This is a genomic window from Pseudomonas guariconensis (assembly GCF_015680235.1).
Classification (GTDB): Bacteria; Pseudomonadota; Gammaproteobacteria; order Pseudomonadales; family Pseudomonadaceae; genus Aquipseudomonas; species Aquipseudomonas guariconensis_A.
This window is the reverse complement of the sequence record NZ_JADLJL010000020.1, coordinates 1-57671: the sequence shown is the minus strand read 5'-3', so window position 1 is coordinate 57671 and position 57671 is coordinate 1. Positions and strand designations below refer to the sequence as shown.

The 57671-nt window shown below is 61.8% G+C and carries 49 protein-coding genes, 1 other RNA gene and 2 pseudogenes (1 of these 52 running past the window's edge); 28 read left to right on the top strand and 24 right to left on the bottom strand.

From position 1 onward, the window contains the following. Positions 1 to 1421: the 3' portion of a DNA repair protein RecN gene (recN, locus tag IRZ56_RS15025; protein ID WP_196145651.1), read on the top strand. 253 nt of this gene lie to the left of the window's left edge; the window shows 1421 of its 1674 coding nt (coding positions 254-1674); its start codon lies off the left edge, out of view; its stop codon occupies positions 1419 to 1421. 161 nt (positions 1422 to 1582) lie between these two features. Here recN and fur read toward each other — a convergent pair whose 3' ends face one another. Beyond that, positions 1583 to 1987 carry a ferric iron uptake transcriptional regulator gene (gene fur / locus IRZ56_RS15020; protein ID WP_084855492.1) on the bottom strand — a complete coding sequence of 135 codons (405 nt, stop codon included), beginning with the start codon at positions 1985 to 1987 and terminating at the stop codon, positions 1583 to 1585. A 97-nt stretch (positions 1988 to 2084) separates the two neighbouring features. Between fur and IRZ56_RS15015 the strand changes: the two genes are divergently transcribed. Further along, the gene (locus IRZ56_RS15015; protein WP_196145650.1) at positions 2085 to 2615 is read left to right on the top strand and encodes an outer membrane protein assembly factor BamE; all 531 of its coding nucleotides are present in this window, start codon (positions 2085 to 2087) and stop codon (positions 2613 to 2615) included. 208 nt (positions 2616 to 2823) lie between these two features. On the opposite strand, the gene IRZ56_RS15010 is transcribed toward IRZ56_RS15015, so the two are convergent. Together IRZ56_RS15010 and IRZ56_RS15005 are read right to left on the bottom strand one after the other, a co-directional pair. Continuing rightward, on the bottom strand, positions 2824 to 3132 hold the full coding sequence (locus IRZ56_RS15010; protein WP_196145649.1) for an RnfH family protein: 309 nt from the start codon (positions 3130 to 3132) through the stop codon (positions 2824 to 2826). Further along, positions 3125 to 3559, bottom strand: a complete 435-nt coding sequence (locus tag IRZ56_RS15005) for a type II toxin-antitoxin system RatA family toxin (protein WP_084855495.1) — start codon at positions 3557 to 3559, stop codon at positions 3125 to 3127. The genes IRZ56_RS15010 and IRZ56_RS15005 overlap by 8 nt, the downstream gene beginning before the upstream one ends. Positions 3560 to 3722: 163 nt before the next feature. On the opposite strand from IRZ56_RS15005, the gene smpB reads away from it, so the two are divergent. After that, complete coding sequence (smpB, locus tag IRZ56_RS15000; RefSeq protein ID WP_196145648.1) at positions 3723 to 4205, top strand: SsrA-binding protein SmpB; 483 nt, start codon at positions 3723 to 3725, stop codon at positions 4203 to 4205. A 126-nt stretch (positions 4206 to 4331) separates the two neighbouring features. On the opposite strand, the gene IRZ56_RS14995 is transcribed toward smpB, so the two are convergent. Continuing rightward, positions 4332 to 5099: an FCD domain-containing protein gene (locus IRZ56_RS14995; protein ID WP_196145647.1), complete on the bottom strand. Its 768-nt coding sequence runs from the start codon at positions 5097 to 5099 to the stop codon at positions 4332 to 4334. 253 nt (positions 5100 to 5352) lie between these two features. Between IRZ56_RS14995 and IRZ56_RS14990 the strand changes: the two genes are divergently transcribed. From IRZ56_RS14990 to ssrA, 5 genes are all read left to right on the top strand, one after another. Beyond that, complete coding sequence (locus tag IRZ56_RS14990; RefSeq protein WP_196145646.1) at positions 5353 to 7023, top strand: lactate permease LctP family transporter; 1671 nt, start codon at positions 5353 to 5355, stop codon at positions 7021 to 7023. Between the two features lie 61 nt (positions 7024 to 7084). Continuing rightward, a complete protein-coding gene (lldD, locus tag IRZ56_RS14985) occupies positions 7085 to 8230 on the top strand; it encodes an FMN-dependent L-lactate dehydrogenase LldD (RefSeq protein WP_196145645.1) in 1146 nt (381 codons plus the stop codon). Positions 8231 to 8304: 74 nt separating this feature from the next. Beyond that, a complete protein-coding gene (locus tag IRZ56_RS14980) occupies positions 8305 to 11115 on the top strand; it encodes an FAD-binding and (Fe-S)-binding domain-containing protein (RefSeq protein ID WP_196145644.1) in 2811 nt (936 codons plus the stop codon). A gap of 246 nt (positions 11116 to 11361) precedes the next feature. Further along, the gene (locus IRZ56_RS14975; RefSeq protein ID WP_196145643.1) at positions 11362 to 11661 is read left to right on the top strand and encodes a hypothetical protein; all 300 of its coding nucleotides are present in this window, start codon (positions 11362 to 11364) and stop codon (positions 11659 to 11661) included. Positions 11662 to 11749: 88 nt separating this feature from the next. Next, positions 11750 to 12141: a transfer-messenger RNA gene (ssrA, locus tag IRZ56_RS14970) on the top strand. Between the two features lie 79 nt (positions 12142 to 12220). On the opposite strand, the gene IRZ56_RS14965 is transcribed toward ssrA, so the two are convergent. Next, on the bottom strand, positions 12221 to 12442 hold the full coding sequence (locus IRZ56_RS14965; RefSeq protein WP_196145642.1) for a hypothetical protein: 222 nt from the start codon (positions 12440 to 12442) through the stop codon (positions 12221 to 12223). Between the two features lie 1075 nt (positions 12443 to 13517). Between IRZ56_RS14965 and IRZ56_RS14960 the strand changes: the two are divergent. From IRZ56_RS14960 to IRZ56_RS23165, 9 genes and pseudogenes are all read left to right on the top strand, one after another. Further along, a pseudogene (locus tag IRZ56_RS14960) lies at positions 13518 to 14499 on the top strand (integrase domain-containing protein). Next, positions 14496 to 14708 (top strand): hypothetical protein, encoded by a 213-nt coding sequence (locus IRZ56_RS14955; protein ID WP_196145641.1) that lies wholly within the window; start codon positions 14496 to 14498, stop codon positions 14706 to 14708. The pseudogene IRZ56_RS14960 and the gene IRZ56_RS14955 overlap by 4 nt, the downstream one beginning before the upstream one ends. 810 nt (positions 14709 to 15518) lie before the next feature. Beyond that, positions 15519 to 16352 carry an ATP F0F1 synthase synthase gene (locus tag IRZ56_RS14950; RefSeq protein WP_196145640.1) on the top strand — a complete coding sequence of 278 codons (834 nt, stop codon included), beginning with the start codon at positions 15519 to 15521 and terminating at the stop codon, positions 16350 to 16352. Positions 16353 to 16642: 290 nt separating this feature from the next. Then, positions 16643 to 19006, top strand: coding sequence for an EcoAI/FtnUII family type I restriction enzme subunit R (gene hsdR / locus IRZ56_RS14945; protein WP_196145639.1), 2364 nt, complete (start codon positions 16643 to 16645; stop codon positions 19004 to 19006). 101 nt (positions 19007 to 19107) lie between these two features. Then, positions 19108 to 20577 (top strand): type I restriction-modification system subunit M, encoded by a 1470-nt coding sequence (locus tag IRZ56_RS14940; RefSeq protein WP_196145638.1) that lies wholly within the window; start codon positions 19108 to 19110, stop codon positions 20575 to 20577. After that, positions 20574 to 22295, top strand: a complete 1722-nt coding sequence (locus IRZ56_RS14935; RefSeq protein ID WP_196145637.1) for a restriction endonuclease subunit S — start codon at positions 20574 to 20576, stop codon at positions 22293 to 22295. Before IRZ56_RS14940 ends, IRZ56_RS14935 begins: the two co-directional genes overlap by 4 nt. A 35-nt stretch (positions 22296 to 22330) precedes the next feature. After that, positions 22331 to 23419 carry an endonuclease NucS domain-containing protein gene (locus IRZ56_RS14930; protein ID WP_196145636.1) on the top strand — a complete coding sequence of 363 codons (1089 nt, stop codon included), beginning with the start codon at positions 22331 to 22333 and terminating at the stop codon, positions 23417 to 23419. Positions 23420 to 23729: 310 nt separating this feature from the next. Next, entirely contained in the window at positions 23730 to 24932 is a 1203-nt protein-coding gene (locus IRZ56_RS14925) for a hypothetical protein (RefSeq protein WP_196145635.1), read from the top strand. Positions 24933 to 25348: 416 nt separating this feature from the next. After that, positions 25349 to 25520, top strand: a pseudogene (locus IRZ56_RS23165) (arsenic resistance protein); the annotation flags it as partial. A gap of 85 nt (positions 25521 to 25605) precedes the next feature. Here IRZ56_RS23165 and IRZ56_RS14920 read toward each other — a convergent pair. The 6 genes from IRZ56_RS14920 to IRZ56_RS14895 form a co-directional block, all read right to left on the bottom strand. Then, positions 25606 to 26535 carry a malate dehydrogenase gene (locus tag IRZ56_RS14920; RefSeq protein WP_196145634.1) on the bottom strand — a complete coding sequence of 310 codons (930 nt, stop codon included), beginning with the start codon at positions 26533 to 26535 and terminating at the stop codon, positions 25606 to 25608. Between the two features lie 134 nt (positions 26536 to 26669). Next, entirely contained in the window at positions 26670 to 27113 is a 444-nt protein-coding gene (locus tag IRZ56_RS14915) for a GFA family protein (RefSeq protein WP_196145633.1), read from the bottom strand. Between the two features lie 79 nt (positions 27114 to 27192). Further along, complete coding sequence (locus IRZ56_RS14910; RefSeq protein WP_196145632.1) at positions 27193 to 28131, bottom strand: 2-hydroxyacid dehydrogenase; 939 nt, start codon at positions 28129 to 28131, stop codon at positions 27193 to 27195. Beyond that, positions 28128 to 29495 (bottom strand): MFS transporter, encoded by a 1368-nt coding sequence (locus tag IRZ56_RS14905; protein WP_196145631.1) that lies wholly within the window; start codon positions 29493 to 29495, stop codon positions 28128 to 28130. Before IRZ56_RS14905 ends, IRZ56_RS14910 begins: the two co-directional genes overlap by 4 nt. Before the next feature lie 84 nt (positions 29496 to 29579). Beyond that, a complete protein-coding gene (locus tag IRZ56_RS14900) occupies positions 29580 to 31163 on the bottom strand; it encodes an aldehyde dehydrogenase (NADP(+)) (protein ID WP_196145630.1) in 1584 nt (527 codons plus the stop codon). Positions 31164 to 31264: 101 nt separating this feature from the next. Beyond that, positions 31265 to 32209: a LysR family transcriptional regulator gene (locus IRZ56_RS14895; protein WP_196145629.1), complete on the bottom strand. Its 945-nt coding sequence runs from the start codon at positions 32207 to 32209 to the stop codon at positions 31265 to 31267. Between the two features lie 114 nt (positions 32210 to 32323). On the opposite strand from IRZ56_RS14895, the gene IRZ56_RS14890 reads away from it, so the two are divergent. From IRZ56_RS14890 to IRZ56_RS14880, 3 genes are read left to right on the top strand one after another with little or no spacing between them, the layout of a single operon-like run. Further along, the gene (locus IRZ56_RS14890) at positions 32324 to 33502 is read left to right on the top strand and encodes a fumarylacetoacetate hydrolase family protein (RefSeq protein WP_196145628.1); all 1179 of its coding nucleotides are present in this window, start codon (positions 32324 to 32326) and stop codon (positions 33500 to 33502) included. Between the two features lie 51 nt (positions 33503 to 33553). Then, positions 33554 to 34942, top strand: a complete 1389-nt coding sequence (locus IRZ56_RS14885; RefSeq protein WP_196145627.1) for an MFS transporter — start codon at positions 33554 to 33556, stop codon at positions 34940 to 34942. Between the two features lie 31 nt (positions 34943 to 34973). Next, positions 34974 to 36761, top strand: coding sequence for an IlvD/Edd family dehydratase (locus IRZ56_RS14880; protein WP_196145626.1), 1788 nt, complete (start codon positions 34974 to 34976; stop codon positions 36759 to 36761). Between the two features lie 52 nt (positions 36762 to 36813). Here IRZ56_RS14880 and IRZ56_RS14875 read toward each other — a convergent pair whose 3' ends face one another. The 7 genes from IRZ56_RS14875 to IRZ56_RS14845 all read right to left on the bottom strand — a co-directional run bounded on the left by IRZ56_RS14875 (position 36814) and on the right by IRZ56_RS14845 (position 43375). After that, positions 36814 to 37830, bottom strand: a complete 1017-nt coding sequence (locus IRZ56_RS14875; protein WP_196145625.1) for an alpha/beta hydrolase — start codon at positions 37828 to 37830, stop codon at positions 36814 to 36816. Between the two features lie 30 nt (positions 37831 to 37860). Next, on the bottom strand, positions 37861 to 38106 hold the full coding sequence (locus IRZ56_RS14870) for a DUF2790 domain-containing protein (protein ID WP_196145624.1): 246 nt from the start codon (positions 38104 to 38106) through the stop codon (positions 37861 to 37863). A 253-nt stretch (positions 38107 to 38359) separates the two neighbouring features. After that, entirely contained in the window at positions 38360 to 39754 is a 1395-nt protein-coding gene (gene gabP, locus IRZ56_RS14865; RefSeq protein WP_196145623.1) for a GABA permease, read from the bottom strand. A 413-nt stretch (positions 39755 to 40167) separates the two neighbouring features. After that, positions 40168 to 41178, bottom strand: a complete 1011-nt coding sequence (locus tag IRZ56_RS14860) for a zinc-dependent alcohol dehydrogenase family protein (protein ID WP_196145622.1) — start codon at positions 41176 to 41178, stop codon at positions 40168 to 40170. A 78-nt stretch (positions 41179 to 41256) separates the two neighbouring features. Next, positions 41257 to 41847, bottom strand: coding sequence for an HAD family hydrolase (locus IRZ56_RS14855; protein WP_196145621.1), 591 nt, complete (start codon positions 41845 to 41847; stop codon positions 41257 to 41259). Continuing rightward, entirely contained in the window at positions 41844 to 42713 is an 870-nt protein-coding gene (gene tesB, locus IRZ56_RS14850; protein ID WP_196145620.1) for an acyl-CoA thioesterase II, read from the bottom strand. The genes IRZ56_RS14855 and tesB overlap by 4 nt, the downstream gene beginning before the upstream one ends. Positions 42714 to 42805: 92 nt before the next feature. After that, entirely contained in the window at positions 42806 to 43375 is a 570-nt protein-coding gene (locus IRZ56_RS14845; protein WP_196145619.1) for a GNAT family N-acetyltransferase, read from the bottom strand. A gap of 172 nt (positions 43376 to 43547) precedes the next feature. On the opposite strand from IRZ56_RS14845, the gene IRZ56_RS14840 reads away from it, so the two are divergent. The 3 genes from IRZ56_RS14840 to IRZ56_RS14830 all read left to right on the top strand — a co-directional run bounded on the left by IRZ56_RS14840 (position 43548) and on the right by IRZ56_RS14830 (position 46797). Further along, positions 43548 to 44237, top strand: a complete 690-nt coding sequence (locus IRZ56_RS14840) for a histidine phosphatase family protein (protein ID WP_196145618.1) — start codon at positions 43548 to 43550, stop codon at positions 44235 to 44237. A gap of 254 nt (positions 44238 to 44491) precedes the next feature. Beyond that, complete coding sequence (locus tag IRZ56_RS14835) at positions 44492 to 45406, top strand: histone deacetylase (protein ID WP_196145617.1); 915 nt, start codon at positions 44492 to 44494, stop codon at positions 45404 to 45406. 149 nt (positions 45407 to 45555) lie between these two features. Then, on the top strand, positions 45556 to 46797 hold the full coding sequence (locus tag IRZ56_RS14830; RefSeq protein WP_196145616.1) for a TIGR03862 family flavoprotein: 1242 nt from the start codon (positions 45556 to 45558) through the stop codon (positions 46795 to 46797). Between the two features lie 105 nt (positions 46798 to 46902). On the opposite strand, the gene IRZ56_RS14825 is transcribed toward IRZ56_RS14830, so the two are convergent. Continuing rightward, the gene (locus IRZ56_RS14825; protein ID WP_196145615.1) at positions 46903 to 48234 is read right to left on the bottom strand and encodes a DEAD/DEAH box helicase; all 1332 of its coding nucleotides are present in this window, start codon (positions 48232 to 48234) and stop codon (positions 46903 to 46905) included. 135 nt (positions 48235 to 48369) lie between these two features. Further along, complete coding sequence (gene yedA, locus IRZ56_RS14820) at positions 48370 to 49290, bottom strand: drug/metabolite exporter YedA (protein WP_196145614.1); 921 nt, start codon at positions 49288 to 49290, stop codon at positions 48370 to 48372. Between the two features lie 154 nt (positions 49291 to 49444). On the opposite strand from yedA, the gene IRZ56_RS14815 reads away from it, so the two are divergent. Beyond that, positions 49445 to 49903 carry an Lrp/AsnC family transcriptional regulator gene (locus tag IRZ56_RS14815; protein ID WP_196145613.1) on the top strand — a complete coding sequence of 153 codons (459 nt, stop codon included), beginning with the start codon at positions 49445 to 49447 and terminating at the stop codon, positions 49901 to 49903. Between the two features lie 112 nt (positions 49904 to 50015). Here IRZ56_RS14815 and IRZ56_RS14810 read toward each other — a convergent pair whose 3' ends face one another. Then, a complete protein-coding gene (locus tag IRZ56_RS14810; protein WP_196145612.1) occupies positions 50016 to 50495 on the bottom strand; it encodes an NYN domain-containing protein in 480 nt (159 codons plus the stop codon). 72 nt (positions 50496 to 50567) lie between these two features. Beyond that, a complete protein-coding gene (locus tag IRZ56_RS14805) occupies positions 50568 to 51302 on the bottom strand; it encodes a DUF2076 domain-containing protein (RefSeq protein ID WP_196145611.1) in 735 nt (244 codons plus the stop codon). 154 nt (positions 51303 to 51456) lie between these two features. On the opposite strand from IRZ56_RS14805, the gene IRZ56_RS14800 reads away from it, so the two are divergent. Together IRZ56_RS14800 and IRZ56_RS14795 are read left to right on the top strand one after the other, a co-directional pair. Continuing rightward, positions 51457 to 52113 carry a YciC family protein gene (locus IRZ56_RS14800; protein ID WP_196145610.1) on the top strand — a complete coding sequence of 219 codons (657 nt, stop codon included), beginning with the start codon at positions 51457 to 51459 and terminating at the stop codon, positions 52111 to 52113. 107 nt (positions 52114 to 52220) lie between these two features. Beyond that, a complete protein-coding gene (locus IRZ56_RS14795) occupies positions 52221 to 52724 on the top strand; it encodes a hypothetical protein (protein ID WP_196145609.1) in 504 nt (167 codons plus the stop codon). A 12-nt stretch (positions 52725 to 52736) separates the two neighbouring features. Here the strand turns inward: IRZ56_RS14795 and hrpB are convergent, their stop codons facing one another. After that, entirely contained in the window at positions 52737 to 55265 is a 2529-nt protein-coding gene (gene hrpB / locus IRZ56_RS14790; protein ID WP_196145608.1) for an ATP-dependent helicase HrpB, read from the bottom strand. Between the two features lie 117 nt (positions 55266 to 55382). Here hrpB and IRZ56_RS14785 point away from each other — a divergent pair, with 117 nt between their 5' ends. Beyond that, positions 55383 to 55802, top strand: coding sequence for a polyribonucleotide nucleotidyltransferase (locus tag IRZ56_RS14785; protein ID WP_196145607.1), 420 nt, complete (start codon positions 55383 to 55385; stop codon positions 55800 to 55802). A 22-nt stretch (positions 55803 to 55824) separates the two neighbouring features. Next, complete coding sequence (locus IRZ56_RS14780) at positions 55825 to 56694, top strand: cation diffusion facilitator family transporter (RefSeq protein ID WP_196145606.1); 870 nt, start codon at positions 55825 to 55827, stop codon at positions 56692 to 56694. 8 nt (positions 56695 to 56702) lie between these two features. On the opposite strand, the gene IRZ56_RS14775 is transcribed toward IRZ56_RS14780, so the two are convergent. After that, positions 56703 to 57506: a DUF6515 family protein gene (locus tag IRZ56_RS14775; protein ID WP_196145605.1), complete on the bottom strand. Its 804-nt coding sequence runs from the start codon at positions 57504 to 57506 to the stop codon at positions 56703 to 56705. Positions 57507 to 57671 lie beyond the last annotated feature (165 nt).

The following is a 57671-nucleotide window of genomic DNA, read 5'->3' as shown; positions in this document are numbered from 1 at the left end:
TGGACAGCGCCGGCCCGTGCATCCTGCGTCGGGTGATCACCGGTGAAGGCCGCAGCCGCGGCTATATAAATGGCACGCCCTGCCCGCTGGGCGACCTCAAGGCACTCGGTGAACTGCTGATCGACATCCACAGCCAACACGAGCACCAGTCCCTGCTCAAGACCGACACCCATCGCCGCCTGGTGGACGAATATGCCGGGGCCATCGACCTGGCCCGCCAGGTGCACCTGGCCGCCCAGCGCTGGCGCCAGACCCGCCTGGAGCTCGAGCGCCTGTCCAATTCCGGCGACGAGCAACGTGCCCGCCACCAGCTGCTCAGCTACCAGTTGGAGGAACTGGACAACCTCGGCCTGGGCGAGAACGAGCTGGAGCAGCTGGAACAGGAACACAAGAGCCTGACCAACGCCGAGGCGTTGTTCGGCATCTGCCGCCAGGTTATCGACCAATGCAGCGAAAGCGACTCTGGCAATGTGCTCAGCGCCCTGACGGCCAGCCTCAACCGCCTGAGCGCCGTGGCCAACGCGCCCAAGGCGCTCGGTGAAGCAGCCAACCTGATCGCCAGCGCACAGATCCAGGTCGAAGAGGCCGTGGGCGAACTCAACCGCTTCCTCGATCATTTCGATGCCGACCCCATGCGCCTGCAAGCGCTGGAGGAGCGGCTCGACACCATCTATACCCTCGCACGCAAACATCGCGTGCACCCTTCGGAGCTTTCGCATCTACAGCAACGCCTGATGGAGGAACTGGAAGGGCTCAATGCCAGCGACGAGTCGATCGAGCGCCTGGGCGAGGAGCTCGCGGCCTATGCCCAGCACTACCGCGAAAAGGCCACCGAACTTAGCGGCCTGCGCCAACAGGCTGCCAAACAGCTGGCGACTGCCGTCGAACAGGAAATCCAGCGCCTGGGCATGCCTGGCGGGCGTTTTTGCATCGAATTGACGCCCTATGCAGGTGACGAGCTGTCGCCCCATGGCCTGGAGGTGGTCGAACTGCTGGTCAGCGCCAACCCCGGGCAACCGCTCAAGGGCCTGGCCAAGGTGGCGTCGGGCGGCGAACTGTCACGGATCAGCCTGGCGATCCAGGTCATCACCGCACAGACCTCGCGCATTCCTACCCTGGTATTCGACGAAGTGGACGTCGGCATTGGCGGCCCTACCGCGGAGATCGTCGGCCAGCTGTTGCGCCGCCTGGGCGAGCGCGGCCAGGTACTGACGGTCACCCACCTGCCCCAGGTCGCCGCACAAGGGCACCACCACCTGTTCGTGCACAAGGTGCGCAACAGCGATACCACCCACACAGCAGTTGCCAACCTGGGCAAGCGCGAGCGGGTGGAAGAAGTGGCGCGAATGCTGGGAGGCATCGACCTGACCAAAGAGTCGTTGGCCCATGCGCGCAAGATGGTGGTAACCAGTAAGTCCTGATACCCCATCGCCGGCAAACCTGTTCGGCGCTGCTCATGAGGCTGGCGTTATCCCGGTGGGAGCCGGCTTGCCGGCGATTGGGCCGGTACCAAAACGGGGCAGGACCAGAAAGCACAAAGGCGACCCGAAGGTCGCCTTTGCTTTGGGTAACGAGAAAATCGTTACTTTTTCTTGCGCACGTACAGGACCAGATTGTGATCCACCAGCTCGTAGCCGTGTTGAGCAACGATCTCTTTCTGACGTCTCTCGATCTCGGCATCCATGAATTCGATGACCTCGCCGGAGTCCACGTTGACCATGTGGTCGTGGTGGCCGCCGTCAGCCAGCTCGAATACCGCATGACCGCCGTCGAAGTTGTGGCGAACCACCAGACCCGCCGCTTCGAACTGGGTCAGTACGCGATACACGGTCGCCAGGCCGACGTCCTCGCCAGCCTCCATGAGCGCCTTGTAGACATCCTCGGCACTCATGTGACGCTGCTCGGTGGAGTCGAGCATCTGTAGGATCTTGACTCGAGGCAGGGTCACCTTGAGACCGGCTTTGCGCAATTCGCTATTTTCAACCATGGTCAGCTTTCTCGCCGATGCTGCTTCGCAGCTTCTCTTAATACGGGTATGATCGGGGTTTACGTTGTCCAGCCAAGATAGTGGAAGTCGCCCACCGATGCAAAACACCAAGCTCTTGCTAACCAGCCTCACCCTAGTGGGACTGCTCGCACTCGCCGGTTGCTCGTTTCCCGGGGTTTACAAAATCGACATCCAGCAGGGCAATGTCGTCACGCAGGACATGATAGACCAATTGCGCCCCGGAATGACCCGCCGGCAAGTAAGGTTTATCATGGGCAACCCACTGATTCAGGACACCTTCAACACCAACCGCTGGGATTACCTCTACAGCCTCCAGCCCGGTGGTGGCCAGCGCCAGCAAGAGCGCATGAGCATCTTCTTCAACGACAGCGACCAGCTGGTCAGCCTGTCCGGCGACTTCATGCCAGGCGTGAGCCGCGACCAGGAAATCCTCGGCGGCAGCGGCGACACCACCGTCAGCCCAGCCACCGAACAAGGCCAGCCGAGCCAGCCGGAAGAGAAACCCGCCAAGCCAGGTTCGCTTGAAGAGTCGATCCAGAAAGAGATCGACACCATCGAGACCACGCCGGTCCCGACACCAGCACCGCTGGAAACCTCCCCGCAGTAACGACAAAGCCTTATCGGCTGCACTTGGGGCTGCTACGCAGCCCATCGCCGGCAAGTCGGCTCCCACAAGTAACGCGTCAGCCTTGAGGGCAGCACTGTCCCTGTGGGAGCCAGCTTGCCGGCGATGGACGTGCAGCGCCCCGCGCCTTTAACTGACAGGCATTAGGGCAAAGCCCGGGCTTTTTGTCACAAGGCCGTTGCGCTATCGCTCAGCTGTGCCGTGCCGCCCGCGCCTTGGCTGCCCGCTGCTTGCGCACCTCCTTGGGGTCTGCCAGCAAAGGGCGGTAGACCTCCAGCCGGTCGCCCTCTTCCACCCTGCGCTGCGCAGGGTTGGCGACCACCTTGCCAAAGATCCCCACAGGGCACGCTTCCAGATCCAGCCCAGGCACCTGCTCGGCAAGCCGAGACAGGCGTAGCGCCTCACGCACGCACGTCCCTTCAGGCACCACGCACGCCAGTAACCACTGGCGCTCGGCCGTGGCATACACGACCTCTATATTCAGGCCCGCGTCAGCCATTGAGCTGCTTGGCCCGCTGGCAAAAGGCATCGACCAGGGTATTGGCCGCCTGGTTGAACAGCGGCCCCAGGGTGGCGCGCACCAGCGGCCCGGCGTAGTCGAAGGAAAGGTCCAAGCTGATCTTGCAGGCCTTCTCGCCCAATGGCTTGAACACCCACAGCCCATGCAACTGGGTGAACGGCCCCTCCTCCAGGTTCATCTCGATCGACTGCCCGGGCACCAGGACGTTGCGGGTGACGAACTGCTGGCTCATGCCGCCCTTGGCCACTTCCAGCTTCGCCCGCATGTGCGTCTCGCTGGCCTCGATCACGGTCGCGGCCGAGCACCACGGCAGGAACTTCGGATAGCTGGCCACATCGTTGACCAGATCGTAGAGCGCCTGGGCAGGGTATGGCAGCAGGGCAGAGCGTTGAATATGGGTAGTCATCCAGGCGTCACTTCCAAGACAGGGCGGCAGCGCTTCTCAGCGCTTCGAAAACAGTTCCGTTTCACAGAAACAGGCCCTGCATTGTCCGGGATTCATCCTACAGGCTCAAGCACACCTAAACCCCGTAGCCGACAACGCGGCGACTCCCTATAATGCGGCCCCTATGGCTAAGCAAAAGAAACATCCGACCGGGACCATCGCGCAGAACAAGAAAGCGCGACACGATTACTTCATCGAACACAAGTTCGAGGCCGGGCTGGTCCTGTCCGGCTGGGAAGTAAAAAGCCTGCGGGCCGGCAAGGCGCACCTGACCGACAGCTACGTGCTGCTCAAGGACGGCGAAGCCTGGCTGTTCGGCAGCCACATCACTCCGCTGACCACTGCCAGCACCCACGTCATCGCCGACCCCACGCGCACCCGCAAGCTGCTGCTGAACAAGCGCGAGCTCGAGCGCGTGGAAGCGTCCGTGGCACAGAAGGGCTACACCTGCGTGGCCTTGTCGCTGTACTGGAGCAAGCACCTGATCAAGTGCGAAATCGCGCTCGGCAAGGGCAAGAAGGAATACGACAAGCGCGACACCATGCGCGAACGCGATTCCAACCGCGAGCTGCAGCGGGCTGTGCGCAACAAGGGCAAGGACGAGTAACGCTCTTTCAGCCTGCATGGGCCTCATCGCCGGCGAGCCGGCTCCCACCTGTCACAGCGCTGTTTTCAGAACACCGCCATACATGTGGGAGCCGGCTTGCCGGCGATTGGACCCGCAGCAACACAATCAGCGCCCGCTGCGCCGCTCCGCCCGCGCCACCCGCTGGGCCTCTTCCTGCGCTTCTTCGAGCACCTCCTGCACATACAGGATATGGCGGCTCGACACCTCCCGCGCATCCTCCGCCCGGCCCTCGACAATCGCCTGGTACAGCTCCCGGTGCTGGCTGATCAGCATGTCCCGCGTTTCTGCGCGTTGCTGGTACATGCCACCGATGTTGGTCACTACGTTGCGCTTGAGCAGGTCGAACAGGCCGCGGATGGTGTGCAGCAGCACCGCGTTATGGCTGGCCTCGGCGATCGCCAGGTGAAAGCGCGCATCGGCCGCACCCTCCTCCGCCCGACTGACCTCGCTGGCCCGGGAGTAGCAGTCCTGCAGCGCATCGAAGGCCGCCTTGAGCCGCTCACGATCAGGCTCAGTGGCGCGCTGGGCTGCGTAGAAGGCGCATGAAGCCTCAAGGGTGTGGCGAAACTCCAGCAGGTCACGCTGCGCATCGGGGTTGCGCTCGAACAACTGCATCAGCGGGTCGCTGAAGGTCGAACCCAGCGTATCGGCGACGTAGTTGCCACCTCCCTGGCGGCTGACCAGCAACCCCTTGGCCACCAGCTTCTGGATCGCCTCGCGCAACGACGGCCGGGACACACCGAACTGCTCGGCCAGGACTCGCTCGGCCGGCAGGCGCTGCCCCGAGGTCAGCGTGCCCTCGAGAATCATCCCTTCCAACCGGTCGACGATATCGTCGGACAGGCGCCGTTGGCGGACCTGATCAAAAACCATCACATGTTCTCCACAAACCCCGCGAACACCGGGGCCGCCTATTCTCGCCGATACCGGCGACGACGACACCCATCAGTTGACGATTTTCCCTACCCGGCAGATGCCCATTCATCGACATCCGACCAAAGTTTTCCCCGAGACAAATTGACACAGCCGCAACGACGCTTTTAACCTAGCGACCAGCCATTGTAAATTGGTCTTACCAATTATCCAATGCCAGTGCCTGACCAACAACAATTAGGGGCCACCCCATATGCAAACCTGGCAACAGCTCTATAGTCCGCTTGGTAGTCTTGGCCTGTCCGCGCTAGCGGCAGTCATTCCCATCGTGTTCTTCTTCCTTGCCCTGGCCGTGTTCCGCCTCAAAGGCCACGTCGCCGGTAGCATTACCCTTGCCTTGTCGATCCTGGTGGCGATCTTCGCCTTCCAGATGCCCGTCGACATGGCCCTGGCCGCTGCAGGCTATGGCTTCCTCTACGGCCTGTGGCCAATCGCCTGGATCATCGTCGCGGCGGTGTTCCTGTACAAACTCACGGTCAAGAGCGGCCAGTTCGAAGTGATCCGCAGCTCGGTCCTGTCGATCACCGACGACCAACGCCTGCAAGTGCTGCTGATCGGCTTCTGCTTCGGCGCCTTCCTCGAAGGCGCGGCCGGTTTCGGCGCCCCGGTGGCCATCACCGCCGCGCTGCTGGTGGGCCTGGGCTTCAACCCACTGTACGCCGCCGGCCTGTGCCTGATCGCCAACACCGCCCCCGTGGCCTTCGGTGCCCTGGGCATCCCGATCATCGTCGCCGGCCAAGTGACGGGCATCGACGCCTTCCACATCGGCGCCATGACGGGCCGCCAGCTGCCCTTGCTGTCGCTGTTCGTACCGTTCTGGCTGGTGTTCATGATGGACGGCCTGCGCGGCGTGAAGGAAACCTGGCCCGCCGCCCTGGTCGCCGGCCTGAGCTTCGCCGTCACCCAGTACTTCACCTCGAACTTCATCGGCCCGGAACTGCCGGACATCACCTCGGCCCTGGCCAGCCTGATCGCCCTGACCCTGTTCCTGAAAGTCTGGCAGCCCAAACGCGCCTTCGCCGAGGCCAAGGGCAGCATGGGTGCTGCCGTGGTCAGCAGCGGTGGCAGCCAGCCCTCCCCGTACAGCCTGGGCGAGATCTTCAAGGCCTGGTCGCCGTTCCTGATCCTCACCGTGCTGGTGACCATCTGGACGCTGAAGCCGTTCAAGGCCGCGTTCGCCGCGGGTGGCTCGATGTACGACTTCGTGTTCAACTTCGCCATCCCGCACCTGGACCAATTGGTGATCAAAGGCGCACCGATCGCCGCCACGCCAACCGCCATGCCAGCGATCTTCAAGCTCGACCCGATTTCCGCCACCGGCACCGCGATCTTCCTCTCGGCGCTGCTGTCGATGATGGTGTTGAAGATCAACTTCAAAACAGGTCTGACCACTTTGAAGGAGACCTTCTGGGAACTGCGCTGGCCGATCCTGTCGATCGGCATGGTCCTGGCCTTCGCCTTCGTCACCAACTATTCGGGCATGTCTTCGACCATGGCGCTGGTGCTGGCCGGTACGGGCGCGGCCTTCCCGTTCTTCTCGCCGTTCCTCGGCTGGCTGGGCGTGTTCCTGACCGGCTCCGACACCTCGTCCAACGCCCTGTTCAGCTCCCTGCAGGCCACCACCGCGCACCAGATCGGGGTCAACGACACCCTGCTGGTAGCGGCCAACACCAGCGGCGGCGTGACCGGCAAGATGATCTCGCCGCAATCGATCGCCGTGGCCTGCGCCGCCACCGGCCTGGTCGGCAAGGAATCCGACCTGTTCCGCTTCACCGTCAAGCACAGCCTGTTCTTCGCCACCATCGTCGGCCTGATCACCCTGGTTCAGGCCTACTGGCTCACTGGCATGCTGGTTCATCACTAAAGTGAAAGGGGCCGGGCGCCCTGGCGCGCCCGGCAACCACCCACCCACGCTGCGAGAATCCATGATCATTTCCGCCTCCACCGACTATCGCGCCGCGGCCCAACGCAAGCTGCCTCCTTTCCTCTTCCATTACGCCGACGGCGGCGCCTACGCCGAATACACCCTGCGCCACAACGTCGAGGACCTGGCCAGCATCGCCTTGCGCCAGCGCGTGCTGAGGAACATGTCCGAGCTGAGCCTGCAAACGCAGCTGTTCGACGAAACCCTGAGCATGCCGGTGGCCTTGGCCCCGGTCGGCCTCACCGGCATGTATGCCCGTCGTGGTGAAGTACAAGCCGCCCGCGCGGCGGCGGCCCATGGCATCCCCTTCACGATGTCGACCGTGTCGGTGTGCCCGATCGAGGAAGTGGCCCCGGCCATCGACCGCCCGATGTGGTTCCAGCTGTACGTACTCAAGGACCGCGGCTTCATGCGCAATGCCCTGGAGCGGGCCAAGGCCGCCGGGGTCAAGACCCTGGTGTTCACCGTGGACATGCCAGTACCCGGCGCCCGCTACCGCGACGCACACTCCGGCATGAGCGGCAAGAACGGCCCTCTGCGCCGCGTGCTGCAAGCCATGACCCACCCACAGTGGGCATGGGACGTCGGGGTGATGGGCCGCCCGCATGATCTGGGCAACATCTCCACCTACCGCGGCAACCCCACCGGCCTTGCCGACTACATCGGCTGGCTGGGCGCCAATTTCGACCCGTCCATTTCCTGGAAAGACCTGGAGTGGATCCGCGAGTTCTGGGACGGGCCGATGATCATCAAAGGCATCCTCGACCCCGACGACGCCCGGGATGCAGTGAAATTCGGCGCCGACGGCATCGTGGTGTCCAACCACGGCGGCCGCCAGCTCGACGGCGTGCTGTCCAGTGCCCGCGCCTTGCCGGCGATCGCCGATGCGGTCAAGGGCGACCTAAAGATCCTCGCCGACTCCGGTATCCGCAACGGCCTGGACGTGGTGCGCATGATCGCCCTGGGCGCCGACACCGTGCTGATCGGCCGCGCCTTCCTGTACGCCCTGGCCACTCACGGCGAAGCCGGCGTGAAGAACCTGCTCGAGCTGTTCGAGAAGGAAATGCGCGTTGCCATGGTGCTGACCGGCGCCAAGTCCATCAGCGAGATCAGCCGCGACTCGCTGGTCCGCGAACTGGGCGCCTGAGCGCCCGTCCGAACACCGCCTGATTGACCGGGGCACGCAGCGCGCCAGACGCTGCGGCCCCGCGAGGAGATTGCATGAGCTTGCCCGCCGCGTTCCTGCGAGATGCCCAGCACCTAATTCCCGCCGAGCGCCGGTTCGACGACCCGACCTCGACCCTGGCCTTCGGCACCGATGCCAGCTTCTACCGGCTTGTCCCCAAGCTGGTGGTGCGGGTCGAGTCCGAGGATGAAGTGGTCGGCCTACTGCGCCTGGCCCAGCGCGACCGCGTGCCGGTGACCTTCCGCGCCGCCGGTACCAGCCTCTCGGGCCAAGCCATCAGCGACTCGGTGCTGATCGTGCTGGGCGATAACTGGAACGGTCGCCAGATCCGCGGCCAGGGCGAGCAGATCCGCCTGCAACCCGGGGTGATCGGCGCCCAGGCCAACGCCTGGCTAGCGCCCTTCGGGCGCAAGATCGGCCCGGACCCAGCCTCGATCAACGCCTGCAAGATCGGCGGCATCGTCGCCAACAACGCCAGCGGCATGTGCTGCGGCACAGCACAGAACACCTACCACACCCTGGCCGGCATGCGCCTGGTGCTGGCCGACGGCACGCGCCTGGATACCGAAGACCCGGCCAGCGTCGCCGCCTTCGAGCAGAGCCATGCCACCTTGCTGGACGAGCTGGCCCGCCTGGGCCGCGAAACCCGCGCCAACACGGCCCTGGCCGACAAGATCCGACACAAGTACCGCCTGAAGAACACCACCGGGCTGTCCCTCAATTCGCTTATCGACTACGACCAGCCGCTGGACATTCTCCAGCACCTGCTGGTCGGCTCCGAAGGCACCCTCGGCTTCATCAGTGCGGTCACCTACGACACCGTGCCCGACCACCCGCACAAGGCCAGCGCACTGCTGGTCTTCCCTACCGTGGAAAGCTGCTGCCGCGCCGTGACCGTACTCAAGCCGCAGCCGGTTTCCGCCGTCGAGTTACTCGACCGCCGCAGCCTGCGCTCGGTGCAGGACATGCCCGGCATGCCGAGCTGGGTGAAAGGCCTGTCGGCCAATGCCTGCGCCCTGCTGATCGAGTCCCGCGCCGCCAGCCGGAACCTGCTGCACGAGCAGCTTGATCAGGTGATGGCCGCCATCGCCGCATTCCCGCTGGAGCAGCGGGTCGACTTCAGCGAAGACCCAGCGGTGTACAACCAGCTATGGAAAATCCGCAAGGACACCTTCCCCGCCGTCGGTGCCGTGCGCCAGACCGGCACCACGGTGATCATCGAAGATGTGACCTTCCCCATCGAACAGTTGGCCGAAGGCGTCAACCGCCTGATCCAGCTGTTCGACAAGCACCACTACGACGAAGCGATCATTTTCGGCCATGCCCTGGAGGGCAACCTGCACTTCGTGTTCACCCAAGGCTTCAACACTGCCGAGGAAGTGGCGCGCTACCAAGCCTTCATGGACGACGTGGCGCAGTTGGTGGCCGTGGAGTTCGGCGGCTCACTCAAGGCCGAGCACGGCACCGGGCGTAACATGGCGCCCTTCGTCGAGCTGGAGTGGGGGCATGAGGCCTATCAACTGATGTGGACGCTCAAGCGCCTGCTCGACCCCAACGGCATCCTCAACCCTGACGTAGTGCTCAGTCAGGACCGGGATATCCACCTCAAGCACCTCAAGCCCCTGCCGGCTGCCGATGAAATCGTCGACAAGTGCATCGAGTGCGGCTTCTGCGAGCCGGTGTGCCCATCCAAGGGGCTGACCCTGAGCCCACGCCAACGGATCGTCATGTGGCGCGACATCCAGGCGAAGCAACGCGCCGGCATCGATACCCGCGAGCTGATGCGCACCTATCAATACCAGGGCATCGACACCTGCGCCGCCACCGGCCTGTGCGCCCAGCGCTGCCCGGTGGGCATCAACACCGGCGAGCTGGTGAAGAAACTGCGCAGCCAGGCTGCCGAACACGGCAAGACTGCCGACTGGCTGGCGGAGAACTTCCACACCGCCCTGCGCGGCGCCCGCCTGACGCTGGCCGCCGCCAACGGCGCGCGCAAGCTGCTCGGCGCCCCGCGCCTGGGCCGCCTGAGCGCCACCTTGAGCAAGGCCAGCAAGGGCCGCCTGCCCCAGTGGACCCCGGCCATGCCCCAGCCGCTGCGCACCGTCACCCCGCCTCCGGCGATCAACGATGCCCGACCGCGAGTGGTGTACCTCGCTGCCTGCGTCTCCCGGGTCATGGGCCCGGCTGCCGGCGACAGGGAGCAAAGCTCGCTGCTGGACAAGACCCGCGCCCTGCTGGAAAAGGCCGGCTACCAGGTGGTATTCCCGGACAATCCCGACAACCTGTGCTGCGGCCAGCCGTTCGCCTCCAAGGGCTACCCCGAGCAGGCCGAACACAAGCGCCAGGAACTGATCAACGCCCTGCTGCATGCCAGCCGCGGCGGCCTCGACCCCATCTACTGCGACACCAGCCCCTGCACCCTGCGCTTGGTCCAGGACCTGGGCGACACCCGCCTGGACCTGTACGACCCAGTGCGCTTCATCCGCACTCACCTGGTCGACAAACTGGAGTTCACCCCACAGCCCGAACCGGTGGCCGTACACGTCACCTGCAGCACCCAGCACCTAGGGGAAAGCCAGGCACTGATCGACCTGGCCAGGTTGTGCAGCCAGCAAGTGGTGATCCCGGAAGGCATCCATTGCTGCGGTTTCGCCGGCGACAAAGGCTTCACCACACCGGAGCTCAACACCCATTCCCTACGCACCCTCAAGGATGCGGTGCAGCAGTGCAGCGAAGGCATTTCCACCAGCCGCACCTGCGAAATCGGCCTGTCGAGCCACAGCGGCATCGACTATCACGGGCTGGTGTACCTGGTGGATCGCGTTACCCGACCGCGTCCTCTGTAATCCCTCCCGACGGCCCGGCCCGGACTTTTTCCATACCGGGCCCGGCCCAATCGCCGGCAAACCGGCTCCCACAGCCTCTAAAAACAACGCAGGACAGGTGGGAGCCGGCTCGCCGGCGATTCGAGGGCGCAGCCCTCGCCTGCACCTCGATTGAACCCTCGCCTGCACCTCGATTGAACCCTCGCCAAACCCTGGGAGTCCACCCTTACAGGCCCACCTACCAGAGGCCATCACGAGGAGACACCCATGAAAGGTACTGCGCTTTCCGCCCTGTTCGCGGCCGCAACCCTGCTGGCCTCGCCGGTGTTCGCCGCCGAGGACCTCTGCACCATCAACCTGCAGAAAATCGATGACAACATGGCCACCGTCGGCGCCACCTCCGAAGGCCTCGACAAAGCCATCACCGAGCAGGTCGACAAGGCCAAGGCAGCCCAGGCCGCCGGCGATACCAAGGAATGCATCGCCGTCACCACCAAGGTCCTCGAACGCATGGAAAAAACCGAGAAAGGCAGCGGCTCGACCGGAGGCACCGGCAGCGGCACCTGAAGCCCCGGGCCACAGCAGTCGACGCAGCCCATGCAAAGGCGTATACTGCGATCACGTGTCGAAAGGCACGTCAGCTAGAGCTGAGTGTGGGGCCGATCAGGATTCGACGCCGGTAGCGAAACTCTAGGTGCATGCCGAGTTGGTAACAGAACTCGTAAATCCACTGTTGCAACTTTCTATAGTTGCCAATGACGAAAACTACGAGGGCTACGCTCTCGCTGCGTAAGCAGCTGAGCCCGCTCTCCTGGTAGCTTCGGCTCCAGCAATCACCAGGGGATGCCTGTAAACCCGAAGTGATTGTCATACAGAACAGGATCGTCGTGTAGCACGTTGTGGGCAAAGCGACTAAAACTTACACAACTCGTCCAAAGCACCCTGCCCGTCGGGCGGCTGCGGATTAACTCAGTAGACACGGCTAAGCATGTAGTACCGACAGCGGAGTACTGGCGGACGGGGGTTCAAATCCCCCCGGCTCCACCAAATCCTAAGAAGAAGACGCCCTAGGGCGTCTTTTTTTGTGCTTGGAATTCAGTGTCTTAGCGGCATCGACACCATGCCATCATCTTCCCTCCTCCTTCATCGCCTCCAGCTTGCTGAACTGCTCGCTGGCCAGCCGGCTAATGATCCGGATCGCCTGATGAATACCCGCCGTGTTACGGAAGCTCAGCTGTGGGTTGTGCTCGCACTCCAGCACTTCGTCATGCTGGACCAGCACCTCACCGAGCAACTCGAGAGTCCAGACGTAGCTCTGGATGGAAGACAGGCATTCATGGTCAGACATGAGGCACCTCCCGGTTAGCACGGGTGGCGCGGGATTGGCTGTCGATCGGATAGAAGGTTGGGGCTGGGGTGGCTGCGGGGGTTGGGCGGCGGAGAGCGGATGCGAGGATCCTGCTCAGAATGCGAATAAGCATGCATGAGACTCCAAGTTTGAGATTGGAGCTACCACGATCCTTCCTACGGGATTGGGTGGCAGCTGTGCATGGGGTAGGAATACCGGGAAACTTGGAACCCGGCCAGGCCGAAGCCTGCCCACACACAGCCGCCATGACATCACAGCAGGCACAAAAAAAGCGCCAGCCGTGGTGATGGGGCGCTTCGTGCGTGCGCCAAGTTTACCAGCAGGTTCCTACACCTGGTCGCAGATTTTGCTACGACCCGAGTAATGTAGCCCTAGGCCGGATCGATTCGCAACAGCTGGTGCGGAAGGAAAACTCCTGTAACCGAGAAGGAAAAACGGTTACGCAGCTTAATGCGGTGGTTTTCCCGAGGGCGACTAGCATCCGGCAGCTCATCCGGTCACCTCTCAGGTGGCGGCTGTTCTTTAACAACATGGCCCTTGCGCGCTAACTACACCGTATTTCGCAGTTCTGCAGCAGCCTATATCGGTTGCCCGAATCTTGCGCCAACCTGCGCTCGTCTCTTTTTCCAGAAAAGGGACGAATGCTCCTAAAACCTCTGCTGCGCTAATCGCACATGGCTTTGCGGCAATTCCCTCGCAACGAACGCCGATGTCGCCAGCAACAGCGCTGCAGATGATGGTGCCGCAGACCAAGGAATGGACTGCACCTGACTGACAGTCAGGCATGCCCCGGTCATCGCATTGCTGCGTTCACCCAGCTCAGGATCTTCAGGCGCTGGCCTCGTCAGCCAGTGCTGCCTCCACCCGCCCACCGGTAACGGTGCTCAGGAGGCCAGATCATGAGATGCCCTTACTCCCGGACGTAAGGAGTCGCCAGTCCCGCGTAGTGGACATTCCCCACAGGTCGCAGGGGCCTTGATCCCTGATAACACTCAGTATTCTTGGCGGGATGACGTGGGGCGAGGATTGGAGAAACGGCGATGAGGTGACCGACATGGCATTGGTAGGCAGACGCGATGGTCTGCAATTTCGGTTATGGCAGGCAATTGAACTATGCAGGGCCGCAGGCGCTAAAAGACATGTTCGGCAGTGGTCATTACGGCACGGTCAAGGCGCACTGTGATCGGTGGCAGGCATTCGTTAAGTGGTGCCGCTCCGAACAGGGGCCCGGTATCAATGATGCGCGGAAGATTGATCGGAAGGTACTGGCCGACTATGCGGCGTCCCTGCACGACCTGGTTGGACGGGGCGACCTCACCGTCAGCACCGCACAAAACCGGCTATCCAGCGTTAACAGGACCATGGCAGCGCTTCGCGGTGATCAGTATGTGAAGTTGCCAAGTCCGAGCAAGGCGTTGGGTATGCAACGCACCGGGGTTCGTCAGTCTGTGCCACAGGGCCAAGACCGCAAGCAGGTTATGCAGATTGTCGATGCAATTTGCCGCCAACATCAGCAACGGGCCGCCGCGATCGTTCTGCTGGCGCGAGCAACCGGCATGCGCTTGCGTGAGGCCGTCTTGGCTGACCTGCCACGGCTAAGCCGTGAGGCTTGCGATCTAGGCAGGATTAACATTCAGGACGGCACCAAAGGCGGCCGTGCCGGCGCCTCGGCGCCACGTTGGATTGCGGTGGACGACCATGTTCGAGGTGCACTTGGGTTTGCACGGAAGGTGTCGCCTGCGGGTAGCCGCAACCTGATTGCGCCACATGAAAGCTACCTGAATGTTCTGCAAGAAATCATCCGCCCTGCGCGGGACATCTTGCATGCACACAACCTCAAAGGCTTCCATGAACTACGAGCGGCGTACGCATGTGATCGTTATGAACAAATCACCCAACACCGCGCGCCTATCAACGGCGGCCAATGTTGGCAGGTAGATCGGACCCTTGATCGTGAGGCCCGGAGGCAAATCAGCTATGAGCTGGGGCACGGTCGGATCGATGTGGTCGCTGCTTACATTGGAGGACGGGCATGAGCAAGCCATTCGACATGAAGCTGTTCTTAGCAGGCGTGCTGAGCGGATCGCACGCCACTCAACAACGCCATTTGCAGCAGGCGAGAATCATGCAAGCGGAAATCTCAGAGCGCTGGCAACGACGGACGCCTTGGGCTTGGCAGAAAAAGCATGTGGCTTGGTTTGTCGATGATCACTTGAAAAAGCATAGTGAGGCCACCCGATACTAATACCTACTGACCATGAGGCTGATCGCCCGTCGATTAGAAAAACCATGGATGTTCAACCGCGGAAACCTCCAACCAAATATTGGGCAGACGGCTAATTTGGCGACTACGTAGAGCAAAATCGGACGCGAGATCCATCAGGCGAAGGAAACCGAAGCGGGCTAGACCGCGGCATGGCCAATTGATACCATCGTGATTCGCGGCGCTGATTAAACAGCACCGATTACTGCACCGAGGAACCTATGGACAGGTTACGATTTGATCTTAACTTTGTATTCAGGCTCTTGCTAACTTTCAATGCCACGTCGCTGCTTGTCATCGTTTTTCTTGTCCAGAAAGGTTTTACGCTAGGGCATTTCTTTTCTAACAGCCCGTGGCTAGCCAAAATACCTAACGCTGTCTCCTATCTATTTTATTTATCGATTCCAATCACGCTTACAGGAGCAAGCCTTTTACTCAGCTCTTTTTTGGGTAAAGATGAATTCAAAAAAGGACAAACCAGCAGCATTGACCACGCAAATAATAGCTTTCTACCAAGCTACCTTGGATATTTCTTTGTAGCTCTAAGCGTGAGCAATTGGGAGACCTTGTTTTTTGTCTATGGGATTTTATTCATCTTCACATTCAGATCTCAAGCACTATATTTCAACCCTCTATTCTTACTCTACGGATATGAATTTTACAATATAACAACAACATCCAAATCCTCCATATTCCTGATCAGCCGCCAGAGATACAAAACTCCCGCAGAGATAGTCATCACAAAAGCCTCTAGAATAAATAACTACACATTCATTGAGCGAGACTAAAAATATGGATCACGTTCTAGTAAAGGTTAAGAAAGTACGTAAGAAACCAATTTTTAAATTGATATCAGACCACACGCTATTTTCGCGCATCGAAGTCAATCCTGGGGCATGCATCCCCTACAACCCAGACCACAACCTGGATGAAGAGTGCTGGTTTAAAGTCGAGAACTTTTCACAGCAAGCTTACTGTTCAGAGATACTGACAGCCGACATCGACCCAAAAAATTACGACGAACTTCCTAAAGGCAAATTTCCGGACATATCTCACATATGCGCACTTCAAGGAAGTGATTTCTATTTCCAGAAGGTTACTCCGTCATTATTCCTGCGACGCAAGACTTTTGTATTCGGTGAAGTCGCAGAGGTTGAAGATGATCGGCTACGACTCGTGATCAACACCCAACCGGACGCTGTATATTTCTCTAAACAAGACGTGCTAATTTTCAAAAGCCTTGCCACGATCTCAAGTATTTTCCCGGGGATTGATGAGCTCTATAAAGAAGCAACACAGGAAGAGGTTAAGCAATTCCTCGACGAACCGTTCATAAGTCTTAGCAATGACTTTGACGCCGACAAAGTATCGAAACCCAATAGAAAAAGAATTGCACTGGCCATGGCCACTCTGGCGGCATTACCAGAGCAAGATAAAGAGGGTATGCTTTCCTACATCGATGGCTATTGCGGCGAAAGCTTGAAGTTTAACAAAGACGCGGGAATGTTTGACATCTCCACAGACAACGAATTAAAGATGCTTATTTATGGTATAGAGCAACGATTTTACACAACCCAATTTGGACAAGAAAAACGCTTAGCAAACTCTGTCCAAGCGCTAGGATAAATGATGCGGAAACCTGCAGGTTTGCTGGCCTACCATTGCTAACCTGCACTGCATTCTAGGATCAGTATAAATTCAGACTCAGTCACTTTTGACTAAAGAGCTTTGAGTGTCAATGGACAAGCTCTTAACCTGCAGTAGCAGGACAGGCTTAAAGTTAAACTCAAGTTAACAATCACACAAAGACTTATACGGATGTACAAAGCTGCGAGGCGCCTTACGATCTGATACTGGCAGCATGCCTCTAGCCAATGTGGTAAATTCCGCAGAATGCCACAAGGACATAGCCAGCCATGGACAAAAAATCACTTTCCGAGCGGGACATCTGTAGTAAATACATCGCCCCAGCTATCCAGCAATCTGGGTGGGACATGCACAAACAGGTGCGTGAGGAGGTCAGCTTCACCAAAGGCCGGATTATGGTCCGTGGCAAGCTCCACAGCCGGGGCGAAGCACGCCGTGCAGACTTCATTCTCTACCACCAAGCCAACCTCCCCATCGCTGTGATCGAGGCGAAAGATAACAAGCACTCCATTGGCTCCGGTATGCAGCAAGCTCTTGGCTATGCAGAGGCGTTGGATGTGCCGTTCGTATTCTCCAGCAATGGCGATGGTTTCCTCTTTCATGATCGCAGCGGGACAGGCAGCAAGGTCGAAACTGAGCTCTCCTTGGATCAGTTCCCTAGTCCTGCCGAACTTTGGCACCGCTACTGCCAATGGAAGGGGTTGGACAATGCTGCTCAACACAAGATAGAAGCGCCCTACTACGACGACGGCTCCGGACGTATGCCGCGCTATTACCAAATGAACGCCATCAACCGCACCGTTGAGGCGGTAGCGCGCGGGCAGGACCGCGTTCTGCTGGTAATGGCAACTGGCACCGGAAAAACCTACACCGCCTTTCAAATCATCTGGCGACTGTGGAAATCAAAACAGAAAAAAAGAATCCTGTTCCTTGCCGACCGCAACATCCTGGTCGACCAGACAAAGAACAACGACTTTAAGCCCTTCGGCCAAGTGATGACCAAAATCGCCAGACGCCAGATAGACACCTCCTACGAGATCTACCTGTCGCTCTATCAGGCGGTGACTGGCGCTGAAGAAGAGATGAACGTCTACAAGCAGTTCTCCCGCGACTTCTTCGACTTGATCGTGATCGACGAATGCCACCGTGGCAGCGCCGCCGAGGACTCCGCCTGGCGCGAGATTCTTGACTACTTCTCCAACGCCACCCATGTCGGCCTCACCGCAACACCGAAGGAAACCAAAGAGGTGTCCAGCATCACCTACTTCGGTGAGCCGGTGTACAGCTACACCCTCAAACAGGGCATCGAGGACGGTTTTCTCGCGCCCTATAAAGTGGTGCGAATCGACTTCGACAAAGACCTGCAAGGCTGGCGCCCGCCCAAGGGCATGCTCGACAAGAATGGCGAGCTGATCGAAGACCGCATCTACAACCTCAAGGACATGGATCGCACCCTGGTCATCGAGGCGCGTACCCTACTGGTGGCGCAGAAGGTCACCGAGTTCCTCAAGGCCTCCGACCCGTTCCAGAAAACCATCGTCTTCTGCGACGATATCAATCACGCCGAGCGTATGCGCCAGGCCTTGGTCAACCTCAACCCCGAGCGCGTGGCTGAGAACCGCAAGTACGTCATGCGCATCACCGGCGATGATCAGGAAGGCAAGGCCGAGCTGGATAACTTCATCAATCCGGAAGAGCGCTACCCGGTCATCGCCACCACCAGCAAGCTGATGACCACCGGTGTCGATGCGCAGACTTGCAAGCTGATCGTGCTCGACCAGCACATCAAGTCGATGACCGAGTTCAAGCAGATCATCGGCCGTGGCACGCGCATCAATGAAGACTTCGGCAAATACTGGTTCACCATCATGGACTTCAAGAAGGCCACCGAGCTGTTTGCCGACCCGGCCTTCGACGGTGACCCGGTGGTGGTCTACGCCCCCGAAGGCAGCGAGCCGCCAATTCCGCCCGACGATTTACTTGAAGGCGATGGCATCAGTGCAGGCAGCGATGGAGAAGGTGATGATCTGGACTTTACCGGCGAGGAAGACGGCAAGAAGCGCATCAAGTACGTCATCGACAGCATCCCGATCTATGTCATCGCCGAGCGTGTGCAGTACTACGGCCCGGATGGCCGCCTGATCACCGAATCGCTGCACGACTACACCCGCACCTGCGTGCAAAAACAGTTCGCCTCGCTGGACGACTTTCTGCGCCATTGGAGTGATGCCGAGCAGAAAAAGGCCATCATCGACGAAATGGCAGCCCAAGGCGTGATGTGGGAAGCCCTGGCCGAAGAGGTGGAAAAGAAACAGGGCAAGCCACTCGATCCGTTTGACTTGATCTGCCACGTCGCCTTCGACCAACCGCCGCTGTCGCGTAAAGAGCGCGCGGAACAGGTGAAAAAGCGTAACTACTTCGCCAAGTACTCCGGTGCAGCCCGCCAGGTGCTGGAAGCGCTGCTGGATAAATACGCCGACACCGGCATTGAGCACATCGAAGACATCAAGATCCTTCTGCTCGATCCTTTTAACCAGCTCGGTGCACCCGTCGAACTGGTTAAAGCCTTTGGCGGCAAAGCTGGCTACAACAAAGCTATCCATGAACTGGAAGACGCGCTGTACGCCAGTTAATCCTCTCTAACCGTAGGTATGGGCAACGGCGGAGTCTTGTCCACCTGAGCACCTAACTCCATTACAATCCCCCGCTTTGCCACACCGACCGAGAATTCGTTATGTCCATCAGCTCAACCATCAAGTCCATCCAGGACATCATGCGCAAAGACGTCGGCGTCGATGGTGACGCGCAGCGCATCGGCCAGCTGGTCTGGCTGCTGTTCCTCAAGATCTTTGATGACCGTGAGCTGGAATGGGAGTTGATGGATGACAACTATAATTCGCCGATCCCCGAGAGCTGCCGCTGGCGTACCTGGGCAGCAGACCCGGAAGGCATGACCGGCGATGCGCTGAAGGATTTTATCGACAACGACCTGTTCCCGCAGCTGCAGAACCTGCACGAATACAGCAACACCCCCTCGGCCTTTGTGGTGCGCAGCGTATTTGAAGACGCCTACAACTACATGAAATCTGGCCAGCTGCTGCGCCAGGTGATCAACAAGATTCAGGAAGGTGTGGACTTCAACAAGGCCCAGGAGCGCCACGAGTTTGGCAACCTCTACGAGCAATTGCTGCGCGACCTGCAGAACGCCGGCAACGCGGGCGAGTTTTACACCCCGCGCCCGGTCACCGAATTCATGGTGCGCATGGTCGATCCCAAGCTGGATGAGAAGGTCATGGACCCGGCCTGCGGCACTGGCGGCTTTTTAACCTGCGCCATCGAGCACAAACGCAGCCACTATGTAAAAACCCCCGAGGACGAACGTATCCTGCAGGCCAGCATCTACGGCGTTGAGAAAAAGCCGCTGCCGCACCTGCTGGCCACCACCAATATGATCCTGCACGGAATCGAGGTGCCCAGCCAGATCCGCCACGACAACACCCTGAGCAAACCGCTGATCAGCTGGGGCCCGAGCGAGCGCGTGCATTGTATCGTCGCAAACCCGCCTTTCGGCGGCATGGAAGAAGACGGCATCGAAACCAACTTCCCCGCGGCCTTCCGCACTCGCGAAACAGCCGACCTGTTTCTGGTGCTGATCATGCAGCTGCTCAAAGACGGTGGCCGCGCCGCCGTGGTGCTGCCCGATGGCTTCCTGTTTGGCGAAGGCATCAAGAACCGTATCAAGGAAAAGCTGCTGACCGAGTGCAACCTGCACACCATCGTTCGCCTGCCCAACGGCGTGTTCAACCCCTACACCGGCATCAAGACTAACCTGCTGTTTTTCACCAAGGGTACGCCCACCAAACAGGTGTGGTTCTACGAACACCAGTACCCGGCCGGCGTGAAGAACTACTCCAAGACTCGCCCCATGCGCATCGAAGAATTCGCAGTGGAAGAGGCCTGGTGGGGCAGCGAGGCCGATGGCTTTGCCGCACGGGTGGAGAATGAATTCGCTTGGCAGGTCAGCATTGAAGAGCTGCAACTCCGCAACTGGAACCTCGACTGCAAAAACCCGCATATCGGCGAACAGATCAGCCATGACCCCGAAGAGTTGCTGCGTAACTACGCCAGCCTACAAGACGAAATCAGCGACCTGCGTGACCAGCTCAAGGCGGTTCTAGCTGAAGCCCTGGAGCGCCAGGTATGACGGCTTTGCTCACCGATAACCTGCGACTGCTGGCCGATGCGCCTTATGGCATCAAGAAGCTGCGTGAGCTGATCCTGGAACTAGCGGTCCGTGGCAAGCTGGTGCAGCAAGATCCGAGTGATGAGCCGGCCAGTCGGTTGCTTAAGCACATTGCCGAGGAGAAGGCGAGGCTAGTAGCTGAGAGCAAGATTAAGAAGCAGAAGGCACTGGCGAAAATTACGGAGGAGGAAATACCATTTTCCGTACCCAACCATTGGGAGTGGGTACGGCTTGATTCCCTGCTTAAGAAAATTGGGGCTGGTAGCACTCCATTAGGTGGGAAACGGGCTTACGTGACTGGCGGCGTTAAGTTTCTTCGATCTCAGAACGTTTGGAATGAAGGACTTCGCCTAAATGACGTTGCTTTCATACCTGAAGAAACACACAATAAGATGTCAGGAACACATGTTGAAGCAGGTGACCTGCTTTTCAATATCACAGGCGCGTCCATTGGGCGCTGTGCCGCGGTTCCTTCCGACTTTGATACAGGTAACGTCAGCCAGCACGTAACTATTATTCGGCCAGTTTCAATCGAAATTCAGCCGTTCCTTCATGTAGTCCTGGTCTCGCAACTGGTCCAGCAGACTGTTATGGATATGCAGGTAGGGGTCTCGCGTGAAGGGCTAAGTATTGGGAAGCTGTCTCAATTCCTAATACCTTTCCCGCCCGAAGCCGAACAACACCGCATCGTCGCCAAAGTCGATGAGCTGATGGCCCTCTGCGACCGCCTGGAAGCCCAGCAGGCCGATGCTGAAAGCGCCCACGCCCAACTGGTACAAGCACTGCTCGACAGCCTGACCCAGGCTAACGACGCCACCGACTTCACCACCAACTGGCAACGCCTGGCCGAGCACTTCCACACCCTGTTCACCACTGAATCCAGCGTCGACGCCCTCAAACAGACCCTGTTGCAACTGGCCGTGATGGGCAAACTGGTGCAACAAGATCCCAGCGAGGAGCCGGCCGGTGAATTGCTTGGGCGGATTGCTGAGGAAAAGGCGCGGTTGGTGGCCGAAGGCAAGATTAAGAAGCAGAAGGTACTTTCTGAAATCGGCGAAGAAGAAAGGGCTTATGAGTTGCCACAAGGTTGGCAATGGGCGAGAAAAGCAGAGGTTTTCAGCTTCCTTAATGGCTACGCCTTCAAAAGCGAATGGTTCCGGCCAGAGGGCGTTCGGTTACTACGCAACGTAAACATTTCGCATGGAGTAATCAACTGGAAGGAAACTGCCTGCATTTCGGAAGAGCAGGCGGCCGAATTCCAAGGTTTCTCACTAGCCGAGAATGATGTCGTCCTTACGCTTGATCGTCCGATTATTTCAACAGGCCTGAAGTATGCAGTGATACGCAGTACCGACCTTCCCTGCCTACTGCTACAGCGGGTAGCCAAAATAGCCCCGTATGCGGGTGCGGTTACCGTCAGTTATCTATCTGCTTGGCTAAATTCACGCTTCTTCGTCGACTCCATTGATCCGGGGCGGAGTAACGGGGTACCACATATTTCGACGAACCAAGTCGCGAGCATGCCTTTTGCTCTACCGCCCCTCGCCGAACAACACCGCATCGCCGCCAAAGTCGATCAACTCATGGCCCTCTGCGACCAACTGAAAACCCACCTGACCGAGGCCCGCCAACTCAATGAACAACTGGCCAGCACCCTGGTTGAGCAAGCCGTGGCCTAGCGGCTCGCAGGCTGCATTACGTTAAGGACAACGCCATGACCATCAAAACGCAAATCTGGACGGTCGGTGGCCAACCCAGCCAGTTGAATGAGTGCATCCTCCCCAGCGAGCAATTGCTGGAAGACATGATCGCCAGCGCTCCACGGCTGCTGTCGGACGAATGGATGCTGATCGGCCGTCAGGAAAGCACTGGACTAGGAGGACGGATCGATCTGCTGGCCATCGCCCCGGATGCCTCCCTAGTGCTGATCGAACTCAAGCGCGACCGCACCCCACGTGATGTGGTGGCGCAGGCGCTGGACTATGCCTCTTGGGTGGAAAAACTGGCCGCCGAGGATATTGCCGCCATCTACAAACGCTATCGCCAGAACGCCGATTTGGCGGCGGACTTTCATGCCTACTTCGGCCTGCCGCTGGATGAAGAGGCGCTCAACCAAAGCCACCAGATCATCATCGTCGCGTCCGGGCTGGACGCCAGCACCGAGCGTATCGTGGCGTACCTCAGCGAGCGGGATATCGCCATCAACGTGCTGTGCTTTCAGGTGTTTCAATTCGGCGCGCAACAGCTGATCAGCCGCTCCTGGCTGCTCGACCCTGTGGAAACCCAGGCCAATGCCAGCAACACCCGCAACGATGGCCCGAGCGAGCCGTGGAATGGTGAGTTCTATTGCTCGTTTGGCCACAGTTCCACACGTTCCTGGCTGGATGCGCAAGCCTTTGGATTTATCTGTGGCGGTGGCGGCACTTGGTACAGCAACAGCCTGAAGATGCTCGCCCCCGGCGACCGGGTGTGGGTCAACATTCCGCAGCAGGGCTACGTCGGCGTCGGCCGCGTAACCGGGCGGGCCACAGCGGCGGCAGACTTCACCGTGCCCTACAACGGCGTCGACACGCCGGTGCTGCAAGCCGCCAAACGTGGTACCTACCACGCCGAATACAGCAACGACCCAGCGCTGTGCGAGTACTTCGTGCCTGTGGCATGGCTGCAGACCGTGCCAGTTGAACAGGCCATAAAGGAAGTCGGTCTGTTCGGCAACCAAAACACCGTCTGCCGCCCAACCACACCCAAGTGGCGTTGGACGATAGAGCGGTTGAAGGTGCGTTTGTTCAACAAGGCGCAATGATCATTCGACTCATTTGCGGACAGGATATCGGCTCTGGCACCTAGCGATCTCAATCACCACCTGTAATCTGCTCAGCCAAACGGATAGCAAGTCAGGCGCACGGTCGCGGAATTCATCCTGGCTAAGAAATTGGTGGATACGGCAGGCTCTATTCTTGGGCGTGCCGTGCTTCTGACTCGTTGACAGGAAACAGACTAGGCACTCTGCTCAATTCGGGCCCACCCTAGATGATTTGAATAATCAGATACAAAGATTCCCGAGACTTTACCTTGTGTTCAGAACCACGAAAACTAGGAAGAAACACACGCTCATGGCACCCGTATCTCCCCCCACAACCATCCCTCAAAACCCATCCCCCGCTTCACCGCCCGGCCCCTCCGCCTCCAGCAGCCCCCGGCAAGCATTATTCAAACTCCTCGCCGATATCAAATGGTGGCTGCCGGTAGTTTCAACGCTTATCTCAATCTCACTCCTCACCAAGTACCTCTGGGTAATCCATCACCCCGAGTTGATCCTGAGTTCGTTAGGGAACCCTTCGAACCTCGTCGCCTGGTTATTCTTCAGCCTGCTGATACTCGCGTCGCTGCTGCTCATCGTATCGGTGCCGTCTTTGGTCTTCACGTTGAGCATGTCTGTATGCACCGTTGACAGAGAGTTGGAAAAGAGGCTCGCCTTACGCTTTGGCCTCATCGTAGGCGGGGGCTACTTACTGCTATCGCTCAACCTGCTGGGGGCCCTCTTTGATTACACCATGGCCCCAGGCTACTTCTTCCCTATCGTCGTAGTCGCTGCCGCTTGTGCCGTGATAGTTCTGCTTCGCCGCGATGCGCCCCTGCACAACAAAGTACTGGAGCTGCCGCCTGGTCCCCGCAAACCCTCGCATCGCAAACTCTATTACACAGCCCTCGTTGGCTGGCTAGGTACGTTGCTCGCGTTTACTTCGGTGAGTGGAGTCATGCCCGCCCAGCTAACCATCATGACGTGGCGAGGCGGAGAGAGCGACGAAGAGGCATTCGGGGCTATCGCCCTCTGCTTATTGATAATGTGCCTCTACCTAGCGCCAGTCCTCGTCTTTTATTTGACAAACGGCAATGCGATGCAGCGCACCGGCCGAGCCGCACTGGTGCTGCTCGGGTGCATCTTCGTCAATGCCATGCTGTTGCCGGCCCTCTTGGACCTGTGGGTTTATTCCGCCGCCAATCTGATCAAAATCAGGGACAATACCGAGCTGAGCTATGTGTTGAACGAAAAGGATTATCCGAAGGAGGTATTCAGTAGCTCCCCGTGGCAACTGGAGAGCTACGAGGGGCCGAATGGTTTGTACAGCGTCAGGGGGTTTCGTCAGTTCCGCTTCGGCGATATGTTGTTGATCTGTCCCGCTAGCTACCGAAATATCGCTTTGAAAGAGATCGACAGCTACGCACATCGCTGTATTGCCTTGTCCGAGGCCAAGGTGCATGTAGCCGCTCCTGTATTAAGCAAGAATGCTGCGACGGTAGCCAAACCGAATTGATCCGGCCCCCATGCCTACCCACGTCCCGGTGTTGATTGAATACCGGAACTGCCAATCTGTTTGCTGCCGCACAAAAAAGTGCTCAAAAAGCACCTCCATCGGAATCCAGACCACACAGCGTTCCAACTGGTATTCCAAGCAAGTTGGCCAATAAATTAATAATCAGAAAAAACAGATAGATACGGACACATTTCAACTTACCCCGGCCCAACAAATACCTCACAGAGCCCCATTTTTTGGGGCGTTGCGCTATTCGGAACTAACATTATTTTCGGTATGCCACTGACAAATGATATTCCTGTGGGGCATATCAGGCGTCTAACATGAAACCATTCCCTTCCAACAAGCACGCCCTGCGCAGGTCCAGAAGCTGCACGAAGAGCGCGGACGTGGCAATCAGCTGGATTCGGCCCGCGGCGCCGCTGCTCGGTTTGCTCTCGGCGCACCTACTGCGCCGAGAGCCCAGCGAGCCACGCGCGGTAAATCTTCAGCGCCGCCACGCGCAACTCACTGGTGGTATTGCCGCTGCCGCTGGACTTGCCTGAAGACATCCGCAGGCTGGCAGCAGCAGCTATTACCCAGACATAGGGCAGCACCCCGGCTGATACATTGACTCGCTCCCCGTGCCCATTCCGCCCGGATCTTAATCGTCAGCACCCAACCCCTACCTCACTCACAACGCTTTCATCTCAGCAATATCCCGCGCCACCTGATCTGCAGAGTGGTCAAACATCACCTGCTCCTGCACATCCAGCGGCAACTCGATCACCCGCGCCAGTCCCTGCTCTGCCAGTACACAAGGCACGCCCATGGCGATGTCGTGACGCCCGTACTCGCCCTGCAAAATGGCCACCGCCGGCAAAATGCGGTTTCGTCGATTGGCGATCGCATCGACCATCTGGGCAATGGCCACACCCGGCGCATCGCAGGCGCTGCCCAGTTTCTTCAGGCCGAGGATCTCACCCCCACCTTTGCGCGTACGCTCGACAATTTGCTCGATCTGCTCATTGCTCAAGAAGTGCGACAACGGCACCGAGCCGATCTGGCAGTAGCGCATCAGCGGCACCATGCTGTCACCATGCCCGCCCAGCACCAGCGCCGTGATGTCCCGGGCCGAAAACCCGGTTTGCTCGGCGATGAAGCACTTCATGCGGGCAGTGTCCAACACGCCGGCCTGCCCGAACACCTTGTCGCGCCCCAGGCCGCTGATGCTCCAGGCCCGGTAAGTGAGCACGTCGACTGGGTTGGACACCACCAGCACCGTTGCCGTAGGTGCATGCTGTTTGATATCGGCCATGATGCTGTCGAGGATGGGCAAGTTGGTACTCAGCACATCCTGACGCGACTGGCCTGGCTTGCGCGGAACGCCTGCAGTGATGACCACCAGCTCGGAGCCCTCCAGCATCTGGGCGTTGGCCCCGCCGTAGACACGGGTATCAGACCCGGACTCTACAGCAGCCTGCCACACATCCAGCGCCTTCCCCTGCGCCAGCTCACCCTGAACGTCCATCAACACCAGCTCACGGCATAACTCATCCCGAGCGATGATTTGCGCTGCCGCCTCGCCGACCAGTCCGGCACCCACGATTGTCAGTTTGTTCATCAGACACCTCCTAGCGGCGTGCGCCACCAGGAACACGCCTGCGTATAGAGAAGTATCGTCCGCTGGGGCGAAAACACATCCGAAAACTTGCGCCGTCGCAGGCCTGTTATGAGTGACCTTTTGAGGCCACGAAGTCACTCAACATGTCGCGCATAACGCAGCCACCCGGCAATGCCTGAGCCGCCCTCCACGCGGTCTTTGGGATGATTACGGCCCTCATTGACAGGCACTTCCGGGAAGTCGAACGGGCTCATTCCCTCGATACACGCCACGTTGACGCCGTACTGGTCCGGCGCAGAACGGCGTTGGTGGAACGTGTAGATGCCGCACTTGGAGCAGAAGTAATGCTTTGCTTCGCGTGTATTGAACTGATAGAGGGTGAGCGCCTCTTTCCCCTGGGTGACCGTGAGGTCGTTCAGGTTGGCCGATACCGCTACGGCACCCCGCATACGACAGAGCGAGCAGTTACACCTGCGCGCGGTACGCAAACCATCGGTCAGGCGCACGGTAAAGCGGACAGTCCCGCAATGGCAGGCCGCTTGGTAGAGTGGACGGTCATCGTTGCTGTCATCGGTCATAACGGGCCTCTAGTCGGTTCCTGGAAGGCAAAGTGCGGGCTTGCTACAGGTGCAATTCCTCAGGGCTGTGTGATCGCCTTCAAAGCATACTGCGACAAACCGCATTGACAACGCAGTCGCCCATCGCCCTCCTGGTCTGCAGCGTAGCGCTGCCTATGTGCGGCTGAAGCACTACGTTATCCAGGTCAAACAAGCTGGGGGGCACTTGCGGTTCATCTGCAAACACGTCCAAGGCTGCCCCCGCAAGTCGCCGATCCTGCAATCGAGCAACCAGCTCCGCTTCGTCGATCACGCTTCCCCGCGCCACGTTTACGATCACCCCTTTCGCGCCAAGCGCTTCCAGCACTGGCGCATTGACCAGGCGTGACGTCGCATTTCCGCCTGCGGCGGCGACGATAAGAATGTCGCTGTCCGCAGCCAGGCTGCGGGCGTCGGGGTGATAGGCGTAACTGCAGCCCTGTAGCTCATTGCGGTTGTGATACGCCAACTTGACGCCGAACGGCAATAGGCGACTGGCAATCGCTTGACCGATACGGCCAAGGCCTATGATGCCGACACGCTGCCCGCGCAACGTGGTGCCTAGCAAGGGGAAGGCGCCCTCGCGCCAGCTGCCGGCCCGGACGAAGCGGTCAGCCACGCAAACCTGGCGCAGCAGGCACAAGAGCAAAGCTACAGCCTGGTCGGCCACGGCATCCGTGAGGAGATCGACCGTCGTCTCAACCAGAATGCCGCGGGCGTTCGCCTGGTCCAGATCAATGCCATCAACGCCCACACCGTTCACAGCGATCAGTGAAAGGTTGACCAGTGTGCGCATGACTGGGGTTGGCACCCCCACCACGCCGTTGGTCACCAGCGCACGGAAACGTTCCGGCCGGTCGGCTAGAACAGCCTCCAGAGCATGTGGATCAAAAGCGCGTACCAGGTCGAACTGCTGGGCGAGCTGGCTTTCGTGCTGGTCGAGCAACGGCGCCAACATCAGCAGCGCCTGGCGCAGGCTTGTTCCGTGGTTGATGCTCATGCTGTCTCCAGGTTCAACTGTGCACGGGGCTGCGAGTCGGGTCGCTTCAACATCGCGGCGGGAATCGCCATGATCAATGCGCCACTGATGAACAAGCACAGGCCCAGCACATAGGTGCCGTTGTTGATGTCGCCGGTGAGGTTCTCGGCCACTGCTGTAATCATCGAACCGGTGAAACCGGACAGGTTGCCGAACGCGTTGATCATGCCAATGCCTGCCGCCGCTGCGACACCTGAGAGCACCGTGCCCGGCAGCGTCCAGAAGATGGGCATCAGGCTAAGCACCCCGGATGCCGCCACGGTCAGGAACACGATGGAAAGGACAACGTTCTGTGCGAAAGCGGCGCTGAGGATCAGCCCGCAGCCACCGATGAACGCCGGGATCGCGGCGTGCAGCCGACGTTCGCCCGTGCGATTGGAGTGGCGTGCGTTGAGGAACATGGCGAGCACTGCCACGCCGTAAGGGATAGCCGTCAGCAAACCGATTTCCAGGCTGCTGGTCACTCCCGCGCTCTTGATGATCGACGGCATCCAGAAGGCCAGGCCATAAAAACCTGTGTTGAAAGTGAGCAGGATGAATACCAGCAGCCAGACACGTGGGCTGAAGAGGACATCTTTGAGGCGTGAAACCTTGCCGTGCGCCTCTAGCTTCAAGTTGGCTTTGAGCAGCGCCTTTTCCTGCGGGGACAACCAGGCCGCCTTGTCGATGTTGTCGCACAGGCAGCAGTAGACGATGGCCGCCATGATCACCGACGGTACACCCTCGACCAGCAGCATCCACTGCCAGCCCGCCATACCGTGCCAACCATCCATGCTGGTCATGAGCCAACCAGACAAAATGCCCCCGAGCGTCAGGCTGACAGGCATTGCCATCAGGAAACCCGACATCACCCGGCTTTGCCGATGGGTCGGGAACCAGTAGTTGAGGTAAAGAATCACCCCTGGGAAGAAGCCGGCCTCACAGATACCGAGCAGGAAGCGCAGCACATAGAACATGGTGCTGGACTCGACATGGAAGAATGCGGCCAGTGGCTGGGTAAAGGCCACAGCCATGGAGATGATGGCCCAACTCAGCATGATGCGGGCGATCCAGAACCGCGCCCCATATCGATGCAACAACAGGTTGCTCGGCACCTCGAACAGAAAGTAGCCCCAGAAGAAAATGCTCGCGCCCAGGGCGTAGACCGTATTACTGAACTGCAGGTCCTCCAGCATGCTCAGTTTCGCGAAGCCGATATTCACCCGGTCGAGATAGGCCGCCATGTAACACAGCAGCAGGACCGGCAGGATTCGTACGATGACTTTGCGATAGGTGCGATCCTCAAAAGCCGAATCGCGCACGGGGTCGACAACTTGATGGTCCATAACCAGCCTCTTGGCATGTCGTGCACGCCTGATTGTTGTTATTTAGAGAGCATCGGGCACCCGAGTGCCCGATGGGAGTACCTGTCAGCGAATCGGTTCGCGGCTGGGCTGACCATCGACCAGGCGCAGCAGCCCTAGTGGGTTGGCGTCGCGCAGGGCTTCGGGCAGCAGCGCATCGGGGAAGTTCTGGTAGCACACCGGGCGCAGGAAGCGGTCGATCGACAGTGTGCCGACGGACGTGCCACGGCTGTCAGAAGTGGCCGGGTATGGGCCGCCGTGCACCATGGCGTCGCAGACCTCGACACCAGTCGGGTAGCCGTTGACGAGGAGCCGACCGGCCTTCTGCTCCAGTACCGCTACCAGTGGCGCGGCAGCAGCCAGGTCGCTCTCCTCGCCGATCAACGTAGCGGTCAATTGCCCACCCAGTGCCTGCAGCGCGGCCAGCAACTGGGCCTGGTCGGCCAGCTCGACCACTACCGTGGCCGGGCCGAAAATTTCTTCCTGCAGTAACGGTTCGTTATCCAGAAGCAACCGCGCATCTGCTGCGAACAGCTGCGGCCAGGCCTGGTTGCCCTGCTGCTCTGCCCCCGCCAGGTGACGAATGCCGGGCAGTGCCTTGAGGGCGGCGACACCATGGGCATAGCTGGCCAAGGTGCCTTGGTTGAGCATGGTTTGCGCTGGCTGGTCGGCGACCTGCGCACGCAGGTGTTCGACAAAAGCGCTGAACTCAGGTGAACGCATGCCCAATACCAAGCCGGGATTGGTGCAGAATTGCCCGCATCCAAGCACCACCGAAGCGACCAGCTCGCGGGCCACGGCCTCGGCACGAACCGCCAGCGCGCCCGGCATTACCAACACCGGGTTGATACTGCTCATTTCAGCGAATACCGGGATCGGTTGCGGACGCGCCGCGGCCATGTCGCAAAGGGCACGACCGCCTTTGAGCGAACCGGTGAAGCCAACCGCCTGAATGGCGGGGTGCTTGACCAGAGCCTCACCCACGCCGCCGCCAAAAATCATGTTGAACACGCCGGCTGGCATGCCACAACGCTCTGCGGCCGCTACGATCGCCTCCGCCACCCACTGCGCAGTCCCCATGTGGCCGCTATGGGCCTTGAACACCACCGGGCAGCCCGCAGCCAGCGCTGCGGCGGTATCGCCACCGGCGGTGGAAAACGCCAGCGGGAAGTTACTGGCACCGAATACCGCCACCGGCCCCAGGCCCATGCGGCACTGGCGGATGTCCAAACGTGGTAGCGGGGTGCGCTGGGGCTGCGCGCGGTCGATACGCGCGCCGGCAAAATCACCACGGCGCAGCACCGAGGCGAACAGCCGCAGCTGGCCGCTGGTCCGCGCCCGCTCACCCACGATTCTTGCTGCTGGCAAGGCGGTCTCGCGACAAACGGTAGCAATGAAATCATCGCCCAGCGCATCCAGCGCCTCGGCGATGGCGTCGAGGAATTCGGCCCGACGTACAGCGGACAACGCCCGGTAGGTTGGATACGCAGCGGCAGCGGCTAGAGCAGCAGCATCCACTTCTTGCTCGGTAGCCTGGTAAAACGCGCCAGGCAGCGCCTGCCCGGTATGCGCATCCACGCTATGCAATGAGGCGGTCCCGGTAGCACAGCGGCGACCGCCGATGAATTGTTGGCCTGCACATGAAGTCATGAAGGGTCCCTTCGCGTCGCATAAGACAGTGAGCGCTAATCTATGCGGCTCTGCGATTCTTGCCCAATGGCTTTTAGGGATCATTCGATAACGGCTTGTTATCAGTCAGCCGGCTCCCTTCCTGCGTTGGCCAGCAATATCTCGGCAAACTCCAAGGCCGCTCCGGTCAACGGCTCGCCTTTGCGGGTCAGGATGCCGTAATCCTGAGGATCCAGGTGCAGGGGCGTGTCGAGGTTGATGAGGACCCCGCTGGCAAGGTGTGGCTCGACCATCGCCTGGGGCAGCATGCCGATCATCGGGCCACCCAACAGCACCTTGAGGAAGGTCTGCATTGAAATGGTGTCGATGGTGTTGCGCGGCACCGCGACCCCGGCCTCCGCGAAGGCGCGCTCCATGCGACCGCGAATTGGCGTGCCTTTGGGGTAGAGGATCCATGGCCATTCGAGCAATTGAGGTAGGGTCACCGGCCCGGCATCACTCAAAGGATGCTGGTGGTTAACCACGAAGCAGAATGGCTCCGGCGCCAACGGCTGGAAGTCGAAGCGCTGCTGCTGCGTCACATCGGTAAATCGCGCTACCGCCAGGTGCAGGTTCTTGTCCTCCAGCATGGTCATGAGATGGTCACTGGTCTGCTCCACCACCTCAATCGAAAGCAACGGTTTGCGCTGCTTGATTTCGACAATGGCCTCTGGCAGCGCCACGGCGGTGGCGGCAAAGATGCCGCCAACCTTCAGGTGACCGTGGCCGCCTTGGCGCAGGCTGTCGATCTGGTCGACGAAGGTGCGCGCATCATTGAGCGCGACCTGGGCATAGCGCACCACCTGCTCGCCCAGGGCGGTGGGCAGCATGCTGCGTGGTAGACGCTCGAACAGGGCGAAGCCGAGCAGGTGCTCGATCTCCTTGAGCATCTTGCTGATCGCCGGCTGACTGAGGTTCATCTGTTGCGCTGCCACATGCATGTTGTGGGTGCGACCGAGGGTGTCGATGAGCAGAAGGTGGCGGAACTTAAGCCAATTGCAGACGTGAGAAAAAGAAAGGTCTGACATGAATCCACCTGTGGTGCAATAACCGTATGTTATCGAATAGTGAAAAGATGCCATTGGAGTTTATCGCACGGTTTGCCTAGCGTGCAGCTTTCAGATCCAAGAGACCTAGATGCCATGCCGATAACGCTCACTTGCGCCAATACTCTGCCCGACGACAGCCTTGCCGGCACCCTTATCGGCCGTGCCTGGATACCCGGTGAACCCGGCGGCCCCTCGCCGATAGTGCTGCGCAGCGACGGCGTGTTCGACCTCTCCGAACGCTTCGCCACCCTTAGTCAGTTGCTCGAGCACGAAGACCCGCTCCACGCCGTACGCAGCACGCCGGGCCAATTTCTGGGGAGCATCGAGGCGCTGCTGAACAACAGCGGTGCGGCTTTCGATGCCAGCAAGCCCTACCTGCTCGCCCCCGTCGACCTGCAGGTCATCAAAGCTGCCGGCGTGACCTTCGCCGCCAGCATGATCGAACGGGTGATCGAGGAGCAGGCCGGCGGCGACGCCAGCAAGGCCGAAGCAGTGCGGGCCACAGTGCGCGCGGTAATCGGTGACAACTTGCGCGCAGTGCAGCCAGGCTCTCAACAGGCAATGGCATTGAAAGCACTGCTGCTGGAAAAGGGAATGTGGTCCCAATACCTGGAAGTCGGGATCGGTCCAGATGCGGAAATCTTCACCAAAGCCCCGGTGTTGGCAGCGGTCGGCAGCGGCAGCGCAATCGGCGTGCACCCGAAATCGGCATGGAACAACCCCGAACCGGAAGTGGTGTTGGCGGTCGACAGCCGCGGTCGGATTCATGGCGCAACCCTGGGCAACGACGTCAACCTGCGCGACTTCGAGGGCCGCAGCGCGCTGCTGCTGAGCAAGGCCAAAGACAACAACGCCTCGTGCGCCGTCGGCCCGTTCATTCGCCTGTTCGACGAGACCTTCAACCTGGACGCGGTGCGCCGCTGCGTGATCGACCTGGAGGTCCAGGGCCGCGATGGCTACCGCCTGCGGGGCAGCAGCTCAATGGACCAGATCAGCCGTGACCCTGAAGACCTGGTACGGCAGACCCTCAACGAAAACCACCAGTACCCCGACGGCTTCATGCTGTTCCTCGGCACGCTGTTCGCGCCCACCGAAGACCGCGACCAGCCGGGTGCCGGCTTCACCCACAAACCCGGCGACCACGTACGCATTGCCAGCCCGTTCCTGGGCCAACTGCATAACCAGGTCACCACCAGCGACCAAGCCCGCCCGTGGACCTTCGGCCTCGGCGCGATGATGCACAACCTGGCCGCTCGAGGCCTCCTTAAGTAGCGACACAACGGCTTTCCGCAGGCCCATAACAACAAAAAAGCGAGGCAAGACATGCAAACCCAAGTCAAGGACACCGTGCCTGACCCGCGTCAGCTGCGCCGGGCTATCTATACCGGCGCAATCGGCAGTGCTCTGGAGTACTACGACTTCGCCATCTATGGGCTGGCCGCGGCGCTGGTCTTCGGCCATATATTCTTCCCCTCCCTCGGGACCACTGGCGCCTTGCTCGCCAGTTTCGCCACCTATGGCGCAGGCTTCCTGGCGCGACCATTCGGCGGGCTTTTCTTTGGCTCGCTGGGGGACCGCAAAGGGCGCAAGCTGGTCTTGTTGCTGACCATTGCCCTGATGGGTACCGCCACTACCCTGATCGGCCTACTGCCAACTGGCGCCACTGGCGCCGTGCTGCTGGTACTGCTGCGCCTGCTGCAAGGTTTCGGTGCGGGTGCCGAACAGACCGGCGCAGCGACACTCATGGCCGAACTGGCGCCACGTGAGCGCCGAGGGTTCTATGCCGCCCTGCCCTTCATCGGGGTATTCAGCGGCCTGGCCCTTGCCACTATCACGTTCCGCGTGATGCAGACCTCGCTCACCCATGAGGAACTGCTCGACTGGGGCTGGCGAATCCCCTTCCTGGCCAGCGTGGTGCTGATATTCATGGCCATCTGGATCCGCCTCAAGCTCAAGGAAAGCCCGGTGTTCCAGCAGCTCAGCCAGAGCCAGCAGGTGATCGAATCGCCGATGCGCGCCGTGTTGCGTAATGCTCGTCGGCCACTGGCGGCGACTACCCTGATGCGCATGGCCGAAACGGGCTGCTCGACCCTTTACGCCACTGTTTCCATCGCCTTCCTGACCGGTTTCGCCAGCCGCCATCTCGGCGAGGATGGTGCCAACCTGGCCACCATTGGTACCAATGCGGTGCTCGTCGCCAGTATCCTCAGCGTGTTCACCACCCCATTGTTCGGCGCGCTGTCCGATCGTTTCGGGCGCCTGGCGGTGTACCGTGGCGGCGCGTTGTTCGGCGCGTTGTGGGCGTTCCCCTCATGGTGGATGATCGACAGCGGCAACTCGACATTGGTGTGCATCGCCGTTGTGGGTGGCTTCGCCCTGGCTGCGAATAGCATGCTCGGCGCCCAATGTGCCCATTTCACCGAACTGTTCGGCAACCGCTACCGCTACTCCGGCGTGGCCCTGTCCCGAGAAATCGGCGCGATGCTGTCCGGCGGTTTGGCACCGATCCTGGGTATATTCCTGGTCGGCCTGGCCGGTGGTGCCTACTGGGTGCTGGCGCTCTACACCCTGGCGCTGGCTGGGCTGACCTTGCTCGGCACCTGGCTGTCCGTCGAAACCCGTGGCCGCGACCTGACTGTACTGGACGACGCAGTGGGAAGCGCTGCGCCATCCCTACATAGCCATGCAGGCGTCGGTGTGCCGCAACGCTAAGCGGTGGCCACCCCACACAAGAGAGAACGATATGACCGACACCGCGAAACGCCCGCTGCGCAGCCAGCAATGGTTCGACGACCCGAGCCACGCCGACATGACCGCGCTATACGTCGAGCGCTACATGAACTACGGCCTGACCCGCGCCGAACTGCAATCGGGGCGGCCGATCATTGGCATCGCCCAGACCGGAAGCGACCTGACGCCCTGCAACCGCCATCACCTGGAACTGGCCCAGCGGGTCAAGGCCGGTATCCGAGACGCAGGCGGCATTCCGATGGAGTTCCCGGTACACCCGATCGCCGAACAGAGCCGTCGGCCAACCGCCGCGCTCGACCGCAACCTGGCGTACCTGGGGTTGGTGGAAATCCTCCACGGCTACCCGCTGGATGGCGTGGTGTTGACCACCGGCTGCGACAAAACCACGCCAGCCTGCCTGATGGCTGCCGCCACCACCGACCTGCCAGCCATTGTGTTGTCCGGCGGGCCAATGCTCGACGGCCATCACAAGGGCCAACTGATCGGCTCGGGCACAGTGCTGTGGCATGCGCGCAACCTGATGGCTGCCGGCGAAATCGACTACGAAGGGTTCATGGAAATGACCACCGCCGCTTCGCCGTCGGTAGGCCACTGCAATACCATGGGCACGGCGCTGTCGATGAACGCCCTGGCCGAAGCCCTGGGCATGTCGCTGCCCGGTTGCGCCAGCATCCCCGCACCCTATCGGGAGCGCGGGCAGATGGCCTACGCCACCGGCAGGCGCATCTGCGAACTGGTGATGCAAGAGGTACACCCCTCATCGATCATGACCCGCGAAGCATTCGAGAACGCCATCGCAGTGGCCTCGGCCCTGGGCGCTTCAAGCAACTGCCCGCCGCACCTGATCGCTATCGCCCGGCACATGGGCATCGAGCTGTCGCTGGACGACTGGCAGCGCATCGGTGAAGACGTGCCGCTGCTGGTCAACTGCATGCCTGCGGGCAAGTACCTGGGCGAAGGTTTCCACCGTGCCGGCGGCGTGCCGGCGGTGATGCACGAACTGCGCAAGGCCGGGCGCCTGCATGAAGATTGCATCACGGTCAGCGGCAAGACCATTGGCGAGGTGGTCAGCGACACCGTCACCAGCAACCGCGACGTGATCCTGCCGTTCGACGAGCCGCTCAAGCACAGCGCTGGCTTCATCGTTCTCAGTGGTAATTTCTTCGACAGCGCGATCATGAAGATGTCGGTGGTCGGCGAAGCCTTCCGCAAGACCTACCTGTCCGAGCCCGGCAAGGAAAACAGCTTCGAGGCGCGAGCCATCGTGTTCGAGGGCCCCGAGGACTACCACGCGCGCATTGACGACCCAGCACTGGACATCGACGAGCGTTGCATCCTGGTGATTCGTGGCGCCGGCACCGTGGGTTACCCAGGTAGTGCTGAAGTGGTCAACATGGCGCCACCGGCGGCGCTGATCAAAAAGGGCATCGACTCGTTGCCGTGCCTGGGCGACGGTCGCCAGAGCGGCACCTCGGCCAGCCCGTCGATTCTTAACATGTCGCCGGAAGCGGCGGTCGGGGGCGGCCTGGCACTGCTTCAGACCAACGACAGGCTGCGCGTCGACCTCAACAACCGTCGCGTCGACCTGCTGGTAGACGACGAGGAAGTGGCACGCCGTCGCGCAGCCTGGAAGCCGAACATCCCGGCCTCCCAAACACCATGGCAAGAGCTCTACCGCCAGTTGGTCGGGCAGTTGTCCACTGGGGGGTGCCTGGAACCGGCCACCCTGCACATGCGCGTGATCGCCCGCGAAGGGGGGATGCCGCGGCATTCGCATTGAAGGGGGAAATACGACCGGGGCGACAAGGTCGCCCCGTTGCAGATTGTATCTATTACTTCAGGTGCTGCCTGATCGCCTGAGCAGCCTGTTCCATCGCGCTGCGGGTCCCAGGCACTTCGCCGAGAACGTTGAGCAGACCAAAGTCATGAATCATGCCATTGTAGCGCACAGCGGTCACTTCCACGCCAGCGGCTTCCAACTTGCGGGCATAGGCTTCGCCTTCATCTCGCAGCACGTCCATTTCAGCGGTTTGTACCAGTGCCGGCGGCAAACCTTTCAACTGATCCAAGCTGGCCCGCAGGGGCGATGCGTGAATGTCGTCGCGCTGCTTCGGATCAGTGGTATAGCTGTCCCAGAACCACTGCATCATGTTACGTGTCAGGAAGTGCCCTTCAGCGAATTGGTTGTAGGAACCATTGTTGAAGTTGGCATCAGTCACGGGCCACAGCAGCGCTTGGAAGCGTAGCTTCGGAGTTCCGGCCTCCTTGGCCTTGATGGCGACTACCGCGGCCATGTTGCCGCCGACGCTGTTACCTGCCACCGCCAAGCGGGTACCGTCGACACCTATCTCCTTGCCATGCTCAGCGACCCAGCGGGTGGCGGCATAGGCCTGATTGATCGCCGTGGGGAACTTGGCCTCGGGCGATGGCGTGTAATCGACGTAGACCGCTGCCGCACCAGAGCCCACTACCAGGTCGCGAATCAATCGTTCATGGGTTGGATAGTCGCCCAACACCCAGCCACCGCCGTGGAAGAACATGAATACCGGCAGGTTACCCTTGGCACCCTCCGGCCGCACGACGCGGATCTCCAGTGGCTGGCCGTCGGCCTGGATGGTACGGCGCTCGACGTGAATACCTGACAAGTCGACCTTCACACTGGCCTGGGCGCCGGTCAGCACTGACCGGGCGTCTTTGGGCGACAAGGTTTCCAGCGGCTTGCCGCCACCTGCAGCCAAAGCCTCAAGGAAGCCTTGAGTGGTGTGTTCCACGCCGGGGCTACCAGCGGCGAAGGCACTGTTGACAGCCAGAGCCAGCAGGCCGGCGGTGAGGGTGCGGGACAATTTCATGCTTTAAGCTCCTAGACCGTAGGCAGGCATTCAGTTCTGGTTGGCTGCAGTGTTTGGAAGGATATAACTCACCTTCTGCTCCTTGCCGTGGCTGTCACGGTAGGTCAGGGTCGCAACGCTGTTTTCGCCGCTGATGCTGGGCGTGTCCTCAACAGAGATGACTGTGTCGATGTCCAGGTCCATTCCGTAGTGGTACTGAGTGGCGGTCTGGGCAAAGGCGCCAACACTGACGCCGAGTGTGAGGGTGGCGATGGCGAAGGCTTTGGAAGTGGTCATGATCGTTCTCCAGTGTCTCGTAGGGGATGAAGCGATTGCTTCATGCTTGAGGCTTAATTTGCACGATAATATTTAGCGCGCAAAATATATTTCCACTATGGTTTCGATTGAACCTGTGGATCAGCCCTGGACACGTGCTTGCAGCCCGGCTGGCCACCCCCGCCCGACATGACTGTGCAACTTCACCTCGCCCACAACGAAAAAAGGCATCTGTCGCCAGATGCCTTTTCTCTTACACAAGCTCGACCGACCGTCAGCCCACCGAGCGGGTCAGCGCTGCCGCCCTCGCCTGCCCACGGCTGGTGATGATCCCCAGGAAGGAGATCACCAACGCCAAGCCCAGGGTCGAAGTCACTTCCGCGCGATGCTCCTCGGTGAACATCATCACGCCCAAGGCGCCAGCGATGAAGATGATCACCGCCCAGGTCAGGTACGGGAACAACCACATGCGGAACTTCAGCTCAGTGCTTTCGCGCTCCAGGCGGCGGCGCATGCGCAGCTGGGAAATGGCGATGGCCATGTACACCAGCAAAGCAATGGCGCCAGAACTTGCCAGCAGGAACTCGAACACGCCCTTGGGCGCGAAGTAGTTGAGGATGGCGATGCCCGCTCCGATCAGGGTGCTGCCGAACACGGCTGCGTAGGGTACGCCGGCTTTGTTGGTGTGGTTCAGGACGGCCGGGGCGTCGCCGCGCTTGGCCAGGGAGTACATCATCCGCGAGGCGATGTAGATCGACGAGTTCATGCAGCTGGTCACTGCCACCAGTACCACCAGGTCGACCATGAATGCGGCATTGGGGATGTTCATGATTTCCAGGGCGCGCTGGTAGGAACCCACGACTGCCAGTTGCGGGTCGTTCCACGGCACGATGGAGATGATCACGAAGATCGACAGGATATAGAACGTGCTGATACGCCAGATCACCGAGCGGGTGGCCTTGGCGATGTTGCGCGATGGGTCGCTGGACTCGGCTGCAGCGATGGTCACCGCCTCGGTGCCGATGAAGCTGAACATCACGGTGATGAAGGCGCCGACCACTGCGGACCAACCCTTGGGCGTGAAGCCGCCGTGCTCGGCCATCAAGGTGCTCAGGCCGCTGACCTCGCGGTTTGGCAGCCAGCCCATGAGGGCCGCGAAGCCCAGGCCAATGAAGCCAAGGATCGCCGTGACCTTGAGAATCGCGAACCAGAATTCGAATTCGCCGTACTTGGCCACACTGAACAGGTTGGTACCCGCGAGCAGCACGACCGACAACAAGGCGAAGATCCAGCTGTCCACCTGGGGGAACCAGGCGTTCAGCACGTGGCCTGCGGCCAATGCTTCGATAGGGATCACCAATACCCAGAACCACCAGTACAACCATCCGATGGTGTAGCCGGCCCAGCGGCCGATGGCTTGTTCAGCGTAGGTAGAGAAGGAGCCGGTGTCTGGATGGGCGACGGCCATCTCACCGAGCATGCGCATGACCAGTACCACCAGGGTCCCGGCCACGAAGTAAGAAAGAATGGTAGCTGGCCCGGCCGCCGCGATGGCGTGCCCGGAACCTACGAAAAGTCCGGCGCCGATGATGCCCGCGATGGACAACATCGTTACATGACGTGGCTTGAAACCTTGTGCAAGGTTGCCATCAGATCCCACGGTGTTCATTGGTCTTGTTCTCTTTTTGCTGACACAAGGAAAGACGGGCAGACGTAGGCGAAAAGCTTCTCCTTTGAAAGAACGGTAACCAGGTACACCACTCACGCTCTGTTGTTGACCTTCTCACGCTCAGGGCGATGCACCGACAAAATGCGGGGTCCACTTTAAGCCGGGGTGGGCGAGGGCAAAATACTCGAAAACGTCTCGCAACTGTTCGATCGCGACACGGCTTTGCCAGGCGGGTCACATTTATCAAATGGCCACTAGGGGTGCTCTGGGACGGGCGTTCCAGCGGAATGGGACCGAGGGCGCTACGCGCCCTTTTCGCGGCACAAGGCCGCTCCTACAGGGGGGGGACGCGCGTCCTGTAGGGGCGGCCTTGTGCCGCGAAAGGGCTGCGCAGCAGCCCCCATTTGGCTGCCTCAATAGGCCAGGCAGATCTTGCCGAAATGGCGATTGCTTTCCTGGTAGCGGAAGGCCTCGACGATCTGCTCGAGCTCGAAGTGCTTGTCGACCACTGGCCGCAGGCCATTGGCATCGATCGCGCGGATCATCGCCTGCTGCTGGGCACGGCTGCCCACCAGCACGCCTTGCAAGCGAATCTGCCGGACCAGCGCCTGAACCAGCGGCAGTTGCCCGGCAACGCCGGTGAGGATGCCGATCAGCGAGACATGCCCGCCAATGCGCGCAGCGATCATCGACTGCTCCAGGGTGGCCGGGCCGCCCACCTCGATCACATGGTCCACGCCACGGTTGCCCGTGAGCTCACGCACCTTTTCGCCCCACGCCGGGGTGCTGCGGTAGTTGATCAGGTGATCGGCGCCCAGGGCCTTGAGGCGCTCGAGCTTGGCATCGCTGGAAGAGGTGGCGATCACCGTGGCGCCGGCCAGCTTGGCGAACTGCAGGGCGAAGATCGATACCCCACCGGTGCCCTGCACCAGTACCGTATCGCCTGGCTTGAGATGGTCATCGCTCATCAGCGCGCGCCAGGCGGTCAGGCCGGCGGTGGTGAGGGTCGCCGCCTCGGCATGGCTGTAGCCCTGGGGCGCCAGGGTGAAGGCGGTGGCGCGGGCGGTTACCTGCTCGCGGGCATAGCCGTCGATGCCATCACCTGGCACGGTGGCGAAACCCTCCACGTTCGCCTGGCCGTCGAGCCAGCCAGGGAAGAACGTGCTCACCACCGAATCCCCGACCTTGAACTCGCTTACACCCAGGCCCACCGCAACCACCTCGCCCGCACCGTCGGCCATGGGAATGCGCCGTTCACTCGGGCCCCACATGCCGCTGACCACGGCGAAGTCATGGTAGTTGAGGGAGCTTGCGTGTAGGCGCACGGTGATCTCGCCAGCCTGGGGCGCAGGCGCCTCGCAAGTGCCGACCTGGACCTTGTCGTAACCGCCGCCGGGTAGGACGTAGATCGCTTTGCTGCTCATGGCTGGGTCTCCTTGGTAAGTCGAAAATTGCAGTGCAGCTTAGCTTGTAGGGGCGCGCTTGCCCGGCGATGAAGCCGGTCAGCCCAACAACCCTCGCAGCGCATGACAGTCCGCCGCGTGCCAGTCCACAAGCTCCGGCCAGGGGTTGTCCGGCAGGTTGACCAATACCGTGCGTGCACCGGCGGCACGCCCGCAGTCCAGGTCGAAACGGTAGTCGCCGACCATCACCAGCTCGCTCGGCGCCACGTCCCAGGCACGGGCGATCTTCAGCAAGCCGTCGGGGTTGGGCTTGGGCGCGGCTTCGTCACGGCCAAGGATATGCTCGACCGGGAAACAGTCCGCCAGGCCGATCGCCTCCAGCGTCACATGTGCCAGCTCTCGGGCGTTACGCGTGAGAATGCCCAACTGGCAGCCGCGCCCGGCCAGTTCACGCACCAGCTCGACGGCACCGGCCGCCGGGCGCGAGGCAATCGCCAGGTCCCGTTCATGCTCCAGCAGCCAGGCGTGCTTGACGGTCGCCTCCTCCACCGGCAAAGCCGCCAGGTGGGTGAGGATGTCGTGCTCCGGCGGGATGCCCAACGCCTCGCGGATGGCGGCGAAATCATGCACGGCCACCGTCAGGGTGCCGTCCATATCGAACACCCAATGGCGAATGGCACCAAGGCTCACGCCCAGTCCTCGCGGTGGCGGATCAGGCCTTCCTGGCACGACGATGCCACCAACTGGCCGGCGCGGTTGAAGATGCTGCCGCGGTTGAACCCGCGTGCGTTGCCGGCCCACGGGCTGTCGGTGGCGTAGAGCAGCCAGTCATCGGCGCGCAGGTCGCGGTGGAACCACAAGGCGTGATCGAGGCTGGCGATCTGCATGTCCTTCTGCCACACCGACTTGCCATGGGGCAGCAGCGAGGTGGTCAGCAGACCGAAGTCCGAGGCGTAGGCCAGCAGGTACTTGTGCAGGGCCGGCATGTCCGGCAGCTTGCCGTCTGCGCGGAACCAGGCGTACTTGATCGGCTCACCCGCCTTGGGGTTGAACGGGTCACGCTCGGTGACCGGGCGGATCTCGATCGGCTTGGCACACAGCACCTTGTCACGAATGCGCTCGGGCAACCGGTCGGCCATGGCGCTGGCCAGCTCGACCTCGGTGGGCAGGTTTTCCGGGCCGACCACGTCAGGCATCTGCACCTGGTGCTCGAAGCCGCCCTCGTCGTACTGGAACGACGCGCTGCAGGTGAAGATGGCATGGCCCTTCTGGATCGCCGTCACCCGCCGGGTGCTGAAGCTGCCGCCGTCACGCACGCGGTCCACCGAGTACACCACCGGCATGCTGGCATCGCCTGGGCGCAGGAAGTAGCCGTGCAGCGAATGCACATGGCGGGCTTCCTCGACCGTCTGGCTCGCGGCCGACAGCGACTGGCCCAGCACCTGGCCGCCGTACAGCTGGCGGAAACCCAGGTCCTGGCTGCGCCCGCGGAACAGGTTCTCTTCGATGGATTCAAGGCTCAACAGGTCGACCAGGTCGTCCAATACATGGCTCATGGGGTTCTCCTAGCAAGGCATCACGGCTCTACGGCGCAGTTATGAAGCAAATGATACAGGGTTTGTCATTGACGCCCTGCATAAGCTGCCATTCAGCCACGCAGGGTTTCTTGCCAACGTGCCCGGTCGATGCGGTACAGCACATGGGGGCGCAAGGGGTGGCCGGCAGCCAGGCGGGGGTGTTCGAAACTGCCGGCGAGGTCCTGGACCATGCCGATGGCCTGCATGACCTTCTGCGACGGCAGGTTGCCCTCGGTCGTGAACGACACCACTTCGTCCAGGCGCAATTGGGCGAAAGCACAACGCAGGCAGGTCCAGGCCGCCTCGCTGGCAAAGCCAAGCCCCCAGTGCCGCCGGGCCAGCCGCCAACCGATCTCCACGGCCGGGGCGAACGGGGCCTCGAAATTCACATTGAGCAGGCCGGTCATGCCGATGAACGCACCACTGTCCTTGCGCTCCAGCGCCCACAGCCCGAAGCCGTACTCATTGAAATGCCCCCGAATGCGCCCGATCAGCGCTGCCGCCTCCAGGCGCGTCATCGGCGCGGGGAAGTAGCGCATCACCTGGGGGTCGGCGCACAGCGCAGCGAACTCACGCAGGTCGTCGTCCTGCCACTGGCGCAGGATCAGGCGCGCGCTCTCCAGTTCGAGGATGGGGGTCATCAGGGCCGCTCCGCATTCACAGTCATGCAGTCTATAGCGTAGGCGCAGGCCTGGCCTTCACCTAGGCGTGAATGTATTTTTCACGCCCACTTCACCCGCCCCCGACAGCGCACTTCGCACAATGCCCGTATAGATCGCGGCCTGCCCGCGTCATCGGTCACCGGAGTGAAGCATGCAGTCGAGCAATACCCTGGAAAACCCCGCTGTTCACCTACCCCCCAAGCGACGTCGCCATTCATACAAGGCGCAGATCGCAGTCGTCGGCCTGCTCCTGGTGCTGGCCGCGCTGACCGCTTGGCTATCGACGAGGACGCACATCGTGGACCTTGCCACTGAACAACAGCTGAGCGACAGCGGCCTGCTGCAGGATTGGGCAGAGGGCGCGGTCATCGTCATGATCCGCCATGCCGAACGCTGCGACAGCGCCCCAGGCCCCTGCCTGGACGACCCAAGCGGAATCACCGTCTCCGGCAGCCAGGCTGCAACCCGGGTCGGTCAAGGTTTGCACGAACTGAGCCTGGACACAGCCGACCTGTACAGCAGCCCCAAGCTGCGCACCCGGCAGACGGCCCATTTCATTCTGGGCCAGCCCGTGCCCAACGCGAGCTGGCTGGAGCGCTGCGACAGCCGCTTTGCCGAAGAGGCCATAGCCCGCAAACGCCCGGGTCATAACCTGGTGCTGGTCACCCACAACGGTTGCATCGACCATTTCCAACGCTCGCTGAACGTACCCGGCGGCGAGCGGGAAAGCGGCTATGCCAGTGCGTTGTTCGTCTCAGTGGCCAGTAACGGCAAGGCACGCATCCTCGGCCGCCTGAACGAGCCTGACTGGCAGCGCGTGTTGGCCACAATCGGTCGATAACCCCGTTCGCAAGGGCTTCGTTCTTGATCGCGGGACAAGCCCGCTCCCACAGAGGTCAGCGCTTGTCACTGGCTCTTTGCGCGGCCACACATAACTATTTGATTTTGCGGGATCTTGGAGCGGGCTTGTCCCGCGATCAAGGGCTAAGCCCTTGTCAGGCGACGGTGATATCGGGCCCGGCCTGCTCGCGCCTCGGTGGTATCCCCGGGCTACTGCTGGCAAGATCAGCGCCTGCCCCTAGACGCGATACCACCATGCCGTTGCCGCTGATCTACCACGACGACTACAGCCCGGAATTCCCACCCGAGCACCGCTTCCCCATGGACAAGTTCCGCCTGCTACGCGATCACCTGGTCGACAGCGGCCTGGCCATGGACACCGAGCTGCTGCGTCCGCAGATCTGCCCCAATGACATCCTCGCCCTGGCCCATGACCGCGGCTACATCGAACGCTACATGCAGGGCGAGCTGTCCCGTGAAGACCAGCGCCGCCTCGGCCTGCCCTGGAGCGAGGCCTTGGCGCGGCGTACCGTGCGCGCCGTGGGCGGCTCGCTGCTGACCGCCGAAATGGCCCTTGAACAGGGCATCGCCTGTCACCTGGCCGGCGGCACCCATCATGCTCATTACGACCACCCGGCCGGGTTCTGCATCTTCAACGACCTGGCGGTGATCAGCCGCTACCTGCTGGAAGCCGGTCGCGTGCACCGGGTGCTGATCTTCGACTGCGATGTCCACCAGGGCGACGGCACCGCACGTATCCTCCACGACACGCCCGAGGCCATCACCGTGTCGCTGCATTGCGAGCAGAACTTCCCCGCGCGCAAGGCCCAGAGCGATTGGGACATCCCCTTGCCCCGTGGCATGGGCGACAATGCCTACCTGAAGGTGGTGGACGATGCCCTGAACTACCTGCTGCCGCTGTATCAGCCGGACCTGGTGCTGTACGACGCCGGCGTGGACGTGCACAAAGACGACGCCCTGGGCTACCTGCAACTGACCGATGCGGGCCTGGCCGCCCGTGACGAGCATGTCATGCGCCATTGCCTTGGACGCGACATTCCCGTAGCCGGGGTGATTGGCGGTGGCTACAGCAAGGACCGCCAGGCCTTGGCCAAACGCCACGGTATTCTTCATCACAGCGCGGCGCGGGTGCTCGGTTGTTCACAATGACTGTGGAACCGCCTGTGGATAACCTGCGAGAAAGCCGCTGCAGGCCTTTAACCGCCTGATGTACAAAGCGCTGGTTATTTTTTGCACAGTGTTTCCCCAGGCCTGCCTGGGGTAGAATGCCGGCTCTTTTCCACAGCCTGAAAACCTCCATGCCCAGCCAACGCCCCGCCTCCCCTCCCCTTGTCGCCGTCATCGGTGGCGGCCCCGCCGGCCTGATGGCTGCCGAGGCACTGGCAGGCGCCGGCATGGCCGTGCAGGTGTTCGACGCCATGCCGTCGGTGGGCCGCAAGTTCCTGCTGGCCGGCGTGGGCGGCATGAACATCACCCATTCCGAACCTTACGCAGCCTTCGTTGCGCGCTACGCCGAGCGTCACGACAAAATCGAAGCCCTGCTTCGCGACCTGGACGCCGAGGCCTTGCGCCAATGGATCCACGGCCTGGGCATCGAGACCTTCGTCGGCACGTCCGGTCGGGTGTTCCCCGGCGACATGAAGGCCGCGCCACTGCTGCGCGCCTGGCTCAAGCGCCTGCGCGACAGCGGTGTGGTTATCCACACCCGCCACCGCTGGCTGGGCTGGAACGACGACGGCGCCTTGCGAATCGCTTATCCACAGGGCGAACTGCATCTGCACGCCGATGCCGTCGTCCTGGCGCTCGGGGGCGGCAGTTGGGCGCGCCTGGGTTCCGATGGCAGCTGGCAGTCATTGCTGGCCGAACGGGGTGTGGATATCTCGCCGCTGCGACCGAGCAACTGTGGCTTCGAAGTGGAAGGATGGAGCGAGCTGCTCAAAGCGAAGTTCGCGGGCGCGCCCCTGAAGAACATCGCCCTGAGCGTGCCGGGCAGTACACCGCGCAAAGGTGAATTCATCCTCACCGCCCAAGGCGTGGAAGGCAGCCTGGTCTATGCGTGGTCTGCAGCGGTGCGCGAGACCATCCACCGCAATGGCCGGGCCACTTTACTGCTTGACCTGCTGCCGGACCGGCCTGTGGATAAAGTCATTCAGGCCCTGGCCAAGCCGCGAGGGTCCCGCTCCATGGCTAAACACTTGCAAAGCCAGTTGGGGATCGACGGGGTCAAGGCGGCATTGCTGCGTGAATTGACCGACCCGGCGACCTTCGCTGACCCCGCTTCGCTGGCCAAGGCGATCAAGGCCCTGCCGATCGAACTGGTGCGCACGCGGCCATTGGACGAGGCGATCAGCAGCGCCGGTGGCGTGCGTTTCGAAGGGGTGGACGAAGGCTTGATGCTCAAGCAAATGCCTGGCGTATTTTGCGCGGGGGAAATGCTCGATTGGGAGGCGCCGACCGGGGGTTACCTGCTAACCGCCTGCTTTGCCAGTGGGCTGCGAGCGGGCAAGGCGGCCGTGCAGTGGCTGGAGCGGCGTCGCTGATAATGGGGCTGCTTCGCAGCCCAATCGCGGGACAAGCCCGCTCCAACGAAGACCGTGTGGGAGCGGGCTTGCCCCGCGATTGGGCCGCACAGCGGCCCCAAGCGCTCAAGGCTTACGCTTACGCGGCCCGCTGTTGAAACTCGGCACCTTGCGCACCGGTTTGACCGCAGGCTCCGAAAAACTCGCCTCGGCACTGTCCATCCAACGCCCCAACCCACGCTTGGCGCTGGTCTCCTTCGGCTTCTTGGGCTTTTTCGGCTTCTTCAGCACCTGCCCATTGGCATCGGTCAACGGCACCCGGTGATCTGGAATGAAGTCCGGCTCTTCATGGCGCGCCAGCGTCTGGCGAATCAGCGTCTCGATGGCCGCCAGCAGCTGCACTTCATCGGCACACACCAGCGAGATCGCCTCGCCTTTGTTGCCCGCCCGGCCGGTGCGGCCGATACGGTGCACGTAGTCTTCGGCCACGATCGGCAGGTCGAGGTTGACCACCAACGGCAAGTCGTCGATATCCAGGCCCCGGGCGGCGACATCGGTGGCCACCAGCACTTGGATCTCACGCGCCTTGAAGCTGTCCAGGGCGCGCTGGCGGGTGGCCTGCGGGCGGTCGCCATGGATGCCATCGGCATTCACGCCTTCGCCCAGTAGCCGCTCCACCAGCTGGTCGACGCCATTGCGTGTCTTGGCGAACACCAACACCTGCTTCCAGCGCTGCTTACGCAGCAAATGGCAGAACAGGTCGGCCTTGCGCTTCTTGTCCACCGGTACCAACCACTGCTTCACGGTGCTGGCGGTGGTGTTGCGTGGGCTGACCTCGATGCTCAGCGGATCGTTCAAGGCCAGGCCCGCGAGCATGCGGATCTGGTCGGAGAAGGTCGCGGAGAACAGCAGCGTCTGGCGTTTGCGCGGCAAGGCGGCATACACCGCCTGCAGCTCTTCGGCAAAGCCCAGGTCGAGCATGCGGTCGGCCTCGTCGAGCACCAGCACCTGCACCTGGCCGAACTTGACCGCGTTCTGGCGGAACAGGTCGAGCAGGCGGCCGGGGGTGGCCACCAGCAGGTCGACGCCCCGACGCAGGCGCATCATCTGGGGGTTGATGCTGACTCCGCCATACACCGCGTAAGTGCTCACCGGCAGGTTTTCGGCGTACTCGCGAACGTTGGCATGAACCTGCTCGGCCAGTTCGCGGGTCGGCACCAGCACCAGGGCACGAATGGAATTGCTCTGCACCTTTTCCCCTTCCAGGGCCAAGCGCTGCAGAACCGGCAAGGCGAAACCGGCAGTCTTGCCGGTGCCGGTCTGGGCGGCGGCCATCAGGTCGCGGCCGGCCAGCACGGCAGGAATGGCCTGGGCCTGGACCGGGGTGGGAGTGGTGTAGTCCAACTGCTGCAGGGTGCGCAACAAGGGTTCGATCAGGCCGAGTTTGGCGAAATTCATGGAGATACCGTCAGGGGTTCAGCGAAGGCGGCAGTTTACCGCAACCGGTGCCTTCCCTGGGGCCAACGTCGGCCTATCTGTAGGAGCGGCCTTGGTGCCGCGAAAGGGCCGCACAGCGGCCCCGGCAAACCCAACCTACTTACACATCTCGCCCTTGAGTGGCACCGGTTGCTCAGGTGCCTTGCGCCATTGCGGCAGGCCGATCAACACCACCGCCCCGATGATCACCGCCATCGCCACGCACTCCTCCACACCGATCTGCTCACCTGCGAAAACGATGCCCAACAGCACCGCCACCGCCGGGTTGACGTACGCATAGCTGGTGGCCGCCGCCGGGCGCACATGCTTGAGCAGGTACATGTAGGAGCTGAACGCCAGGATCGAACCGAAGAACACCAGGTACGCCAGCGCCCCCCAACCCGCTGCGGTAGGCATCTGCACCAGGCGCTCACCGCTGACCGCACTGCCGATCAGCAGCGCGGCCCCACCGACCAGCATCTCGGCAGCACTGGCCATGGCCCCCTGGGGCAACGGCAGGCTCTTGCTCCACACCGAGCCAAAGGCCCAGGCCGCTGCGGCGAACAGGATCAGCGCCGCGCCCATGGGGCTGGCCTGCAGGTTGGAGCCCAGGTTGAGCATGCCGATACCCACCAGGCCAAGGACGATGCCCGCCCACTCCAAGCGCGAATTGCGGTGCCCGAACAGCAAGCCGAACACCAGGGTGAACAGCGGCACCGTCGCCACCGCCAGCGCCGCAACGCCCGACGCCACCCCGGCATGCTCGGCCAGAGTCACGCCGCCATTGCCGCAACTGAGCAGCAAGAAGCCGATCGCGCCCGCCGCGCGCCACTGGGGCCAGGTCGGCGCGGGGACGCCACGCCAGCGCAGGAAGCCATACAACAGGCTGCCGGCAATGACGAAACGCACCCCGGCCATGAGCATCGGCGGCCAGGACTCGACCCCGATACGAATGAATAGGTAGGTGGACCCCCAGACCAGGTAGAGGGCCAGGAAGGCGCCGATGAGCAACAACGGGACAGGACGGGAGGCAGACATGGGAAAACACTCGAAATCCGTTTACGGGTGACTTAGTTTAGAAAGCGCATCACGTAAACTTAAGTTACAAAACAACTTTAAATGACCGTAACACTTTGCAAAGCATGGTTATGCGATGCCTTTACCATCGATTGCAAAGTTGACTGGAATCGCCATGGACAAGTACGACCGCATGCTACTCGCCGCCCTGCTGGAAAACGGCCGGGCCACCTACGCGCAACTGGCTCGCCAGGTGAATCTGTCCGCCCCGGCAGTGGCCGAGCGGGTCGCCAAACTGGAGGCCAGCGGCGTGATCACCGGCTACACCGCCAAGGTCGACCTGGAGAAGATCGGCCTGCCGATCCAATGCGTGATCGAACTGCGCCTGGCCAGCCACGGCAACCAGCAGGCCTACGACGCCCTGTCGCGGATCCCGCAGCTCACCGAATGCCATCGGGTGACGGGCGACCCTTGCGTGATCATGCAGGCGGCCGTGGGGTCGATGAGTGAACTGGAAGCTTTGATCAACCAGGTGTCGCAGCTGGGTTTCAGCAAGACCTCGATCATTCTTTCCAGCGCCGTGGAGCGACGGGTGCCGCTTGGGCAGTTGGAGGGCAATAGCAGGAAGGCCTGATGTTAATAGCCCATGTTGGCCCAATCGCGGGACAAGGTCACTCCCACTCGGTCTGGTGAACATGAACCTTGTGGAGCGGGCATGTCCCGCGATTTTATCCCTGAGGATGGGCTCAATGGCGCAGCAACAGCGGCCCCTCGATCGGCACATACCGGCTGGCCGCCCGGATCAATGACAACGCGGTAAGCCCAGGCACCCCATACACCACTGCCTCGACACCGTGACGCTCGCGTGCCCGCTCTAGCAGCAAATCGAAATCACCATCGCCGGAGGCCAGCACCACCTGGTCGACCCGGCTGGCGGCATCGATCACATCGAGGGTGATGCCCACGTCCCAGTCCCCTTTTGCCGAACCGTCGCTGCGCTGGATGAACGGCTTGAGCCGCACCTCGAAACCCAGGTTGCGCAAGATCTGCTGGAACTGTTGCTGCTTGCTGTCACCGCGGTCGATGGCATAGGCCACCGCCTCGACGATCTGCCCCTGGCGGCTTACATCGGCCCAGAGCGCGGCGTAGTCGAAGTGGCAGCCATGCACCTGGCGTACGGTGTAGTAGAGGTTCTGCACATCGGCGAACAACGCGATCTTCTTCACCCCGACCTCTCTGGCTGCGTGAAGGGGGCCGCACGGCCGCAGCCCCCAATGCGTGCCAGTATGCCAGAGGCATCAGACGAAGGTGTCGTCGTCGGAGAAGAAGCCGCCGCCATCGCTGCCGTAGTCGCTGTCGGCGAAACCGCCCTGGTCGTAGCCGTAGTCACCGTTGTCGGCCACCTGGGGTTGGCTGCCCTGGTCGTTCCAGCCGCCGTTGTCGCTGGCCGGCGCCGGTTCTTCCTTGATCACCTCAACCACTTCCTCAGGTTGGGAACCATGGTTGAACAGGCTGCTGATGCCTTGCGCCAGCAGCACACCACCGGCCACACCCGCAGCGGTCTGCATGGCGCCGCCCAGGAAACTGCTGGCGCCACTGCGCGCCGGGGCGGCATTGAACGCAGGCTGCTGGCGCTGGCCGAAACCTGGGGCCGACGGCTCACGCCAACCGCCACCGGAGGCCGCAGGCGCGACCGGGCGCTGGGGTTGGGGAGCTGGCGCCGCCTCGCGCGCACCGCCGCCGAACAGCCCCGACAGGAACCCTCCGCCACCACTGCCGCTGCGGCTCGCCTCAGCTTGCGCCCGGGCCTGCTTGAGCTCGGCCTCGAGCTGCTTGTTCTGCTCGTCCAGACGCTTGATCGCGGCCTCCTGGACCAGGATCGCCTGGGCCATGTAATACGGCGCCGCAGGCTGCTGACGCAGGTGTTCCTCGATGCGCGACTGCGCCTGGGCGTCGCGGGCCTGGCCTGCATCCTCGGCTTGCTTGATGCGGCCGAACAGGCCGTCGATCAGGGTTTGCTCTTCAGTGTTCATGGGCTACCTCGTGCACAGGGCGAACATCGGATAGCGTCAAAGATGGGGCTCGCGGACGACGGATTCAATCAGCCAAAGGGTGAAACTTTTTTCAGCGAGCAGCGGACTGGGCTAAAGTTACGCCCTGCTTTTTCTGCCATGCGATATAGACCCGATGAATCCGCTGAGCGTCCTGCGCGACTCCCTGTACTTTTTCCGCCGCCACCTGGTGAATATTCTCCAGCTCTGCCTGCCCTTGGTGGCGGCCGAGGCCCTGTGCACCCAATTGCTGTACCGTCAGCTGGGCGACGAGGCCTCCCCGGCCTACGGCATGTTGGTCAGCCTGTTGTTCTACCCGCTGTACAGCGCCGCCCTGATCCTCTACATGGACACACGCAGCAATGGCCAGGACATCGCCAAGCGCAACCTGTTCGCCCGCGCCGTGCAGTTGTGGCCTGCGCTGGCTTTACTGATCCTCATCAGTTCGCTGCTGATCATGGCGGGCCTGGCGCTGTTCATCTTCCCGGGCGTGTGGATCATGATCAACCTGGTGTTCGCCGAGTACCTGCTGGTGCTGCGCGGCCTGCCGGTGGTGCAGGCCATGCGCGAAAGCGCCCGGATGACCACCGGACACTTCATGCGCATCCTGATCTGCATGCTCGCCGTACTGGCCCCACTGTGGCTGCTCGACGGCCTGCTGTTGATGGCCTTCCCCGAGCCGCAGCCGGGCGTGCAACTGGCGCTGGACAGCCTCAGCGGCTTCCTGCAGCTGTTCAGCAGCGTGGTGCTGTACCGCCTGTTCATGCTGCTGGAGGGCGAAGCCGGCGCGTGAGTCCAGCCGCCCGACGTACTGTTTCCCGCCTCCATTCACCGGTATCGGCTCGCAGACTCGACCGGCGGGCAGCACCCCGCTGCCCTTGAATGGACAAGGAGATTTCCATGACAGACGTCAACGACCCTCTGGTGATCAGCGAGACACTCGAAGCCTTCCAGGGACGAATCTACATGCTGGTCGATGGGCGGTCCGTCCCGTTACGGCTCAGCCGCAGCGATGACAAGTTCCACTGGGGCCTGAACCCTGAAGATGACTGGCTACAAGCGGGCGGAGCCAAGGAATCTCCGGTGTTCCACTTCGCCTTCCACTCCCATGCCGAAGGCCGCTACCACTTCGTCATTACCGGCACGGGTTGGCGAGCGAGCCAGAAGCTGGGCACCAGCCGCAACGGCTACCTGGGGCTTTACAAAGTCGCCGATGTCACCGACTTCTGGAAGCTGGAGCCTCTGAGCTGGACCGAACAGGGCCTGCATTGTCGCTGGCGTGATCACCGAGGGCATCAAGTCAAGGCCATCGCGGACACACCCCATCGCGACCGTGGTACCTATTACCACCTGAATGTCGAAGAAGGCGTGACACACGAATTCCTGATCGAGCGCGTGGGCTGACTTGGCCCCGATTCACGTGCCCCTGGGCTTGGCCCGTGCGGTGGCTTCGGCCACCAGCGGGTCATCCGGCCAGTAGTGCTTGGGATAACGCCCCTTGAGGTCCTTCTTGACTTCCGTATAGGTGGTGCGCCAGAAGTTGGCCAGGTCCTGGGTGACCTGTACCGGTCGCCGTGCCGGCGACAGCAGGTGCAGCTTGACCTGCTGGCGGCCCTGGGCGATGCGCGGTGTATCGGCCAGGCCGAACAGCTCTTGCAGGCGCACGGCGAGGATCGGCGGGGTTTCGCTGTAATCCAGGCGGATGTTCGAGCCAGAGGGCACGGCCAAGTGCGCCGGCGCCCATTCATCCAAGCGCTGCGGCAATGGCCAGGGCAGCAGGTTGCGCAACATCGATGCCAGGTCCAGCTGGGCGAAGTGGCTCAGGCGCGAGACCTTGCCCAAGAATGGCTGCAGCCAGTCTTCCAGGCGCGCGAGCAGCGCCTCGTCGGACAGGTCCGGCCATTCGCTGTGGCCATCTTTTTCCATATCCAGCTGCCGCAGCAGCGCCACCCGCGCCTGCCACTGGCGCAGCTCCGGGGTCCAGGTCAGCAGGTTGAGCCCCTTGCGCCGGACCAGTTCGAGCAATGCCTTGGCTCGAGCGTCGTCGTCCAGGCCAGGCAGCGCCTCGCGGCTGAGCACCAGTTCACCTACCTTGGCTTGACGCTCGGCACGCAGGACCTGTTCACGCTCATCCCACTCGAGGATATCGACCCGCTCGAGCTGCTCGGCGAGCACATTCTCGAACAGCGTCGGGTCGAGCTCAGCGGCCAGGTAGATCCGCTCTTCCCGCTGGCCCTGGCGACTGCCCAGGTCAGCGATCACCAGCCAAGGGCATTTCATCAAGCCATCGACCTCGGCGAACAAAGCAGCGCGGCCATTGGCCAGGCGATATTCGGCCCCGCCCTCGCGACGCTGCCGGGCGATGCGGTCCGGGTAGGCCAAGGCCAGCAATGCGCCCAACCAGCGTGGATGGTCCGGGTCGGCAACCGATGCGCCGGCCTTGCCGCGTAGCAAGCCTCGGTATTGTCTGGCCAACTGCCGCGCACGCTGCACGCCGCCCTGCCCGCCCCGGGCGGCCTTGCTTTCCCCGCTAACCAACGCCAGGCGGCTGTGCAGGTCGGCGCCGCCGCCACGCTGGATATCCCGCTCCCCCAATAGAGCCGCCACGTCACAAGCCATCTGGGCCAGGCCCAGGTCCTGGCCACGCAACAGCAAGTGGGCGATACGCGGATGGGCCGGCAGTTCGGCCATGGCCAGGCCATGCTCGCTGAGGTTGTCCCGACTGCCGGGCTTGAAGGCTTTCAGGCGCGCCAACAAGTCCTGGGCTTGGGCCAGGGCGGCGGCGGGAGGCGAGTCGAGCCAACGCAACTGATCCGCCGTCACGCCCCAACGCGCCAACTGCAGGGCCAGCCCGGCCAGGTCGGCCTGTAGAATTTCGGCGCTGCCATGGGCCGCCAGCTGATCGTGCTGGGCCTCGGACCACAGGCGATAGCACACGCCCGGTTCCAGGCGTCCGGCGCGGCCGGCGCGCTGGGTGGCGCTGGCGCGGGAGATGCGTTGGGTATCCAGGCGGGTCATGCCACTGCCGGGGTCGAAGCGCGGCACCCGCGCCAGCCCCGCATCGACCACCACACGCACGCCATCGATGGTCAGGCTGGTCTCGGCGATATTGGTCGCCAGCACGACCTTGCGCAGCCCCTTGGGTGCCGGGTCGATGGCCGCGCGTTGGGCATCGAGGTCCAGCTCGCCATGCAACGGGCAAAGCAGGAGGTCGGCGCGCTCGCCCAGCGCCTCCTGCAATGCCTGGTGTACGCGGCGGATCTCAGCCTGGCCAGGCAGGAACACCAGCAAGCTGCCAGGCTGCTCCGCCAAGGCTTGCAGCACGCAGTCGACCACCCGCGGCTCGACGAATTCCCCCGGCTGGAAGGGGCGGCTCCAGCGGATATCCACCGGGTGCATGCGCCCTTCGCTGCTGATGATCGGTGCATCGTCGAGCAAGCGCGAAAGGCGTTCGCCCTCGAGGGTCGCGGACATCAGCAGGATCTTCAGCGGCGGCTCGTCACGCAGCAGCTCCCGGCCATTGAGGCTCAGGGCCAGGGCAAGGTCGGCGTCGAGGCTGCGTTCGTGGAATTCATCGAAGATCAGCAGCCCTACCCCCTCCAGCGCAGGGTCGGCCTGCAAGCGGCGGGTGAGGATGCCTTCGGTGACCACTTCGATACGTGTATTGGGGCCGACTTTGCTGTCCAGGCGGATGCGATAGCCCACGGTTTCGCCGACCTTTTCACCCAGCTCGCTGGCCAGGCGCTCGGCGGCTGCGCGGGCGGCCAGGCGGCGGGGCTCGAGCATCAGGATGGTCTGCCCGGCCAACCATGGCTCATCGAGCAGGGCCAGAGGTACGCGGGTGGTCTTGCCGGCGCCGGGCGGCGCCTCGAGCACGGCCTCGTCGCGCTCGGTCAGGGCCTGGCGCAAGGCGGGCAATACGGCATCGATTGGTAATGAAATCATGGTGGTCCTCGAACTGTGGTCCGAGTATAACGGCGAACCACGCCTGGCTTATCATGGTCTGAACAACAGGAGCTGGCGTTTGGCCTGCTCCTTCGGGTTACCGTTTCGGAGATTCACATGCGCATCCACTCCCGCATCATCGGTGGCGCCCTCATCGCCACTTTGCTGGCCCAGCTCACCGCCTGCGGCACCATCTTCTACCCAGACCGCCGCGGCCAGATCGAAGGTAAGATCGACCCGGTGGTCGCTGCCCTGGACGCCATCGGTATCCTCTTCTATGTCATCCCGGGCCTGATCGCTTTTGGTGTCGACTTCGCCACCGGTGCCATCTACTACCCCGGCGGCACCACAGCCCATGTCGACCCGGCCAAGCTCAAACCCGCCATCAAGGCCGACGGTCAGGTCGACAACGCCAAGCTGCAGGCTATCCTCGAAAGCGAACTGGGCCAGCGCCTGCCGCTGAACGACCCACGGCTGATCCAGCACCGTGGCAGCGTCGAGCAGTTGGCCGCCTACGGCCTGGCCCCGGCCGCCTGATCGACGGGAACACCTGCCCGGCATGACCTCCAGCGCCGAACACCAACGCCTGCTGCGGCTGGCCACGCGCGCCTCCCTGGCCGTGGCCAGCCTGCTCGTGCTGAGCAAGGCCGTGGCCTGGTGGTTGAGCGGCTCGGTCAGCTTGCTGGCCGGCCTGACCGACTCGGCGCTCGATGCGGTCGCCTCCTTTCTCAACCTACTCGCGGTGCATTACGCCTTGCGCCCGGCTGACGACGACCATCGCTTCGGCCACGGCAAGGCCGAAGCTCTGGCCGGCATGGCCCAGGCGCTGTTCATCGGTGTCAGTGCGGTATTGATCGGGGTACAGGCGGTCGAGCGGCTGCAATCGCCACAGCCGTTGGGCGACACCGCCGCCGGTATCGTTGTGATGGTGCTGTCGCTGGTGCTAACCCTGGCTCTGCTGGCGTTCCAGCGCAAGGTGATCCGCGCCACCGGCTCCACCGCAGTGCGCGCCGACTCGCTGCACTATCGCTCCGACCTGCTGCTCAACGGCAGCATCCTGCTGGCCCTGTTGCTCGCTCGCTTCGGCTGGCCACAGCTCGATGCTCTGTTCGGCCTGGGCATCGCCGTCTACATCTTGTGGAGCGCGCTGCAGATCGCGCGCGAGAGCACGGCGATCCTGATGGACAAGGAACTGCCTGCCGACATCGGCGAGCGCATGCTCGAGCTGGTGTGTGCCATTCCCGGGGTGAAAGGGGCACATGACTTGCGTACGCGGGTCTCGGGCAATCGCTGGTTCGTCCAGTTGCACCTGGAACTGCCAGGCGAACTGGCCCTGCATGACGCCCATGCGCTGTGCGTACAAGCCTCCGAGGCGATCCGCCAGCGTTATCCACAGGCGGACGTGATGGTGCATGCCGACCCGGTGTAGCCAACGCCTCAGTTCACGCTATAGCCCCGATCGCTCAGACACGCCCCCAGGGCTCGGTGATACGCATCCGCGACATGGACCGGCGGGGCGGAAGACGCCGAAGCCGGGTCGAACCCCGATTGCTGCACGGCCCAGCGGTGACACTGGTAGCGGTCCCGGTCCTGTTGTGCGGGTGTCTGACCGGACAGCGGGTGGGCGACCACATCGTAGCCAGTGCCCAATGCCGGCCCCGGTGGCGGCAGGATGTTGGGTGGGTTGACCACCACATAGCCCTGGTCGCCGCCCAGGTATTGGTAATAGCTGTCGGCCACCAGGAAGAACAGTGAATCTCCGATCCAGACTTCCCTGGCGTAGGTGGGCAGGTAGCTCACCCGGACGCCGTATGGCGGCGTCACCACGATATAGCCACCACCGTTGGGCCTGTACCAATAGCCGCCGGAATAGAAATAGTCCTGCCCCTGGTAAGGCACCTTCCAGTAGCGGTCCGGAAAACGATCGACCCTGTGCCCCGGACGATACTGCGGCCCCGGGCCCCAGCCATCGCCATGGCCATCGGGGCGCCCGGCCCAATTGCCACCCGGGCGCTGCCCGTGCCCGCCTGCATCCCAATGCCCACCGCGACGAGGAATATCCTGGTAATAGCCCTGGCGGGGCGGCTGAGTCTGGCGCACTTCGTCCCGCGAATTGAGTGGCGAGGTGCCCATGGCGCCGCCATTGGGATCCTGCGGGCCAGGCTCTTGGGCCAATACACCCAGGCTGATACCCAGCCCCAGTAAACCAATACCGGCCAATTGCCAGATGCGCGACGTCATGATGCCCTCTCGAAAACCGCTGGATCTGCCAGCAGTCTACCGCGCCCGCAGGTGGGCGGATGAAATCCAGGATTGAGTAGGAGACGGGCTCTCACCCGTCGTCCTCTCACACCACCGTGCGTACGGTTCCGTACACGGCGGTTCAGGTTATGCGGCTAAGCCTGT

Bases quoted from the DNA above. Each gene is read 5' to 3' on its own strand.
- fur (WP_084855492.1), bottom strand. From the start codon at position 1,987: ATGGTTGAAAATAGCGAATTGCGCAAAGCCGGTCTCAAGGTGACCCTG.
- IRZ56_RS15015 (WP_196145650.1), top strand. From the start codon at position 2,085: ATGCAAAACACCAAGCTCTTGCTAACCAGCCTCACCCTAGTGGGACTG.
- IRZ56_RS15010 (WP_196145649.1), bottom strand. From the start codon at position 3,132: ATGGCTGACGCGGGCCTGAATATAGAGGTCGTGTATGCCACGGCCGAG.
- IRZ56_RS15005 (WP_084855495.1), bottom strand. From the start codon at position 3,559: ATGACTACCCATATTCAACGCTCTGCCCTGCTGCCATACCCTGCCCAG.
- smpB (WP_196145648.1), top strand. From the start codon at position 3,723: ATGGCTAAGCAAAAGAAACATCCGACCGGGACCATCGCGCAGAACAAG.
- IRZ56_RS14995 (WP_196145647.1), bottom strand. From the start codon at position 5,099: ATGGTTTTTGATCAGGTCCGCCAACGGCGCCTGTCCGACGATATCGTC.
- IRZ56_RS14990 (WP_196145646.1), top strand. From the start codon at position 5,353: ATGCAAACCTGGCAACAGCTCTATAGTCCGCTTGGTAGTCTTGGCCTG.
- lldD (WP_196145645.1), top strand. From the start codon at position 7,085: ATGATCATTTCCGCCTCCACCGACTATCGCGCCGCGGCCCAACGCAAG.
- IRZ56_RS14980 (WP_196145644.1), top strand. From the start codon at position 8,305: ATGAGCTTGCCCGCCGCGTTCCTGCGAGATGCCCAGCACCTAATTCCC.
- IRZ56_RS14975 (WP_196145643.1), top strand. From the start codon at position 11,362: ATGAAAGGTACTGCGCTTTCCGCCCTGTTCGCGGCCGCAACCCTGCTG.
- IRZ56_RS14965 (WP_196145642.1), bottom strand. From the start codon at position 12,442: ATGTCTGACCATGAATGCCTGTCTTCCATCCAGAGCTACGTCTGGACT.
- IRZ56_RS14955 (WP_196145641.1), top strand. From the start codon at position 14,496: ATGAGCAAGCCATTCGACATGAAGCTGTTCTTAGCAGGCGTGCTGAGC.
- IRZ56_RS14950 (WP_196145640.1), top strand. From the start codon at position 15,519: ATGGATCACGTTCTAGTAAAGGTTAAGAAAGTACGTAAGAAACCAATT.
- hsdR (WP_196145639.1), top strand. From the start codon at position 16,643: ATGGACAAAAAATCACTTTCCGAGCGGGACATCTGTAGTAAATACATC.
- IRZ56_RS14940 (WP_196145638.1), top strand. From the start codon at position 19,108: ATGTCCATCAGCTCAACCATCAAGTCCATCCAGGACATCATGCGCAAA.
- IRZ56_RS14935 (WP_196145637.1), top strand. From the start codon at position 20,574: ATGACGGCTTTGCTCACCGATAACCTGCGACTGCTGGCCGATGCGCCT.
- IRZ56_RS14930 (WP_196145636.1), top strand. From the start codon at position 22,331: ATGACCATCAAAACGCAAATCTGGACGGTCGGTGGCCAACCCAGCCAG.
- IRZ56_RS14925 (WP_196145635.1), top strand. From the start codon at position 23,730: ATGGCACCCGTATCTCCCCCCACAACCATCCCTCAAAACCCATCCCCC.
- IRZ56_RS14920 (WP_196145634.1), bottom strand. From the start codon at position 26,535: ATGAACAAACTGACAATCGTGGGTGCCGGACTGGTCGGCGAGGCGGCA.
- IRZ56_RS14915 (WP_196145633.1), bottom strand. From the start codon at position 27,113: ATGACCGATGACAGCAACGATGACCGTCCACTCTACCAAGCGGCCTGC.
- IRZ56_RS14910 (WP_196145632.1), bottom strand. From the start codon at position 28,131: ATGAGCATCAACCACGGAACAAGCCTGCGCCAGGCGCTGCTGATGTTG.
- IRZ56_RS14905 (WP_196145631.1), bottom strand. From the start codon at position 29,495: ATGGACCATCAAGTTGTCGACCCCGTGCGCGATTCGGCTTTTGAGGAT.
- IRZ56_RS14900 (WP_196145630.1), bottom strand. From the start codon at position 31,163: ATGACTTCATGTGCAGGCCAACAATTCATCGGCGGTCGCCGCTGTGCT.
- IRZ56_RS14895 (WP_196145629.1), bottom strand. From the start codon at position 32,209: ATGTCAGACCTTTCTTTTTCTCACGTCTGCAATTGGCTTAAGTTCCGC.
- IRZ56_RS14890 (WP_196145628.1), top strand. From the start codon at position 32,324: ATGCCGATAACGCTCACTTGCGCCAATACTCTGCCCGACGACAGCCTT.
- IRZ56_RS14885 (WP_196145627.1), top strand. From the start codon at position 33,554: ATGCAAACCCAAGTCAAGGACACCGTGCCTGACCCGCGTCAGCTGCGC.
- IRZ56_RS14880 (WP_196145626.1), top strand. From the start codon at position 34,974: ATGACCGACACCGCGAAACGCCCGCTGCGCAGCCAGCAATGGTTCGAC.
- IRZ56_RS14875 (WP_196145625.1), bottom strand. From the start codon at position 37,830: ATGAAATTGTCCCGCACCCTCACCGCCGGCCTGCTGGCTCTGGCTGTC.
- IRZ56_RS14870 (WP_196145624.1), bottom strand. From the start codon at position 38,106: ATGACCACTTCCAAAGCCTTCGCCATCGCCACCCTCACACTCGGCGTC.
- gabP (WP_196145623.1), bottom strand. From the start codon at position 39,754: ATGAACACCGTGGGATCTGATGGCAACCTTGCACAAGGTTTCAAGCCA.
- IRZ56_RS14860 (WP_196145622.1), bottom strand. From the start codon at position 41,178: ATGAGCAGCAAAGCGATCTACGTCCTACCCGGCGGCGGTTACGACAAG.
- tesB (WP_196145620.1), bottom strand. From the start codon at position 42,713: ATGAGCCATGTATTGGACGACCTGGTCGACCTGTTGAGCCTTGAATCC.
- IRZ56_RS14845 (WP_196145619.1), bottom strand. From the start codon at position 43,375: ATGACCCCCATCCTCGAACTGGAGAGCGCGCGCCTGATCCTGCGCCAG.
- IRZ56_RS14840 (WP_196145618.1), top strand. From the start codon at position 43,548: ATGCAGTCGAGCAATACCCTGGAAAACCCCGCTGTTCACCTACCCCCC.
- IRZ56_RS14835 (WP_196145617.1), top strand. From the start codon at position 44,492: ATGCCGTTGCCGCTGATCTACCACGACGACTACAGCCCGGAATTCCCA.
- IRZ56_RS14830 (WP_196145616.1), top strand. From the start codon at position 45,556: ATGCCCAGCCAACGCCCCGCCTCCCCTCCCCTTGTCGCCGTCATCGGT.
- IRZ56_RS14825 (WP_196145615.1), bottom strand. From the start codon at position 48,234: ATGAATTTCGCCAAACTCGGCCTGATCGAACCCTTGTTGCGCACCCTG.
- yedA (WP_196145614.1), bottom strand. From the start codon at position 49,290: ATGTCTGCCTCCCGTCCTGTCCCGTTGTTGCTCATCGGCGCCTTCCTG.
- IRZ56_RS14815 (WP_196145613.1), top strand. From the start codon at position 49,445: ATGGACAAGTACGACCGCATGCTACTCGCCGCCCTGCTGGAAAACGGC.
- IRZ56_RS14805 (WP_196145611.1), bottom strand. From the start codon at position 51,302: ATGAACACTGAAGAGCAAACCCTGATCGACGGCCTGTTCGGCCGCATC.
- IRZ56_RS14800 (WP_196145610.1), top strand. From the start codon at position 51,457: ATGAATCCGCTGAGCGTCCTGCGCGACTCCCTGTACTTTTTCCGCCGC.
- IRZ56_RS14795 (WP_196145609.1), top strand. From the start codon at position 52,221: ATGACAGACGTCAACGACCCTCTGGTGATCAGCGAGACACTCGAAGCC.
- hrpB (WP_196145608.1), bottom strand. From the start codon at position 55,265: ATGATTTCATTACCAATCGATGCCGTATTGCCCGCCTTGCGCCAGGCC.
- IRZ56_RS14785 (WP_196145607.1), top strand. From the start codon at position 55,383: ATGCGCATCCACTCCCGCATCATCGGTGGCGCCCTCATCGCCACTTTG.
- IRZ56_RS14780 (WP_196145606.1), top strand. From the start codon at position 55,825: ATGACCTCCAGCGCCGAACACCAACGCCTGCTGCGGCTGGCCACGCGC.
- IRZ56_RS14775 (WP_196145605.1), bottom strand. From the start codon at position 57,506: ATGACGTCGCGCATCTGGCAATTGGCCGGTATTGGTTTACTGGGGCTG.